The sequence below is a fragment of the Streptomyces sp. NPDC048483 genome (genome assembly GCF_040651455.1).
Taxonomy (GTDB): Bacteria; Actinomycetota; Actinomycetes; order Streptomycetales; family Streptomycetaceae; genus Streptomyces.
Genome location: NZ_JBEZJZ010000067.1, coordinates 1 through 43952, shown reverse-complemented (window position 1 = coordinate 43952; position 43952 = coordinate 1). Strand labels below are relative to the sequence as shown.

Genomic DNA, 43952 nt, shown 5'->3' with positions numbered 1-43952 from the left:
GGACCGTCCACCGGGCGCGACGCTTGCCTCACACGATCGGAGCCCTACGGCACCCCGGCTCCGGACCGGGGCCCGCGCTACGCGTCCGAGCGGCGGATGTCGACATCGTCCGCCCGGACAAAGCCGACCCGGTGGCCGAGCTGGATCTCGTAATAGACGTCGTCACCGCGCACCACCGCGTGCTTGCTGACGTCGAACGTCGGCGCAAAGAAGTAGTCGCCGCGCATCCGGTCGCCGATGGCGTACTCCTGCCCCGCAGTGATCTTGTACGGCAGCGGTGAGACCTCCTGGTACGGCACCCCGGCCGGGTAGGCCTCCTTCTCCGGGTACGCGCGGCCGTAGACCGGGATCTCCGTCCGGCCGGCCTTCGGCGTGGCGACCAGCCCCCTGGAGTTCACCGCTGTCCGGGCGTCGTCCGGATTGCGGAACCATGCCTTCTGCCCGAGGTACCAGATGGCCGTCCAGTCGCCGGCCCGGTCCGCCACCGCGAACCGCTGGCCGGTGGAGGCGCGGGCACCGGTGTCATTGACATCGATGGTCGAGTCGCTGCCGTCCGGATGCAGCCCGATGTCCCTGACCAGCGGAGCGCGCTCGTCCGGCGCCGTGTACAGCCGGACCGCCGTCGAACCGTGCGGCGCACAGGGCCGGCCGGGCTTCTCGCAGCCGGTGTACTCGGGCCGGTTCCGGCCGTAGCCGGGACGGATGGTCACCAGCCCGCCCCGCGGACCCGCAGTGGGCGTGAACGGCGCGCCCAGCAGGGTGAAGTAGTGGCTCCAGTCCCAGTACGGACCGGGGTCGGTGTGCATGCCCTTGATCGTTGCGGTGGTCGTGCCGGGCACATTGTCGTGGCCGAGGATGTGCTGCCGGTCGAGCGGCACGTCGTACTTACGGGCCAGATACCGCACCAGCCGGGCCGATGTCCGGTACATGGCCTCCGTGTACCAGGCGTCCGGCGAGGCGAGGAAGCCCTCGTGCTCGATGCCGACGGAGTGCGCGTTGACGTACCAGTTGCCCGAGTGCCAGCCGACGTCCTTCGTCGGCACATGCTGCGCGATCAGCCCGTCCGAGGAACGGATCGTGTAGTGCCAGGACACATACTTCGGGTCCTTGATCAACCGGAGGGTGGTCTCCCACGACCCCTCGGTGTCATGGATGACGATCGTGCTCACGCGCTGGTCCCGGGGGCGGTCCGCCAGATCGTGGTTGCCGTAGTCGTCGTCACCGAACTCCTCGTACGGCGCCGGCACCGATTCGCAGGCCACGGTCCACGGGCACTCCAGCCCGGCCGGGTCACCGCGCGAGGCCCCCCGCTCCGCCGCGGCGGCCACCTGCCCGCCGGCCCGTTTCGCCTGCCCGGAATCGACGTGCAGGCCGGGCGTGGCGGCCAGCGTGACCCGCTGCCCCGCATCGGTCGTCCGGGTCTGGCCCTGCCGCATCACCGCGTACACCTCATTGGCGAACGCCGTGCCGGCCTCTGCGCTGTCCTCGCCCGCGTACCGTGCCACCGCCGCGTACCACCGGGCCGGGTCGGCGCTGCCGGCCGCCCCCAGCTTGCGCTGCTGCTCGGCGAGCAGCGCGGCGCCGCCCAGCACATTCGCCACCGGGTCCGTCCGCAGCTTCTCGGGCGACAGCCCCGTCAGCTCGGCGGCCCTGCGCAAGGTCCGCAGCCGGGCGGGCAGTTCGGCGGGCAGCGTCGCCCGCTCCGCCTGGTACGCGGGCGCGGTCCTGCGGGAGCGCGAGCCGTCCCCGCGGGCGTCCTCGTCGGGCTCGCTGAACTCCGGGACGCGCGCCAGGGCCGTACGGGCATCCGTCAGATGCATCGGGCCGTAGCCCCCGGAGACGCTCGGCGCGCCGCCGTGATCGTCCCAGCGGGACTCCAGGTACGCGACGCCGAGCAGCACACTGCGCGGTACCTGATAGCGGTCGGCGGCTTCGGTGAAGGCACGCTGCAGGTCACCCGGGCCGGGCTTGCCGGCACCCGCGGACGGGGTGGCCGCGAACAGCGGCAGCAACAGCACCGCGGCGGCGATGGCGGTGGCGGACCTGCGCAGGGCGGGGCGGGGCGTTCTCTTCTCGTCTTCCGGGGCGGATCCTCGCAAAACAGCCTCCTCAAGCCGGCCCGAGCCGACGCGATGTGACGGTTGATGCGCAAACGGCCGTACGGAGCGGGGGACCCGAGACTAGAGCCACTGTCGGCCCAGAGCCAGAGGTTTGCCCACGCTCCGTCAATCGCCACGCCCCATCGGGATTTCGCATGTCAGCGCATCTCCCGAGGATCCTTCCCGGACCGGGCACCGGGCCTGCCGGGCGTCAGTGGAATGGACCAATGAGCAACGCCCCCACATACGGGTGAGCGGCGCGCCCGTATGTGGCGCGCCGCTCACATCCCGCCTCGGTCAGCGCGTGCCGACCGCCGCCCGCACCGCACGCCGCGCCATCTGGCAGTCGTCGTGCAGCCGGCGCAGGAGCAGCCGCTGCTCCTCGCCCGCCGCGGGGGCACCGGGGTGTCCAGGTCCCGGTGCCCCCGTAGGCGCGGGCTCGCGCATGGTCCGCTGTACCGCCGTTTCGTAGCGCCGGATCTCCCGGGTGAGGATCAGCATCAGATTCACCAGGAAGGAGTCCCGCGAGGCCGGACCCGCGGACTGGGCGAGCTGGCTGATCTGACGGCGCGCCACCGGGGCGTCACCGAGCACCGCCCACAGGGTCGCCAGGTCGTAGCCCGGCAGATACCAGCCGGCGTTGTCCCAGTCCAGCAGGACCGGGCCCGCGGGTGAGAGCAGCACATTGTTCAGCAGCGCATCGCCGTGGCAGAACTGACCCTGGGTGTGCGCCAGGCCGTGCAGCAGCTTCTGCAGATCGCCCAGGTCACGGTCGGTGAGCAGCCCCAGGTCGTGGTACCGGCCGATCCGGCCCGCGTAGTCCAGCGGGGCGTCGAACAGCCCGGCCGGCGGCCGCCAGAGGTTGATCCGGCAGATCGCGCCGAGCGCGGCCCGTACGTCCGAGCGGGGAGGGGCTTCGGACGGATGCCGCGCCGCGGCCGCGACCCGGCCCGGCATGCGCTCCACGACCAGTGTGCAGTTGTCGGGATCGGCCGCCACCAGACGCGGCACCCGTACCGGCGGGCGATGCCGGACGAATGCGCGGTAAGCAGCTATTTCCTGCCGGAACCGCTCGGACCACGCGGGGGAGTGGTCCAGTAAACACTTGGCGACCGCGCTCGTCCGGCCCGTCGTCCCCACCAGAAGGACGGACTTGCCGCTGCGGCGCAGCACCTGGACCGGGTTGAACTCCGGACAGATGCGATGCACCGAGGCGACAGCGGCGCGTAGCTGAGCGCCCTGGGGGCCGGACAAATCGAGTCTCCCGCTGAGCGGTTGGGTGCCCGTCCCCTGTGGCCGCCGGATACGCCCGCCGGGGAGGCCGGCGACACCTCCCGCGGACGGGGAGGGGTCGAGATACGGCCCGCTGCCGGAGGGGTGCGGGCGGTACGGCCGGGCGGTGGCGGTCACGGCGGACGATGCTGCATACATGGGTGAGACAGATCCCTTCGTGCGCCGACGAGTTGCGTGCGCTCCCGGCCCGGTGGTGGGAACCCGGTGAACGGGCCCGTATGAGGAGGCCGATCCAGGGTCCCTGTTAAGGGCGCGCACCCTGGGGAATGCGGTCCCGCCACCGGGCCGGGGGCTGCACACCTACCGAACACGGGGCTATGGGTGGCAGACCATCTGGCGCACCCTGGCGAACCCTGGCGAATGGTCGCAGCCCACGTCACCGGCCGTTACTGTCAACTCAGTCGAGGAACCTGGGGGCTTGACGTGGACAGGCAGCCGAACACCCGTCTCGCGGACCTTTTCGGCCTGGCCGGCTGGTCCAAGGGAGAGCTGGCAAGACTGGTCAACCGGCAGGCGGCGGCCATGGGTCATCCGCAGCTGGCGACCGACACCTCGCGAGTGCGGCGCTGGATCGACATGGGGGAGACCCCCCGCGATCCGGTGCCCAAGGTCCTGGCTTCCTTGTTCACCGAGCGCCTCGGCCGTGTCGTAACCATCGAGGACCTCGGGTTCGCCAGAACCGGTCGCTCGGGGAAGCGGCAGGCCATGGACGGTCTGCCGTGGGCTCCCGAACGGACCGCTGCGGTCCTCACGGAATTCACGGGAATGGACCTCATGCTCAACCGACGCGGCTTGGTGGGTGCGGGCGCGGCACTCGCCGCGGGATCCGCACTCACCGGCGCCATGCACGACTGGCTCCACACCGACCCGGCACTGACCGCCGACACCCCCCGCCACGACGATCCCTTCGCCTCCGACTCCCTCGACTCCCTCGACCAGATCGGCCTCGACCGTTATGAGGCGGCCCCCGTGGGGTCCCAGGAGATCGACGCGCTCGAGCGCTCGGTCGAAGTGTTCCGCGCCTGGGACGCGAACCGCGGCGGTGGCCTGCAGCGCAAGGCGGTGGTGGGCCAGCTCAATGAGGTCGGCGGCATGCTCGCCTACCGCCACCCCGATCATCTGCAGCGCAGGCTGTGGGGCGTGGCGGCCAACCTCGCGGTGCTGGCCGGCTGGATGTCCCACGACGTGGGCCTGGAGCCCACCGCGCAGAAGTACTTCGTCATCGCCGCCCATGCCGCGCGCGAGGGCGGTGACCGTCCACGGGCCGGCGAGGCGCTCTCCCGCGCCGCCCGCCAGATGGTCCACCTGGGCCGCCCGGACGACGCCCTGGATCTGATGAAGCTGGCCAAGTCCGGTTCCGGCGAGCAGACCCTGCCGCGGACCCGCGCCATGCTGCACACCATCGAGGCCTGGGCACAGGCGTCCAAGGGCAATGGCCAGGCGATGCGGCGCACGCTGGGCGAGGCGGAGGAGCTGTTCGTCTCGGACAAGGGCGATGTGCCGCCGCCCAGTTGGATGCAGATGTTCGACGAGGCGGATCTGCACGGTATGCAGGCGCTGGCCTTCCGTACGCTCGCCGATCACGACCCCTCGGTCGCCAAGATCGCCCAGAGCCACGCCAAGCAGGCGCTGCGGCTGCGGAACAAGGGCTACCAGCGGTCCCAGATCTTCGACTACATCTCGATGGCCTCGGCCTGCTTCATCGGCGACGATCCCGAACAGGCCGACCGTTACGCCAGGCTGGCGCTGGTATCGATCGGCGAGAACTCCTCCCACCGCACCTGGGACCGGCTGCGGGAGATGTTCCGGCTCACCAACCAGTACGCCAACTACGCCAGGATCCAGGACCTGCGGGAGGAGATCCAGCATGTCCTGCCAAAGGCGAAGACCAGGCCCAAAGGGAGCGGATCGGGGCTTGGGCCAGGGCTGGGATCAGCGAGCCTGGGGCCTAACTTCGCCGTGTGAGAGAGGAACTGACAAGGCGTCATGTGAAAGGAGCATGGCGTCACGGGAAAGCCCCGATAAGGCCCTGATGCCCGCTTCGCCGTCCGACAGTTCGTGTTCGTCCGCAGAGTCGTCCGCGCCGCGGTGCGTCAGTCGCCGATCCTGGCGATCAGCACACAGGCGTCGTCCTCACGCTCGCTGCTGCCGAACTCCTCGACGACGATACGGACACTGTCCTGCGCGCTACGGGCCGCGGCGAACCGCGGCGCCAGTGCGAGCAGTCGCTCGGCTCCCTCATGGGCGTCGGCGGCGGGGGCACGGCGGGGTACCAGGCCGTCGGTGTGCAGGACGAGCAGATCGCCCGGCTCCAGTTGTTCGGTGCGCTGGGCGTAGGTCGCGCCCGCGGTCGCGCCGAGCAGGACGCCCTCGGGTGGGTCCAGCGCGCGCCCCGTGCCGCCGCGGAACAGCAGCGGCGCGGGGTGCCCGGCCTGGGCCCACTCCAGCCGGCGGGTGTCGGGGTCGAAGCGGCAGCACACCGCGCTGCCCAGAGCGGGCTGGGCGGTGGTGTCCAGGAGCTGGTTGAGGAAGCCCATCAGTGGTCCGGGCTGCTGTCCGGCGACGGCCATGCCGCGCAGCGCGCCGAGCACCATCGCCATCCCGGAGGTGGCGGTGACGCCGTGCCCGGTGAGATCGCCGACGCTCAACAGGGTTTTGCCGTCCGGAAGTTGGAGGGCGTCGTACCAGTCGCCGCCGATCAGCGCGCTGGTGCCGGACGGGAGATAGCGCCCGGCGAAGTCCAGGGCGACCGGGCCGCCCTGAGGGAAGCGCAGCGAGTCGCGCCACTGCGGAAGCACGGATTCCTGGAGCTCGACGGCCAGACGGTGTTCGGTCTGTGCCATGTGCCGCTCGCGCTGCAGCGAGTCCACACTGTCGCGTACCGCGGCCTGGCTGCGCCGCAGCTCGCTGACATCGCGGAGGACGGCCCACATGCAGGCCGTACTGCCGTCGGCGTCGAGCACCGGCTCACCCACCATGTGGACCGTGCGCAGGCTCGCGTCCGCGCGCACGATACGGAATTCACCGTCGATCGGCTTCCCGTCCACGAGACAGTCCGTGACCATCGCGGCCAGCCCCTCCTGGTCCTCGGCGAGGACCAGGGACGGCAGCTCGTCGAGGGTCAGCGGGCCGTCGGACGGCCTGCGGCCGAACATCGCAAAGAGCTCGTCGGACCATGTCACCTCGTCGGTGAGCAGGTTCCACTCGGCGCTGCCCACCCGGCGCAGCAGCGAGCCGCGCTCGTGCGGTGCGGGCTCGGGCGGTGCCTCCGGCAGGTCGGCACCGGGCGCCTCGTCCTCTTCGTCCTCCGCCGGCAGGCCCTCTCTCAGCTGGTCGAGATGACCGCCGAGGTCGTCGAGGTGGTGGACGGCGAGGTCGCACAGCGCCCGCTGCCAGCGCAGCTGCGGGTCGGTGGCGAGGCCGGTGTCCACCACCGCGGACTCCCTGCGCACCGCGTCCAGGCCACCGCGCAGGCGGCGGGCCTGCGTGATGAGTGCCTCGACGGTGTCGCGCTCGGGAGACCGGTCGGCTGGGTGATCCGCGAAGAGAGGGGACGGCATGACGTACTCCGTGATCAGGCGGCGCCGGGGCCAGGTCTGACAGAAGGGGCCGGTTACGACTGTTGCACAGGCTGCGACGGTGCGTAAGGGATTTGGCATTACCCGATACGGTGGTGCACCTGGCATATGCCACGGGCCTTCTGTGGCAACCCCGGGTCGAATCGGCGGAATAACAGCTTCCAGGCTAGGCTTCCGCCGCCGTAGCGCTGTCGTGCCCACCGATCCATGGTGGGAACGACGCATACGGCCCGCGGTCACCGGCAAGAATGCCGGTCAGCGGAAATCCCGTTGCCAGCCTGCCCCCCGCCCCGGATGCTGACCTCATGTTCGATCCAGACATAGCGCCCAGCGGCACCCTGCTCGGCCTCCTTCAGCGAGGCCGCGGCGACGGGACCCTGCATGCCCTCGCGGCGCCGCGAGCCGAGGCGCTCGCGGCGCTCAACGACAGCGTGCTGCGTGACCCCAGGCGCAACTGGCAGGTCGAGAACCGCTCGCTCTACTACGCGCGCCTCTACATGCAGCTCGACGGCGGACTCGAAGAGATCGAACGGCACCTCTTCCACCCCGACGACCTCATCGACACCGGTGAGGAGCGCACCGGCCTCGCCCTCGCCGTCCTCGGCCACCTCGCCGCGTACGGCCGGGACGCCGCCCGCCTGCTGCTGCGCAGCTACGCCGCGGTCGGCAGCAACTGGCGCTGGGCCCTCGACGAGCTTGCGCTGCGTGACGACGACGCGGGGCTGATGACCCTGGCCCCCGCCGTGCTTGCCCGTTTCCCCGAGACCGAGGAGGGCGAGGCCGGACTGGCCACCGCCGTACGCGATGCCTACGAGCCCCGGCCGTGGCGGCTGTGGGCCGAGGATCCCCGCTACGGCGCGCGTCTGACCGCCGCCGGGGAGCAGGGGTCCTTCGACCGCTGGCAGCGGCAGCTGCGGCCGCGCGGGCCGCGCCCCGGCTGGAGCGTGACGGAGGTCCTGCAGTGGGCCCAGCAGGGCGGGGACCTGGAGTCCGAGGAGCACCGGCACCTTGCCGCCGCCCGCTGCCTGGGCGCCGTCGCCGGCCCCGAGGACCGGCCGGAGCTGCTGCGCGCCGCCCGTACGGGACCGGACGCCGCGCGCGCCGCCGTCCTCCACCATCTCGCCGAACGGGGCGACCCGGATGTCCTCGACCTGATCGAGGAGGCGGTCGCCTGCCCCCTCTCCTCCCAGTTGGCGGTCTCGGCCGCGCTGGCCGCCTTCGAGCGGATGCGCGGTGTGGCGGCCGTCGAACGGGCCCGGGTCTGGGCCCGGCGTACCGACCGCCTCGGTGCGTCCGCCGCCGCGATGCTCGCCCGCCGCGGTGCGCAGCGTGATGCCGACCCGGTCCTGGCCGCGCTGCGCCGCACGGTGCGCGAAGAGGGCCCGGACGCGGACGGTCTGTGGGAGCTGGTAGACGGCGTCGGCCGCCTCGGCGTCGCCTGCGCCGCCCCCGTACTGCGCCACATCTACCGCGAGACCTCCTCGTCCCACCTGCGTGGCCGGGCGGCCGGTGCGCTCGCCGCCACCGACCCCGGGTTCGCGGCCGGTTTTGCCGTCGAGTGCCTGTGGGACTGCGAGGAGACCACCCGCGAACTCGCCGCCCGGCATGCCGCCACCGGCGACGACCGCGTCGTCGAACAGCTCCGCCGCCTTGCCGCCGACCCGGCCGAGGAGGCCGAGGTCCAGACGGCCGTCCGGAGCCGGTTCGGGCCGGAGGCACAGGGGGTGTAGCGCCCTGTGGCGTGGTGGACCCGGGCAGGAGCCGTTGTGGGTTGCGATGGGCGCGCCACTTACTCCCCGGCGAAGGACATCCCCTGCGCCGCCAGTGCATCCCGCAGGATGCCCAGGGCCTTGGGGCCCATTCCGTGCAGTTGCCGCAGTTCGGCCTCGCTCGCGCCGGCCAGCTGTGACAGTCGCAGATAGCCCGCCCGCTCCAGGGCCCGGCGGGCCGGGGCGCCGATCCTCGGCGGCAGGCCGTCGGAGGGCTCGCCGGTCTCCGCGTCGTAGGACGTCACACGTCTCCTCGTCCGTCCGCTCCGTACGGCGCCGTGGCGCCCGGTCCGTTCCCAGCCTGACATCGGGCCGGCCGTACCGCCCGGTGGCGACGGGCGCAGCGGAACGCTCATGGGACGTTCCCCGGCTGGAAAGATCCCCTTGGCCCAGTCCACGCACGGCGCGCCGACAACAGCCGTATGCGTGTCGTCATCGTCACCGAATCCTTCCCGCCCGATGTCAACGGCGTCTCACACTGCGCCCTGGAAACCGCCCGCCACCTCGTCCGGCGCGGCCACGATCCGCTGGTCGTCGCGCCGCTCGCCGGCCATGAGCCGGCGGTCGCGACGTATGAGAGCCCCTGCCCGGTCGTCCGGGTGCCCTCCGTGCCGCTGCCCGGCTATCCGCAGGTACGCATCGCCCTGCCAGGCCGACGACTGTCTGCCGCGCTCGCCGCGCACCAGCCGGACGTCGTGCATCTCGCCAGCCCGTTCGTCCTCGGTGCCCGAGGGATGGCAGCCGCGGCCCGGCGGCGGGTGCCCGCAATCGCCGTCTACCAGACCGACCTGGGCCGCTACGCCCGGACCTACCTGGGGGGCGGCGGGGCGACGGCCTGGCGGCGCATCCGGGCGGTGCATGCGGCCGCCGACCGGACCCTGGCGCCGTCCAGCGCGGCGCTGCTGGATCTGACCGAGCACGGCGTGCCGCGGGTCCATATGTGGCCCCGCGGGGTCGACTCCGCGCGCTTCCACCCGGCGCGGCGCGATGCGGTGCTGCGCAGCTCGCTGGCCGCCGGACGGGAGCTGCTGGTGGGGTACGTGGGGCGGCTGGCCCCGGAGAAGGACGTCCGGCTGCTGGCCGAGACCTCCCGGCTGCCGGGCGTACGCACCGTCGTCATCGGCGACGGCCCCAGCGCCCCCGCGCTGCGCGCCGCCCTCCCCGAGGCGCGCTTCCTGGGCCGCCGCACCGGCGATGAACTCGCCCGGCTCTACGCCTCGTTGGACATCTTCGTGCACACCGGGCCGTACGAGACCTTCTGCCAGACCGTGCAGGAGGCGATGGCCTCCGGGGTGCCCGTCGTTGCACCGCGCGCGGGCGGTCCGCTCGACCTGGTGGACCACGGCCGTACCGGGCTGCTGGTGACGCCCGGCGACGGCGGGGCGGTGCGGGACGCGGTGCGCCTGCTCGGACGCAGTCGCGAGCTGCGCATCCGGTACGGCGCGGCGGCCCGCGCGGCCGTCGAGGGCCGCACCTGGGAGGCCGTGGGCGACCAGCTCCTCGGCCATTACGAGGATGTGCTCGCCGGCCGGACGGCGGTGGCGGCATGAGGGCGCACCGGGACGGCGGCTCGGGACTGCGGATCGTACGGATAGCCAACTTCGTCACCCCGGCGTCCGGCGGGCTGCGTACCGCGCTGCGTGAGCTCGGCGCCGGGTACGCGGCCGCCGGGCACGATCCGGTGCTCATCGTGCCGGGCGTCGGACAGGGGACGTCCGACGAGTTCACCGAACAGGGGCGGGTGATCACCCTGCCGGGGCCCGCGCTGCCCGGCACCGGGGGCTACCGCGTACTGGCCGACCGGCATCGGCTGCAGTGCGTGCTGCGGAGGCTGGACCCCGACCGGCTGGAGGTCTCCGACCGTACGACGCTGCGCTGGACGGGGGAGTGGGCGCGCCGGGCACGCGTGCCCGCGGTGATGGTGTCGCACGAGAGCGTCGACGGGGTGATGCGGACCTGGGGCGTGCCGGACCCGCTCGCCCGCGCCGCCGCGGACCGGCTCAACTCCCGTACGGCGCACGCATACAGCCGGGTGGTGTGCACCACCGAATGGGCGGCGGCGGAGTTCACGCGTGTCGGGGCGCGCAATGTGGTGCGGGCGCCGCTCGGTGTGGATCTTGGGGCCTGGCACCCGGACTGCCGCAGCGCGGAGCTACGGCGGCACTGTGCGGGGCGGGCCGCTGTCCTGATGGTGATGTGCTCCCGGCTGTCGCCGGAGAAGCGGCCGCAACGGGCGCTGGACGCGCTGGCCGAGCTGCGCCGGCGCGGCGTCGACGCGGCGCTGGTGGTGGCCGGGGACGGGCCGCTGCGGGCGCGGCTGGAGGCCCGCGTACGGGCGGAGCGGCTGCCCGCGGCGTTCCTCGGGCACATCGCCGACCGCGCCCGGCTCGCCGCGCTCCAGGCCAGCGCCGATCTGACGCTGGCACCGGGCCCGGCCGAGACCTTCGGCCTGGCCGCCCTGGAGGCGCTCGCTTGCGGCACACCGGTCGTCGCCAGCGCCGCCTCCGCACTGGCCGGGCTGGTCGGCAGCGGCGGTGATACGGCACTCGACGACGGCCCCTCCTTCGCCGACGCCGCCCAGCGGGTCCTGGCCCGCCCCGAGCCCGCCCGCCGCACCGCGGCCCGGCAGCGCGCCGAGGGATACGGCTGGCAGCCCGCCGTCGAGGCCTTCCTGGCCGCGCACGACGCGTACGACACGTATGACACGCACGACGCGCCCGCGCCGTCCGGCCGGACCGTGGCCGCGTCCGAGCCGCCCGTGCACCCCCGGGGCGGGTGGTGACGGTGAAGCGTTCCGGCTTTGTCGCACTCGGCGACTCGCTCACCGAAGGCCTGGGGGACCCCGTACCCGGAGGCGGCTGGCGCGGCTGGGCCGTCCTGCTCGCCGAGGCGCTGGGGGCACGGCCGGGGAGCGTACCGCTGGTGAACCTGGCGCGCAGCGGGGCGCTGGCGGCCGATGTGGCCGAGCGTCAGCTGCCCGCGGCGCGGAAGCTCGCACCCCGCTACGCGTCGCTGGTCGTCGGTGCGAACGACACCCTGCGGGCGGCCTTCGCCATAGAGCGGGTCGCCGCCGCGCTCGACCTGACACATCGCACGCTCAGCGCCGACGGGACGGTGGTCCTGACGGCGTGCCTGCCCGACCCCGGCCGGATGCTCGGGCTGCCCGGACCGCTGGCCCGCCCGCTCGCCCGGCGGATGCGCGCCGTGAACACCGTCGTCCACGCCGTGTCCGACCGCTACGACGGCATCCATCTGCACCTCGCCGACCACAGCTGGGTCATCGACCGCACCAGCTGGAGCGTGGACCGCCTGCACCCCAGTGAACGCGGCCACCGCCTCCTGGCCCGCGGCTTCCACACCGCACTGGCCGCCGCCGGCGACCCCGTAGGACCGCCCCCCGCACTCACCCTGGACGGGCCGCCCCCGACCCGTACCGGATCCGCCTGGTGGATGGCCACCCGCGGCACACGCTGGGTCGTCGACCGGTGCACCGACCTGCTGCCGGGCCTGCTGGCGCTGGCGGTGCGGGAGTGCCGGCACGGTCTGGCGGGTTCGGGGCGGCTGCTCGATACGACGGCGGAGCGCGCCACCTGCGCTGCGGTTGCTGCGCTGTGGGATCCGGAGGGCGCTGCGGCGCCGGCCGGGGGATCGGCGCTCGCTCTGTAGTGGTCGGTCCGGCGGAGGGCGATCCACGGCACGCGCCACGCGCGCCCCACTCGCCGCCCTGGCGGAGCCGAAAGGCGCTGCGACAATGGCCTGATGACCGGACAGCGCTGGGAGTTCTGGATCGATCGCGGTGGGACGTTCACGGACGTCATCGGGAGACGGCCGGACGGGCGGCTGGTGACGGGGAAGCTGCTCTCGCATCATCCCGAGCGCTATCAGGACGCCGCGGTGGCCGGGATCCGGATGATGCTGGGGCTGGCGGCGGCGGAGCCGGTGCCGGCCGAGCTGGTGTCCGTGGTGAAGATGGGGACGACCGTCGCCACCAATGCGCTGCTGGAGCGGACGGGTGAGCCGACGGTGCTGCTCACCACGGAGGGGTTCCGGGATGCGCTGCGGATCGCGTATCAGAACCGGCCGCGGATCTTCGACCGGCGGATCGTGCTGCCCGAGGCGCTCTATGAGCGGGTGATCGAGGTGCCGGAGCGGGTCGGGGCGCACGGGGAGACCGTACGGCCGCTGGATGTCGACGGGGTCCGGGAGGCGCTGATCCGGGCCCGCGCGGACGGGCTGCGCAGCGCGGCGGTCGTCCTGCTGCACGGCTACCGGCACGCGGAGCACGAGAAGGCCGTTGCCGAGCTGGCCCGGCGGGCGGGGTTTGCGCAGGTGAGCTGTTCGCACGAGGTCAGCCCGTTGATGAAGTTGGTGCCGCGCGGGGACACGACGGTGGTGGATGCGTATCTGTCGCCGATCCTGGGACGCTACGTCGACGAGATCGCCGCCCAACTTCCGGGCATCCGGCTGATGTTCATGCAGTCCAACGGCGGGCTGCGGGAGGCCGAGCACTTCCGGGGCAAGGACGCGGTGCTGTCCGGGCCCGCGGGCGGCGTCGTCGGCATGGTCCGCGCCGCCGCCGAGGCCGGGCCCGGTCACGGCCGGGTGATCGGCTTCGACATGGGCGGGACCTCCACCGATGTGTCGCACTACGCGGGGGAGTTCGAGCGGGTCTTCGGCAATGAGGTCGCGGGCGTCCGGATGCGGGCACCGATGATGAACATCCACACCGTCGCGGCCGGCGGCGGCTCCGTACTGCACTTCGACGGGCGCCGCTACCGCGTCGGCCCCGACTCGGCCGGCGCCGTCCCCGGACCGGCCTGCTACCGGCGCGGTGGCCCGCTGACCGTCACGGACGCCAATGTGATGCTCGGCCGGATCCAGCCGGACCACTTCCCGGCGGTGTTCGGGCCCGACGGCGACCGGCCGCTGGACGCCGGGACCGTCCGCACCCGGTTCGCGGAACTGGCCGAGCGGGCCGCGGCCGCCACCGGGGACGACCGCGGCCCCGAGGACGTCGCCGCCGGATTCCTGGACATCGCGGTGCTCAACATGGCCAACGCGGTCAAGAAGATCTCCGTCCAGCGAGGGCACGACATCACCCGCTACGCCCTCACCAGCTTCGGCGGTGCCGGCGGCCAGCACGCCTGCGCCGTCGCCGACGCCCTGGGCATCGGCACCGTGCTCGTGCCGCCGCTGGCAGGCGTGCTCTCCGCGTACGGCATCGGGGTCGCCGACGCCACCGCGATGCGGGAACAGGCTGTCGAGGCGGAGCTCGGGCAGGCCGGGGCCGTCGACCGGGTCCGGGAGGTGTGCGACACGCTCGCCGGGCAGACGCGGCGTGAGCTCCTCGACGACGGAGTGCCGGGCGCCTCCCTCACGACCCGCGCCAAGGTGCTGATCCGCTACGCCGGGACCGACTCCACCATCGGCGTCCCGCTGGCCGGCGCCGACACCATGGCCGATGACTTCATCCGGGCGCACCGGGCGCGCTACGCCTTCACCATGGACAAGCCCCTGGTGGCCGAGGCGGTGTCGGTCGAGGCCGTCGGGGAGGCCGGGGGCGCGCAGGGATACGAGGTCCGGTCCGGTGACAGGGAGGGGGAGTTGAGGCCGGCCGCGACGGTCCGGATGTACGCGGGCGGGCGCTGGCAGGACACCCGGCTCCACCGGCGCACCGACCTGCCCCCCGGCGACACCCTCACCGGCCCGGCGATCATCGCCGACGAGGATGCGACCACGGTCCTCGACCCCGGCTGGCAGGCGGCCATGGGCGAGCGCGGCCACCTGCTGCTGACCCGCGTACGGGAGCGACGCGGCCGGACCGCCGTGGGCACGGAGGCCGACCCGGTGCTGCTGGAGGTCTTCAACAGCCTCTTCATGGCCATCGCCGAGCAGATGGGCGTCCGCCTGGAGAACACCGCACACTCCGTCAACATCAAGGAGCGCCTCGACTTCTCCTGCGCGCTCTTCGACGCGGACGGCAATCTGATCGCCAACGCCCCGCACATTCCCGTCCATCTGGGCTCGATGGGGGAGTCCATCAAGGAGGTGCTGCGGCGGCGCGGCGGCGACATGCGGCCGGGTGATGTCTACGCGATCAATGATCCCTACCACGGCGGCACCCACCTTCCGGACGTCACTGTCGTTACCCCCGTCTTTGCAACGGACAGTGACGAGCTGTTGTTCCTGGTCGCCTCGCGCGGCCACCACGCCGAGATCGGCGGCATCACCCCGGGCTCGATGCCCGCCTTCAGCACCACCATCCAGGAGGAGGGCATCCTCTTCGACAACTGGCTGCTGGTGCGCGACGGCGCACTGCGCGAGCGCGAGACCCGCGAACTGCTCGCCTGTGGCCCGTACCCCTCCCGCGCCCCGGACGTCAATATCGCCGATCTGCGCGCCCAGATCGCCGCCAACGAGAAGGGCATCGAGGAACTGCACCGGATGACCGACCAGTTCGGCCTGGAGGTCGTACGCGCCTATATGAGGCACGTCCAGGACAACGCCGAGGAATCGGTGCGGCGGATCATCGCCGGTCTGTCGAACGGCTCCTGCCGCTACGAGACCGACAGCGGGGCGGAGATCCATGTTGCCCTGACCGTCGACCGCGCGTCCCGCAGCGCCGTACTGGACTTCGCCGGCACCTCACCCCAGCAGCCCGGCAACGCCAATGCGCCCAGTTCCGTGGTGATGGCCGCGGTCCTGTACGTCTTCCGCACCCTGGTCGCCGAGGACATCCCGCTCAACAGCGGCTGCCTCAAGCCCGTCGAGGTCCGTATCCCGGAGGGCTCGATGCTCGCCCCCGCCTTCCCGGCGGCCACCGTGGCGGGCAATGTGGAGACCTCCCAGGCGGTCACCGGCGCCCTCTACGCCGCGCTCGGCATCCAGGCCGAGGGCTCGGGCACCATGAACAACCTCACCTTCGGCAACGACCGGGTGCAGTACTACGAGACCGTGGCCAGCGGCTCCGGAGCGGGCGACGGCTTCGACGGCGCGGACGCCGTACAGACCCATATGACCAACTCCCGGCTGACCGACCCCGAGGTACTGGAGTGGCGCTACCCGGTCCGCGTCGACAGCTTCGCCATCCGGCGGGGCAGTGGAGGCAGCGGGCGGTGGCACGGGGGCTGCGGCGTCGAACGCCGACTGCGTTTCCTGGAGCCGATGACGGTGGCCGTGCTGAGCAATCACCGCAGGATCTCGCCCTACGGAATGGCGGGCGGCGCACCGGGCGCGCTGGGCATCAACTCCCTTGAACGCGCGGATGGTTCGCGCGAGGTGCTGAAGGGCTGTGATGCGGCGGATGTGGGGGTGGACGACGTGCTGGTGATGCGTACACCGGGGGGCGGGGGATACGGCCCGGCGGACGGCTAGCTGCTGTGGGGCGTGGTGCCGCTCCTCGTGGTGGGACCCGGTGTCGGGACGCTCCCGCTAGCGGATGCGGGTGAACCGCACCGGCGTCCCCGGTACGGCCTGGGCAGCGGGTGCCAGGCAGCGCTCGGGGACCACGCCGATGACCGGGTAGCCGCCGGTGGTCGGATGGTCGTGGAGGAAGAGCACCGGCAGGCCGTTGGGCGGGACCTGGAGAGCGCCCAGCGGCATGCCCTCGCTGGGGAGTTCGCCGGAGCGGGCGCGTTCCAGGGGCGGGCCCTCGGTGCGCAGGCCGATGCGGTTGCTTGCCGCGGAGACGCGGAAGCGGCCGGTGGTGAGGGTGCGCAGGCCGGTGTCGGTGAACCAGGAGTCGCGCGGGCCGGGGAGGAAGGGGAGGACGAGTTCCGCTGCCGGGCCGGGGTGCGGGACGGCGTCCACGGTGGCGGGCGGGGCGTACGGGCGGCCCAGGGGGAGGACCGTGCCGTCGGTGAGCGGGCCGGGTCCCAGTCCCGAGAGGAGGTCCGTGGCGCGGCTGCCCAGGACCGGTTCGGCGTCGATGCCGCCGGCGAAGGCGAGATACGAGCGCAGGCCGTGGGTGGCGGGTCCGGCATCCAGGACGGCGCCCGCCGGGATGTGTACCGGGGCGCCCCAAGGGGCGGGGCGGCCGTCGACCGTCACCGGGCAGGGGGCGCCGGTGACCGCGAGGGTGGTCGCCGTGCGGACCCGTACGGCGCAGCCCGTCAGGGTCGTCTCCAGGGTGGCGGCCGGCTCGGGGTTGCCCACGAGGCGGTTGGCGAGGCGGTGTGCGGGCTCGTCGAGGGCACCGGACCGGGGCACGCCCAGGTGCGCATGGCCGGGCCGGCCGAGGTCCTGGACGGTGGTGAGCGCTCCGGCCCGTACGACCGAGAGGGCGCGGTCGGTCATCGGGCGGGCTCCTGGGCGTGCGGGCCTGCGGGGTGGTCCTCGGGGACGAAAAGGACGCGGGTGCCGGGGGCGAGCAGGGCCGCCGGTTCGCGGGCGGGGTCCCACAGGACGGTGTCGGTGGTGCCGATCAGCTGCCAGCCACCGGGGGAGGAGCGGGGGTAGACGCCGGTGTACGGGCCCGCGAGCGCGACCGAGCCGACCGGAACCTTGGTGCGGGGGGTCGACCGACGGGGGACGTGCAGTGCGCGGGGCAGTCCGGTGAGATAGCCGAAGCCGGGGGCGAAGCCGCAGAAGGCGACGTGGAAGGTGGTGCCGGAGTGCCGGCGGACGACCTCGTCGGGGGTGACGTCCCACAGGGCGGCCACCTCCGCAAGGTCGGGGCCGTCGTAGCGGACGGGGATCGTGACGGTGGGGCGGTCGCCGGCGGTAGGACGTGGGATGTCCCATGTGGGGAGTTCCGCCAGGAGGCCGCGGGGGTCGGCGAGGCCGTCGAGGAAGACCGTACGAGCGGCCGGCACGATCTCGCGGACCGGCGGCAGGGTGCCGTCGGCGGCGCGGCGCAGCAGCTCGGCGTGCAGCGCCTCGACCTCCTCGGCGCTGTCCAGCTCGATGAGCAGCCCGTGCTCGCCGACGGGCAGCGGCCTCATCCCGCGCTCCGGACCGTGCCCGGGACGGAGTCCGGGACGGAGTGAGGGGCATGGCGTGGGGCAGGGGCCGTCGCAAAACTGCGGAGGTGTACGCCGGCCGCGGTCAGTTCGGCGCGCACGCGCCGGCCGAGTCCGGCGGCGCCGGGGGTGTCCCCGTGCAGGCAGAGCGAGCGGGCCGTGATCGGGATCCGGCGGCCGTCGATCGCGGTGACGGTGTGGTCGCGGGCCATGCCGAGGGCGCGCTTGACGACCTCGTCCGGGTCGTGGATCACCGCGCCCGGCTCGCGGCGCGGGACCAGGGTGCCCTCTGCGGTGTACGCGCGGTCGGCGAATGCCTCGCCGACGACCGGGAGCCCGGCGGCCGCGGCGGCTTGGTGCAGCCGGGAGCCGGGGAGGCCGAGGACGGGCAGGGCGCCGCCCGCGGCGCGGATGCCGGCGATGACGGCGGCGGCCTGTTCCTCGTCGTGGACACAGCGGTTGTAGAGCGCGCCGTGCGGTTTGACGTAGCCGACGCGGGCACCGGCGCCGCGCGCGAAGACCTCCAACGCGCCGATCTGGTAGGTGATTTCGTCGGCCAGCTCGTCCGGCGGTACCTCCATCGCCCGGCGGCCGAAGCCGGCCAGATCGCGGTAGGAGACCTGGGCGCCGATGACCACCCCGCGCTCGGCGGCCAGCTCGCACACCCGGCGCATGGTGGACGGGTCGCCGGCATGGAAGCCGCAGGCGACGTTCGCGCTGGTGACGACGGACAGCAGGGCGTCGTCGTCGGTGAGCTGCCAGCGGCCGAAGCCTTCCCCGAGGTCGGCGTTGAGGTCGATGAGGGGAGGGGGCGCCGACTCGCTCATGTCTGTCCGTTCCGGGGTGCGCGCACGTGCAGGGGCGCCGGCCAACGTACTGGATCGTTGAACGATCCGACAAGAGGTGTGTTGTCACGTTCTCCCATCTGGGATTGACTTCCGCCAAGGCGGCACGGCACGACAGGGCACGACACGACAGCGGACGGACGGCGGGGAGCACCAATGGCCGGCGGAGTGGCGAAGAACGATCAGCGGCGGCTGGCCGAGGTCTCGGGTCTGGAGTCGGACCGGGCCCTGCTCGGGCGCTCCAGCACCGCCGAGCGGGTCGCCGACATCCTGCGGGACCGGATCACCGAGGGCTATTTCCCGCCCGGCGCCCGGCTGTCGGAGGAGAGCATCGGCGGCGCGCTGGGCGTCTCGCGCAACACGCTGCGGGAGGCGTTCCGGCTGCTCACGCACGAGCGGCTGCTGGAGCACCGGCTCAACCGCGGGGTGTTCGTGCGGGTCGTGACGGTCGAGGACCTGGACGACATCTTCCGGGTGCGCATGATCGTCGAGAGCGCGGCGGTGCGCGGGCTGGGGCAGGGTCCGTACGAGACCGGGGTGCGCGAGGCGATCGAGGCCATCGACGCGGCGGTGCGGGCCGGTGAGCAGGCCGCCACGGAGCGCGCCTGGGAGGACCTGTCGACCGCCAACCTCCGCTTTCATCAGGCGATCGTCGCCCTGGCGGGCAGCCCGCGCACCGATGAGCTGATGCGCGGGGTGCTGGCCGAACTCCGGCTGGTCTTCCACGTCATGGACGATCCGCAGCGCTTCTACGCCCCGTATCTGGTCCGCAACCGGCAGATCGCGGACACGCTGCTGGCGGGCGATGCCGCCGGGGCCGAGCGGCTGCTGCTGGCCTATCTGGAGGACTCGCGCGGCCAGTTGTCGGGGGCGTACGCCCAGCGCATCGCGGAGGGGTGAGGCACGCCCGGAGTTCGCCCCCGCCGACCCCTTGTCGGATCGTTGAACAATCGCCTAACCTCCTCGGCATTCCCCTCACGGTCCGTGGGGTCCCTGTACGCGGAAGGCGGGCCCATGATTGTGCTCCTCGGCGTGCTCGTGGTGGTGGTCGGCTTCGCCACGAAACGCAACCCCCTCCTGGTCGTGGGGGTGGCCGGTATCCTCACGGGCTTCCTCGGCGGGCTGTCGCCCGGCAAGGTCCTGGCCGCCTTCGGCGACGGCTTCGCCAACAGCCGGGCGGTGACGATCTTCGCCATCACCCTCCCGGTCATCGGCCTCCTGGAGCGTTACGGCCTCCAGGAACAGGCCCGTAACCTCATCGCCCGGTTCGCCAGGCTGACCACCGGGCGCTTCCTCGCCCTCTACCTGGGCCTGCGGCAGATCGGCGCGGCGGTCGGCCTGACCAATGTCTTCGGCCCCGCCCAGACCGTCCGTCCGCTCGCCGTACCGATGGCCGAGGGCGCCGCCGAGCGGAAACACGGCCAACTCCCGGACCGGGCACGGGAGAAGCTCAGGTCGTTCGCCGCCAGCGCGGACAACGTCGGCCTGTTCTTCGGCGAGGACATCTTCCTGGCCGTCGGCTCGATCCTGCTGATCACCGGATTCGTCAACACCACCTACGGCACCCACCTCGAGCCGCTGCACCTCGCGCTGTGGGCGATCCCGACCGCCGTGTGCGCCTTTGTCGTCCACGGCTGGCGGCTGCTGCGCCTGGACCGACAGCTGGAGCGCGAACTGCGCACCGCCAACGCCGAATCCGCCGTGGTGGAGGCCGCCCAGTGATCAAGGCAGAGTGGTTCTACTGGCTGGTCGGCCTCAGCTTCCTGGTGATGGCCGCCCAGATGTTCACCGACCGCACCAACCCCAAGCGGTTCGGCACCGGCGCCTTCTGGGGCCTGATCGGCGCCGGATTCATCTACAGCAGCTGGGTCGCCGCCAAGCAGGCGCCGGCCGCGCCGCTGGGCGTCGCGGTGCTGGTCATGGCCGCTCTGGCGGGTTTCGGCTGCACCGGGCGCGGCATCCCGCGCACCACCACCCCCGAACAGCGCGTCGCCAGCGCCGCCAGGCTCGGCAACAAGCTCTTCGTCCCCGCACTCACCATCCCGGTCGTCGCGCTGGCCTGCGCCATCGGCGTCAAGCACCTTTCCTTCGGGGGCGAACCGGTCCTCCAGGAGGGCAGCGAGACCATCCTGGGCCTGGGCCTCGGCGCCGTCGTCGCCCTGGTCGTCGGCATGATCATGCTGCGCGAGAAGCGGATAGCGGTGCCCGTACGGTCGGGCCGCTCCCTGCTGGAGGCGATGGGCTGGGCGATGCTGCTGCCGCAGATGCTGGCCACGCTGGGCGCCATCTTCCAGGTCTCCGGCGTCGGCACCCAGGTGGGCAAGCTCGCGGCCGGCGTGCTGCCCAAGGACTCCCTCTACGTCGCGGTCATCGTCTACTGCGTGGGGATGTTCCTGTTCACCACCATCATGGGCAACGCCTTCGCCGCCTTCCCGGTGATGACCGCCGCCGTCGGCTGGCCCGTCCTGGTCGGCCACTTCGACGGCAACCCCGCCGCCGTCCTGGCCATCGGCATGCTGGCCGGATTCTGCGGCACCCTCGTGACCCCCATGGCCGCCAACTACAACCTCGTCCCGGCGGCCCTGCTGGAACTGAAGGACCAGTACGGGCCCATCAAGGCCCAGCTGCCCACCGCGGGCGTGCTGCTCGGCTGCAACATCGTCCTCATGTCCCTGTTCGCCTTCTGAGCCCGTCGGGGCACCGCATGACGAGGAGCTCCGTATGACCCGGGTGCTGCTGACCGGATTCGAGCCCTTCGACGGGGAAGCGACCAACCCCTCCTGGCAGGCGGTACGCGCCGCCGCCGACGGGGCGCCGGCCGGCCTCGAGATGACCGCCGTGGAACTGCCCTGCGTCTACGGAGCCGCGCTGACCGCGCTGCGCACCGCGATCGCGGACACCCGCCCCGAGATCGTGGTGTGCGTCGGCCAGGCGGGCGGCCGCCCCGACATCACCGTCGAACGCGTCGCCATCAACATCGACGACGCCCGGATCCCGGATGCCGCGGGCGCCGAACCGGTCGACGAGGCGATCGTCCCCGGCGGACCCGCGGCGTACTTCTCCACCCTGCCGATCAAGGCGTGCGTGGCGGCGGTCCGCGCCGCGGGGCTGCCCGCCTCGGTGTCCAACACCGCGGGCACCTTCGTCTGCAACCACGTCTTCTACGGGCTCGCCCATCTCCTCGCCACCGAACTGCCCGGCGTACGGGGCGGCTTTGTGCACGTCCCGTACGCACCGGAGCAGGTCGTCGACCGGGCCCAGCCGTCACTGTCCGTCGCTTCGGTGGCACGGGCGCTGCGGGAGATCGCGGCGACGGCCGCCCGTGTCCGTACCGACCTCCGGGTGGCGGAGGGGGCCACGCACTGAGGGCGGGGCGGGGCGCGGAATGCGGCCACCGTAGACTGACCCGCCGGCCGGCCGGCGGGTCGGTCAAGGAGCCCGGTGGCGGTTCCACCAGCGGGTCCTTCGCGGTGCGAACCGCGCCGTTTCGTCCGTTGTCAGTGCGAGCGCCTACTCTGTGCGACGTGACTTTTCCCGCCTCGGGGGCCGCTGCGCCCCAGCTCAACGGGCCGAACCGGCCCGCGCCGGGCCCGGCCGCCGACGAAGGCCTGGCCCGTCGGCTGCGTGCCCTGGCGTGCACCGCGCCGCTGCACGACCTCGATGCGCGCAAGGCGAACCTCGCGGGCGAGTACGGCGTCTATGCGATGGCGGAGGTGGCGCTCGCCGTCATCGACCTCGTCACCCTCAACATGGACTTCGACACCGGCGCCGATCATGAAGAGATAGTGGCGAAGGTGCTCCCGCGGGTCGCCGCCCAGGCCCCCCGCCGCCCCCAGGGCGAGCACGAGCGGGTCGCCCGCTGGGTGCTGGAGAACCTGATCAACGTCGGCAGCGTGGACCGCGGCTTCCGGGCCGTCTACGGCACCTTCACCACCGACGGCGAGTACGTCCGGCGCGACTACGACTTCAAGCTGATCGAGGAGGTGCCGGGCCCCGGCGGCACGGTCTATCTCCGGGCCACCGACGAAGCGGTCAACGTCCTGGTCGGCGCGCTCGACACGGACGTCACCAGCGCCCAGATCGCCGCCGAGGTCAAGCTCGAGGTGCTGATCAACCGGGGCCGGCTGGCCGACGCCCAGCTCGCCGCCGAGCAGGCCCGCTACCGCACCGTGCAGTACGCCGAGACCCTGCGCAAAACCCTCGACGCCACCCGGCGCAACGTCCGCGCGGTCGACTGGCTGCAGACCGTCCCGGACATGATCGCCGAGGCACTGGACCACGTCGCGGACCGCTACCGCCACGAGAACGCCATCCTCACCAACATCCGCAAGACCCGCGACGAGGCCGAGGCGGTCGACCAGAAGACCGGCGAGCACAAGCGGCGCGCCGCCGAGCTCGTCGACATCGTCAAGGACTGCATCCGCCGGCACACCCAGCTCCAGTCCCGGCTGCTGGAGGCCGGCCCGCTCTTCCGCGCCGAACAGGACCGGCAGGCCTTCGCCGCCCCCACCGCCCGCTCCGGCCTCGACCTCTACGGCCAGCTGGTCGCCCCGCTGCTGCCGCTGCCCGCCGAGCGGGCCATCCGCGTCACCGATGCCTTCTTCGCCCACGGGACGGGCCTGCGCACCCCCTCGGCGGTCCGCGTCGGCGATCTCGTCGAGGTGCTGCTCACCCCGCCCCTGGAGCGCGAGCATCTCGGCGCCGAGATGCCCGAGCCCGATCTGGTGGCCACGCCCGACGACAGCCGCTTCAGCGAGGAGCAGCTGGACGCCGCGATGGAACTGCTCGACCTGCCCGCCGACGCGCCCCGCCGGCTCTCCGGGCTGCTGGCCGACGCCCGCCGCAAGGATCCCGAACTCCCGTACCTCGTTGCACTGTTGGCGGTGCACGCGGCCAGCCCGCCGGTCGGCACGGCCTACCGCCAGGGCGAGTCGCAGCTGCTCTTCGCCGTCGACGACGGCACGGAGCTGACCGACCCCGAGTTCGGCGGCGCCGACCTGATCGTCGGCACGGCGCTGCTGGACGCGGCCGGGATGGCCGCCGGCCGCTCGGAGGTGGCCTGATGCCCCCGAGGCCGATGCCCCCGAGGCCGATGCCCCCGCGGCCGACGTCCCCAAGGGCGACGTCCCCGCGCCGACAGATACCGCAGCCGCTCACCCGCCCGGCCGTCCGGAACCCGCACAAGGAGCTTGCACCGTGACCGAGTACGCCGCCGCCGACCCGGTGGTGCCCGAGCCCGTGGGCGAAGCCGCGTCCTGGGGCGCGCCCGCGGACGAGACGCCGGCCGTCACCGCCCCCGCGCCGCTGAGCCCGGCCGACGCCGCGGACGCCGCCCGCCTGGTCTCCTTCGGACTCCAGCCCAAGCTGCTGCCCGCCCGCGACGTCGAGTACGCCGAGCTGCTGCGCCGCTACCGCGACGAACCCGCCTTCGCCCGGCTCGCCGACGCCGTCGCCACCGGACTCGGCCTGATCGTCCTGGAGGTCTCCACCCGCGCCGGGATGGCCGTCACCGCCGCCGAGGACTCCCTCTTCGCCGTCCGGATGGGCGACTACGCCCGGCGCGCCTCCGCCGACTCCGCCGACCGCTTCCTGCACGGCCTGGCCCATCTCGCCGTCGCCGCGCTCGCCTTCCCCCGCCCCGAGGACCTCGCCGACGACGGCTACATCGGCCGGATCACCGTCAACGGCGTCGACGCCTTCGTACGGCAGGCCTGCCGCCGCCTGGAGGAGCGCGCCGAGCAGGACGGCGAGAACACCGACCCGGTCAGCGACGCCCCCGGCCTGGAGTCGGCCTGGCGGGTCTACGCCCGGCGCAGCGCGACCGGCGCCACCAAGGACGCCCGGCGGCTGGCCGGGTCGACCACCGGCATCATCGCCAAGGCCGTCACCTTCCTCGTCGACTCCGGGTTTCTCCAGCGCACCGGCGACGACGCCGGAGGCGCCTACCGCACCACCGCCCGCTACCAGCTCCAGGTCCGCGACATGGCCGGCAGCGCCGCCATGGCCGAGCTCCTGGAACTGGGGGTGGTCCCCGTCGCCGACGGCAGCGGCTCCCTGCTGCCCGGCGAGGACACCGACGACCTCGACCTGGTCTCCGACGCGGGACTGCCCTTCCACTCCGGCTGACCGGCCCCGTTCCGCCCGCCCGACCCGCCCTTCCCGACACCACAACGAGAGTCCGCCATGTACGAGCTGTCCCGGGTCCGCCTCTACTCCATCGGGCCCGCCGGTGCGCGCTACGCCGACACCGTGCTGGACCTGCGCGGAGTCGGCGCGCCCGTGCCCCGACCGGCCCCGGCCCAGGCGGACTTCTTCGAGGACGAACCGGTCGGCCCGCCGCGCCGCCCGGCCCCGGCCGGCGTGCTCTTCCTGGAGAACGGCGGCGGCAAGTCCGTACTGCTCAAGCTGATCTTCTCGGTGATGCTGCCCGGCCACCGCAACACCCTGGGCGGCGCCAGCTCCGGCGTTCTGCGCAAATTCCTGCTCGCCGACGACTGCGGCCATGTCGCCCTGGAGTGGCAGCACGTCCTCACCGGCGAGAGCATCGTCGTCGGCAAGGTCAGCGAATGGCGCGGCCGCCAGGTCTCCAACGACCCCCGCAAGTTCGCCGAGGCCTGGTACAGCTTCCGGCCGGGCCCCGGGATGAGCCTGGACTCCCTCCCGGTGGCCGAGGCCACCATCGTGCGGCCCCGCCAGGAGCACGGCGAGGGGTCCTCCGGGGCCCAGGGCCGCCGCCGCACGATGAAGGGCTTCCGCGACGTCCTCACCGAGGCCGGGAAGAACTACCCGAATCTGGACGTGGTGTGGGAGGAGATCCACGAGCGCTGGAACGAGCACCTGGGCGTCCTCGGCCTGGACCCGGAGCTGTTCCGCTACCAGCGGGAGATGAACGCCGACGAGGGCGAGGCGGCCGGCCTGTTCGCCGTCAAGAACGACTCCGACTTCACCGACCTGCTGCTGCGCGCCGTCACCGACACCCGCGACACCGACGGCCTCGCCGACCTCGTCCACGGCTTTGCGCACAAGCTCGGCCGGCGCGCCGAGCTGACCGCCGAGCGGGACTTCACCGCCGGGTCGCTGGACCTGCTGTCGCGGATCGCCGAGGCCGCCGAGCAGCGCGAACGGGCCCGCGAGGTGCATGCGGGGGCCGAGCGCCGCACCCGCGGCCTCGCCCAGCGGCTGCACGCACGCGGCACCGAGGAGCGCGGCCGCGCCGCCGAGCTGGCCGAACAGCTCGCCGCCGCGGCGCACCGCGTCACCGACGCCGAGCGCACCCGCGAGCGCCGCTCCCTGGTCTCCGCCGAGCTGGCCTACCGCCACGCCTCGCTGGCCCTGGCCGCCGCCGAGAAGGGCGCCGCCGCCCAGCGCCGCGAGCTGAACGACGCCCGTACGCTGCACAGCGCCTGGCAGGCCGCCGAGATCGCGCTGCGGCACCGCGCCGCGGCCGACCGCTCCGCGCGGGTCGCCGTCGCCATCCGCGAGGCCGAGCGCGACGCCGCTCCGGCGCTCGCCGCCCGCGCCACCGCCGCCACCGACCTCGTCCGCGCGCTGCACTCCGCCGCCGAGGCGGGCGAGCGGATCGCCAACGAGGAGGAGGAGCGCTCCGCCGCCCTCCAGGAGGCCGGCGAATCCGCGCACCGCGATGCGACCGCCGCCGCCACCCACGCCCAGCGCGCCCGCAGCGAGGCCGATCACCTCAAGCAGCGCCTCGCCGAGGTCGCCCAGGAGACCGCCGAGGCCGTCCGGGCCGGCTGGCTGGACGACTCCGCCCCGGACGCCGACCCGGCCCGCGCCGCGCTCGCCGCCTCCGACGCCGAGAAGACCGAGGTGGCGGCCTGGGACGCGGCCCGCGAAGCCGCCCGGCAGGCCACCGACCGGGCTCGCGAGGCCGCCGCCCGGCACTCCGCCGCGGAGCTGGCGGCGGCCCGCGCCGAGGATGCCGCGCAGGCCGCGGAGCGCGCGTACGACGCCGAGCGCCGCGCCGCCGAGTCGATCGGGTCCGAGCGGCGGCTGGCCGATCTCCTCGGACTCCCCGAGGCCGCCTCCGTGGCGCTGCCCGGCCCCCGTACGGCCGTCGCCGGTACGGACGGGAACGCTCCCGTCGCCGGGCAGCTCACCGCCGAGGAGCTGGACCGCAGTGCCGAGGCGCTGCGCGAACTGCTCGAGGACGGCGTGGCCGCGGCCGAGCGGCAGCTGTTCGACCTGCGCACGGCCGCCGCCGACGACTCCCGGATCCTTGGCGCACTGGGCGACGGCGGGCTGCTGCCGCCGGGGCCCGATGTGCTCGCGGCCGTGGAATACCTGGGTGAGCACGGCGTGCCCGCGCTGCCCGGCTGGCGCTATCTCGCCCAGTCCGTCGACCCCGCCGACCACGCCCGGGTGCTGGCCGCCCGCCCAGAGCTGGTCGACGGCGTGATCATCACCGATCCCGACACCCACGCACGGGCCCGCGACGTCCTCGCGCAGGCCGCGCTGCTGCCCCGCTCCGCGGTCGCGGTCGGCACCGCCGCCGCGCTGCTCGCGCCCACCCCCGCCCCCGACGGCCGGGACAGTGGCGTCTTCCTCGTCCCGCCGAACCCGGCGATGCACGACGAGTCGGCGGCGGACGAGGAGCGGCAGGCGCTGCGCGCCCGCGCGGCCGAGCGCGACGAGGAGATCCGCGGGCTCGCCGCCCGGCTCGCCGGGGACCGCGCGCTGGCCGCCCGACTCGCCTCATGGCGTACGGGATGCCCGGACGGGCGGCTCGCCGAGCTGGCCGCCGCCGCGGAGCGGACCCGTACGGACGCCGACGAGGCCGCGGCCGAGCTGGCCGAGGCCCGTACGGTCCGTGCCGAGGCCGACGAGGTCGCCGCGGAGGCCGTCGGGGTGCGCGACGAACGCCAGGAGACCGCGCAGCGTGCCCGCCGGGCCGCCGACCTGCTGGCCGGGCTCGCCCACCGGCTGCGCGAGCGCGCCGCCTGGCAGTCACGGCTGCGCGAACTCGCCGATGAGACGGCCGAGTTCGAGGCCCGTGCCGAGGAGTGCGTGGACCGCGCGCGATCCGCCGACGAGGAACGCCGGGCCGCCCAGCGTGCCGCCGACGACGCCCGCCGCACCGCCCGCGCGCTGCGTGCCGAGCGTGCCGAGATCGCCGGCGTACCGGACGACCTGGGTCAGGCCCCCGAGGGTGAGAAGGCGTCCCTGCCCGCGCTGCGCGAGGCCTACCGCGCCGCCTCCCAGCTCTACGAAAAGGTCGGCGTCGGCGCCGACCTGCGCGCCGAGCAGGCCCGCGCGGAGGGCGACGAGTCCGCCGCTCTGGCCGAGCTGAACCGTCTCACCAACAAGGTCCGCACCCGCGCCGAGGCGCTCCTGCAGAGCCCGGACGCCGCCGACGGCCCGTCCCGCCAGGCAGCCGCGGGCCGCGCCGAATCGTTGGTGCAGATGCTGGAGAGCCGCGCCTCGACCGCCAGCGAACAGCTCGGCCGACTGCGCGGCGAGGCCGAGCGGCTGGCGCCCGGCGACGGCGAGGCGCACACCGAGCTGCCGGACGAGCTGGTCCCCGAGGACGCCGACCGCGCCAAGGCCCTGCTGCGCACCGCCAACGGCGAACTGGGCACCGCCAACGAGGCGTTGGCGGCCGCCCGCGACCGGCACGAGGACCTGCTGCGCGGCCACCGCGCCGCCGAGGACGCGGCCGGCGGCTTCGACGAGACCGCGGCCCTGCTGCGCGATCTGATCCGAGACCACCAGAACACCGAGGGCGCTGCGGAGGCGGCGGGTGCCGAGACCGAGCCGTACGCCGGGCAGTTGGCCGAGGCCCGGCAGGCCGCGGCCGAGTCCCGCCGCTCGCTGCGGGGCTGCGCCGCCGACCTCTCCGCCGCCGACGCCGCGGTCCGCGAGGCCTCCGACATCCTCGTACGGCACGCCAACTCCACCCGCTACGAGCAGGTCCGCACCCCCGCCCGCCAGCAGATCCGCGAGCTGCCCGCCGCGGCCCTGCCCGACCACGCCGTCAAGTGGGCCCAGGCCTTCGCGCCCCGGCTGCGGGTGCTCACCGACGAGCTGGCGCAGCTGGAGCGCAACCGCGGCTCCATCGTCGACCGGCTGCGTGGCCTGGTGGAGTCGTCGCTGACGACGCTGCGCTCGGCCCAGCGGCTGTCCCGGCTGCCCGAGGGGCTGGGGGAGTGGTCGGGGCAGGAGTTCCTGCGGATCCGCTTCGAGGACCCCGATCAGGCCACGCTCACCGAGCGGCTGGGCGAGGTCATCGACGAGGCGACCCGCTCGGCCGTCAAGAAGAACAGCGATCTGCGCCGGGACGGGATGTCCCTGCTGCTGCGCGGGGTCGGCGCGGCGCTGCTGCCGCGCGGCGTGGCCGTGGAGATCCTCAAGCCGGACGCGGTGCTGCGCGCCGAGCGGGTGCCCGTCGGCCAGATGGGCGATGTCTTCTCCGGCGGCCAGCTGCTGACCGCCGCCATCGCCCTGTACTGCACGATGGCGGCGCTGCGCAGCAACGACCGGGGCCGCGACAAGCAGCGGCACGCCGGCACGCTGTTCCTCGACAACCCCATCGGCCGCGCCAACGCCACCTATCTGCTGGAGCTCCAGCGGGCGGTGGCCGACGCCCTGGGCGTCCAGCTGCTCTATACGACCGGGCTCTTCGACACCACCGCGCTCGCCGAGTTCCCGCTGGTCATCCGGCTGCGCAATGACGCGGACCTGCGGGCCGGGCTGAAGTACATCAGCGTCGAGGAGCATCTGCGGCCGGGCCTTCCGCAGCAGGACCCGGCCGGGGAGGCGGTGCACGGCCAGATCACGGCGACCCGGATGTACCGCCGCCCGGAGGATGCGCCGCAGGTACCCGCTCAGCAGGAGACGGGGCCGGAGGACGCTCCGGAGGGATCCGACGGGTGAGGGACCGCTGAGGGGCGGGTCCCTCAGCTGCTGGTCCCTCGGTCGGCGGACCCTCAGAGCACCACGACGGAGCGCAGTACCTCGCCCCGCTGCATCTTGGCGAAGGCCGCCTCGAGGTCACCGAGGCCGACGGTCTCGGTGACAAAGCGGTCCAGGTGGAGCTTGCCGCTCAGATAGAGGTCGATCAGGACCGGGAAGTCGCGGCTGGGCAGGCAGTCGCCGTACCAGGAGGACTTCAGGGCGCCGCCGCGGGAGAACAGGTCGATGAGCGGGAGTTCGATCTGCATCGCGGGGTCGGGGACGCCGACCTGGACGAGGGTTCCGGCAAGGTCGCGCATGTAGAAGGCCTGCCGGTAGGTCTCCGGGCGGCCCACCGCGTCGATCACCACATCGGCGCCGTGGCCGCCGGTGAGCCCGCGTACCGCCTCGACGGGGTCCGTACCACGGGAGTTGACGGTGTCGGTGGCGCCGAACCGCTCGGCCGCGTCCAGCTTCCCGTCGTCGAGGTCGATGGCGATGACGCGCCGGGCGCCGGCCCGGGAGGCGCCGGCGATGGCGGCGTTGCCCACGCCGCCGCAGCCGATGACGGCGACGGTGTCGCCGCTGCCGACGGCCCCGGTGTGGACGGCGGCGCCGTAACCCGCCATCACCCCGCACCCGATGAGCCCGGCCGCCTCAGGACGCGCTGCGGGGTCCACCTTCACCGCCTGCCCGGCCGCGACCAGCGTCTTCTCGGCGAAGGCGCCGATACCCAGGGCCGCGGAGAGCGGGGTGCCGTCCAGGAGGGTCATCGGCTGGGCGGCGTTACGGGAGTCGAAGCAGTACCACGGGCGGCCGCGGCGGCAGGACCGGCACTGGCCGCAGGGCGCCCGCCAGGCGAGGACCACGTAGTCGCCCGGGGCCAGGTCCGTCACGCCGGGGCCGACCGCCTCGATCAGACCCGCCGCCTCGTGGCCGAGCAGATAGGGGAAGTCGTCCCCGATCGCGCCCTCGCGGTAGTGCAGATCGGTGTGGCAGACGCCGCAGGCCTGTACGGCGACCACCACTTCCCCCGGACCGGGATCCGGCACCCGGATCGTCTGCACCTCGGCGGGCGCGCCCTTCTTGACGGCGACGGCGGCGCGGACTTCGTACGGCATGTCTCACTCCTCAACAACGCCCGGACGGCGATCCGTCAGCGTGGCGGCGGTGTCGCCCCAAAGTTGCTTATGGCGCGATGCGTTGCGCCATGGGAGACATGCTGGAAGTCCGCCAGGGATCCGTCAAGAGGTGTTTTTCCGCTGCCGGACCGGGATCGGACCGGGGTCCGCCCCGGTTGCCCGACCGGCCTCCGGCTGCTCTCCGCCCGTTGTCCGACCGCTGTCCGGCCGACCTGGCCGGTCACCCCGCGTACCCCATCCGGCGGGAGAGATCGGCGGCCGCCTTCGCCGACCGCTCCGCCAGCTCCGGGAGCAGGGCACGCTCCATCCGGTACGCCGGTCCCGAGACGCCGATCGCCCCGATCACCCCGCCGTCGTGCGCCCGCACCGGCGCCGCCACCGCATTCAGCCCGATCTCCAACTCCTCGGTGGAACGGGCGAATCCGTCCTCGAACGCGGCCGTCAGCTGTGTGCGCAGCCCGGCCGGTGTGGTCAGGGTGTTCTCGGTGAAACGGGCCAGCTTGCGGGTCACCAGCGCCTCCTGGCGGTCCCGCGGCAGATGCGCCAGCAGCACCTTGCCGCTGGCGGTGGCGTGCAGCGGGGTGCGGCGGCCCAGCCAGTTGTAGGCGGTCACCGCGGCGGCGCCCCGGGCCTGCATGATGTTGACCGCCGCATCGCCGTCCAGCACCGCGATGTTGGCGGTCTCCCCGGTGTCGTCGGCCAGCGCCCGGCACACCGGCTGGCCCTCCTGTGAGATGTCCAGCCGGATCGCCGCCGCGCCGGCCAGCCGCAGCACCCCGGCGCCCAGGAAGTATTTCCCGCGCTCCTTCTCCTGCCCCACCAGCCCGCGGTTCTCCAGCACCCCGAGGATCCGGAACGCGGTCGACTTGTGGACGCCCAGCTCCTCGGAGATCTCGGTCACCCCGGCCTCGCCCAGCCGGGCCAGGATCTCCAGCACGCTCACCGCGCGGTCCACGGACTGGACGGAGCCCGCCCCGCCGCGCCGCTCCTCGGGCCGTTCCTCCGCAGTCTCGCCCGACGTGCTCGCTGTCTTCGCCGTATTCGATGAATGAGACGTGTGCGACGTGTTCGACATGGGTGTTTGCGTCACCGCCCGTTGGCCGGCCGGGGTGCGTACCAGGGCGGTTGTCCGGATCTCCGGAAAGCCCTTGACGGCCCGCCCCCCGACTTGGATTCTGTTGCGCATCGCGCTCTGCGATGCGTTATTCAAAACGCCATGATACCGATCAGCGCGAGGGGGGCCAGATGATTCCCGTCTGCCGCATCGAGGACCTGCCCGAGGGCGAGTCCGTACGGATCGACATCGACGACACCACACCGGCGATCGCCGTCTTCCACGCCGAGGGCGGTTTCTACGCCGTCGACGACACCTGCAGTCATCAGGACGCCTCGCTCTCCGAGGGCTGGGTCGAGGGCTGTTTCGTCGAATGCCCGCTGCATGCGGCGCTGTTCGACCTGCGCACCGGAGCGCCGACCTGTCTGCCCGCCCGCCGGCCCGTGCGCACCCACGAGGTCAGCGTCGTGGACGGAATGATCCATGTCCGGCCCGCCGTACGGGAGGAGGCGGTGGCGTAACCCGCGTGATCCCCGCCGCGCTCAGGCGGCCGCGCGGTCGATCCGGGACGGCTCGTCCCGTGTCTTCCGCGCCGCCGCCCGGCGCGCCCGCCGCCGCTCGCGGCGCAACTCCCGTGCCGTACTGCTGGGTTGGGACTGTACGCCGTGCCGTTGTACCCACACCTGCCGGGTCACCCACACATCCAGCACCGCCCAGGTCGCTACCACAGTGCTGCCGACCGTGCTGAGCACGGCAGGAAAGGCAAGCCACGAACCCGCCAGTGTGCTCAAGAACGCCACCATGGCCTGAATCAGCGTGATCGCGACGATGATGACGGCGCGGACCGCGGCCGTACGCACCGGTTCCGCCATCCGGCGCCGGGGCGCCGGCTCCTCCTGCCACAAGGGGCGCCTGCCGGTGTCCATGAAAGCGTCACACTCCCCGCACTCTCCCCGCCTGTCCGACTCCTCGGTGGCTGCCCGGATTGCGCCGGATACATGCCCCTGGTGCCGCACCCCGTCCTCCCTTATGGTCACGCACCGTTCCGGCGAGGTGTTCCCGGGGGTAGTAGATATCCGGCCAACCGCCAAACCCGTCGACCGGACATCCTTGGATGCCCAAGAGCCCCGGTCACGGCCATGTTGTCCGCGTATCGGCGGACAACTCATGCCGCCCCCGTCGCGCCCCACTTCCCCAACGCCCGGACATGCCGTCGAGTTGGTCACCCGTCAGTAGTAGGCTCACGCCGTTTGTTGACGGAACACCACCCCCGTGCGCCGGGGTTGACGTAGGGGAGGCCATGCGCTTTCGCGGGAAGTCGATCCGCCGGAAGATCGTGGCGTTGCTGCTCGTACCGCTGGTGTCCCTGACGGCCATGTGGACGTTCGCGACGTACATCACCGGGCGCGAGGCCAACCAGCTGCTCGATGTCGCCAACGTCATGCAGAAGATCGGCTATCCGGCCGAGGACGTCGTCCAGGCCCTCCAGCGCGAGCGCCGCCAGAGCCTGCTGTATCTCGCGGACCGGCGCGGCGCCGATGCGCTCACCCAGCTCCACGAGCAGGCGCGGGCCACCGACGCGGCCATCGCCCGGCTCCGGGGCAATGCCCAGGACGCCGATGTGCTCGACGAACTGCACGGCGATGTCGCGAGCCGGGCGCAGACCCTCGTCAAGGTGCTGGCCGGACTCCCCGACCTGCGCAAACAGGTGGAGAACAACACCGTCAGCCGCGACGAGACCCTGGAGGCGTACAACTCCATGGTCGACCCCGACTACGACTTCCTCGCCTCCCTCCACGGCCTGCAGAGCGTGCACCTGGACAAGCAGGCCCGCGCGCTGGTGCAGGTCACCCGTGCCCGCGAGGCCTTCTCCCGCGAGGACGCGCTGATGTCCGCGGTGCTCGCCTCCGGCAGCATGAGCAGGCGCGATCTGCGTATGCTCGCCGACCGGATCGCCGAGCGCCGGATCCTGTACGGCACCAGCCTCACCCTCCTGCCCGTCAAGGACCGCGGCATCTACGAGGACTACTGGCGCTCGGCCAGGGCGCGCGAGGTGTCCTCGTACGAGGACACGGCGATCGCGGCCGGCGCGCAGCGGGCGCCGCAGGCCGTCAACGCCGAGCGCTGGAACACCGCCGCGGACAAGGTGCTCGACGACCTCACCCGGATGGGCAAGGACGCCGGCGACCGCTATGAGCAGCGGGTCGAGCCGTTCGCCACCAGGGTCGTCGTCAAGGCCGCCATCGCCGGGGTCCTCGGCTTTGTCGCGCTGCTGGTGTCGGTCATCGTCTCGTTCCGTATCGGACGCCGGCACGTCAAGGACCTGACCCGGCTGCGCAAGGCCGCGCACGAGGTCTCCGGCGTACGCCTGCCCAGCGTGATGCGCCGGCTCGCGGCCGGTGAGCAGGTCGATGTGGAGACCGAGTCGCCCCGGCTCGAATTCGGCCCGGACGAGACCGGCCAGGTCGGCCAGGCGCTCAACACCCTCCAGCGGGCCGCCGTCGAGGCCGCCGTCAAGCAGGCGGACATGCGCCGCGGCGTCTCCGAGGTGTTCGTCAACCTCGCCCGCCGCAGCCAGGTCCTGCTGCACCGGCAGCTGACCCTCCTGGACACGATGGAGAGGCGCACCGAGGACACCGACGAACTCGCCGACCTCTTCCGCCTCGACCACCTCACCACCCGTATGCGACGGCATGCCGAGGGCCTGGTCATCCTCTCCGGCGCGGCCCCCTCCCGGCAGTGGCGCAAGCCCATCCAGCTGATGGACGTGGTGCGCGCGGCGGTTGCCGAGGTCGAGGACTACGAACGGATCGAGGTGCGCCGGCTGCCGCGGCTCGCGGTGGACGGCCCCGCCGTCTCCGACCTCACGCACCTGATCGCCGAACTCCTCGAGAACGCCACCGTCTTCTCGCCGCCGCACACCGCCGTCCAGGTCCTGGGCGAGCGGGTGCCCAACGGCTTCACCCTCGAGATCCACGACCGCGGTCTGGGCATGGCCGCCGATCTCCTCCTGGACGCCAACCTCCGGCTCGCCGAGACCTCCGAGTTCGAGCTGTCCGACACCGACCGGCTCGGCCTGTTCGTGGTCAGCCGGCTCGCCCAGCGCCAGGGCGTACGGGTCTCCCTGCAGACTTCGCCGTACGGCGGCACCACCGCCGTGGTCTTCATCCCCGGCGCGATCCTGACCGAGACCGCCGACGGCGGCCGTGAGGACACCGGACCGGAGGCGCTGGGCCCGGCGGACCGCATCGGCAATGAACTGGAGCACGCCGCGGGGAAGTTGGCCGCGCTCTCCCAGGGGCCGGCGGCGCTGCCGGGGGGCCGTACCCCGCGCGTCCTCGACGGCCCGGTCGAGCTCGAGGCGCCGCTCGGACGGGACGGGTGGGGCCCCCTGGACGACGGCGAGGACAGCGTCTTCCGTGCCCGGGAACGCGGCCGCGAGCGGCGGGGACCGTCTGCCCGGCCGACCGGACCGACCGCCTCCCCGGCCGCACCGCCCCCCGTCGCGCCGGTCCCGGCCGGCGAGCAGCATCAGCAGATCCGCGACCAGGCGCCCGGCGGCGGCCCCGCGCCGCTGCCGCGCCGCCGCAGGCCGCCGGTTCTGGTCTCCGACCACGGGCGGACGGTCGACGGCGGTGAGGCGCGCGGCGGCGAGACGCGCGGGGACGACGCGCGCGGGGACAGCACACGGGGGGACGACGCGCGCCGGGCCGACACGCAGGGCAGGTCCTCCGCCGAGCGGCCGGACCCGGAGCGGCGCGGCCCCCGGCGGCCCGAACCCGCCGAGGAGGCGCCCGCGGGAGACACCCCCGACGCCCCCGCGGGAACCGCCCCGGCCGCCCCCGCCAGGCTGACGCCGGGCGGGCTGCCCCGCCGCGTACGCCAGGCCAGCCTCGCCCCGCAGCTCAAGAAGGATCCCGCCCGGCAGGACGGCGAACGCCGGGCCGAGGAGCCCGCGGACGACCGCGACGCCGACGAGATACGGGCCCGGATGGCCTCGCTCCAGCGCGGCTGGCAGCGCGGCCGCCGCGACAACGAGGACACCGCGTCCGGGGACCGGCCCGACGACGGCGAGCCGGCCCGCGACGAGGACGCCCACCGCAACCGGCCCGGCCGCGGCACACCCGCACGCGACGGCGACGACGGTGACAGCACGGCACCAGGAACCACAACGGGAGGGGACGGTCCATGACCGCATCGAAGGCAGCAGCGTCCATCGCATCGGCCATCGCATCGGCGTCGGGGAAGGGAGCCGGTGAGCTGAACTGGCTCCTGGACGAGCTGGTGGAGCGGGTCGGCTCGATACGTAAGGCACTGATCCTCTCCAGCGACGGGCTGGCCACCGGCGCCTCCAAGGACCTGACCCGCGAGGACGGCGAGCATCTGGCCGCCGTCGCCTCCGGCTTCCACAGCCTGGCCAAGGGCGTCGGCCGGCACTTCGACGCGGGCCGGGTCCGGCAGACCCTGGTCGAGCTGGACGATGCGTTCCTGTTCGTCAGCGCGGCCGGCGACGGCAGCTGCCTGGCCGTGCTGGCCGACGCCGACTCCGACGTAGGTCTGATCGCCTACGAGATGACGCTGCTGGTCAAGCGCGTCGGTACGCACCTGGGCACCGCGGCCAGGTCCGGGCCGGTCACCTGAACGTCGACGGATCGACGACGGTGACGCCATGAGCGATCAGGACGGCCGCGCCGTACCGGAGCGGGGCGCGGCCCGTTGGTTCGACGACGACGCGGGTCCGGTCGTCCGCCCGTACGCGATGACCCGTGGGCGCACCCGTACGACCGCGGAGGGGCGGCTGGACCTGATCGCGCAGGTGATCGCCGAGAGCCGCGCGGAGCAGGCCGTGGCCGACCAGCTGCTGTCGCCCGAGCATGTCGAGATCGTCGAGCTGAGCCGACGGGCGCCGCTTTCGGTCGCCGAGCTGGCGGCCGAACTCGACCTGCCGGTGGGCGTGGTGCGAGTGCTCATCGGCGATCTGCTGGAGGCGGAGCTGGTACGGGTCACCCGGCCCGTACCGCCGGCCGAGCTGCCGGACGAGAAGGTGCTGCGCGAGGTGATCGACGGTCTGAGGGCGCTGTGACCAGGCCCGTCACCCGTCGTCGTCGGGATTCGTGCGCGGCGGTGGCGGCCACTGGCGCAGCGAGTCGTCCGGATCCAGATCGGCGAGGACCTCGCTGAGCTGGGCGACGACTCGCTGGATCTCGCGGTGGGTGTCGCGCCGCTCGGTGACCACCGCCGCCAGCAGCAGCGCGGTCAGCGCGGTGATCCCGTTGAAGGCCTGCAAAGTGACCATGGTGGTGAACAGGTCGACATGGGCGAACGGCCCGTGCTGCTGGGCAGCGGCGACGATCGCGATCGTGGAGACCAGCAGCGCGCACGGGGCGGCGCCCGCGTGCCGGAAGCGGAACGCGGCCCAGATCAGGAAGGGCGAGACCAGGAAGAGCAGGTTGGTGGAGCTGCTCACGGCCAGCTGGGTGACGGCGAGCGTGCCGATCCCCAGGGCCGCCGCCTCCAGGCACCGCAGGGGGCGGACACGGGCCCGTCGGGGCATCCGGGCCGTGCCGAGGACGAGCAGTACGGGCGTGATCACCAGCACGCCCATCGCGTCACCGGTCCACCACGCCGCCCAAGTCGGCCAGAAGTCGGTGGTCGTCAGCGCCCCGGAGAGCACCAGGGCCCCGGTGCCGACGGTCGCGCTCACCAGCATCCCGGTCAGCGCACCGAGGAACACCAGCGCCACGGCGTCCCGCAGCCGGTCCATCCGTACCCGGAACCCTGCGCTCCGGAGTAGTCGGTAGGAGAGCATCGGAGCGAGGGTGTTGCCGGCGACGATCGCCAGGACCACCGGCAGCGACGGCCCCAGCGTCACATTGACCAGAAAGGCGCCCAGGGCTATTCCCGGCCAGGTCCGGAAGCCCAGGAGGAGCAGGGCCGTCAGCGCGATACCGGTGGGCGGCCACAGCGGGGTGACCTGGCCGCGGACCACTTCCTGCAGCAGCCCCAGTTTGGCGCCGCCGTAATAGACGGCCGCGACGGCGAGGATCCACCCGGCCATGGCGCCGTGCCGGCTCAACCACTCGTTGCGCACCATGGGGAGGCCTCTAGCTGTACGGACCGCCGTTGTGGCGGAGGACGAGCACCGCGGCATCGTCGCGGTGCCCGGTCAGATCGGCCACCGCGATCACCTGGGCGGCCAGGTCGTCGGCGTCCGCGTCGTAGGAGGCGCCGACCAGTTCGGCCACCCGCGCCAGCCCCTGCTCGAGGGGGAAGGTGGGACCTTCCACCACCCCGTCGGTGATCAGGACGAACGCGCCCACCTGGGTCAGGCGCCGGTGGGTGACCGGATAGTGCCGTCCGGGCAGCACGCCCAGCGGCAGTCCGCCCGCGTCGTGGAGGATCTCCGCGCCGTCGGCCGTGCCCCAGACCGCGGGTACATGCCCGGCGCGGGACCCGGCCAGCTCGCCGCTGGCCGGGTCGAAGCGCAGAAAGGTGCAGGTGGCCATCAGGTCCGAGCGCATCGACAGCAGCAGATTGTTGGCCCGGCCCAGCACCTCGCCGGGGTCGGTGGTGGCGCCCGCGACGGCGCGCAGGCCGGTACGGACCTGGCCCATGAAGGCGGCGGCCTCCACGTCATGCCCCTCGACGTCCCCGATGGCGAAGCCGAGCGAGCCGTCCGGCAGCACGAACGCGTCGTACCAGTCGCCCCCGATGTCCAGCCCCGTCCGTGCCGGTACGTACCGGGCCGCGGTCTGCAGACCGGGTACCCCCGGCAGCTCGGGCGGGAGCATATGGCGCTGCAGTTCCACGGCCAGCGCCACCCGGGCCTGCTGCAGCTTGATCCGCTCCATGACCCGGCCGGTCAGGGAGCCGAGGAGGTGCAGCAGCTCTTCGGGCGGTGGTGCCGGGGTGGTGCGGCGCCGGTTCATGCCACGCTCCGCTTCGAAATGGCCGGTTCCGGTCGGCCGACCGCTGCTGGATTCTCACGTTACCGCCGGAGCGCGGGGTTCGCCCGCCCTTGTTGAGCAATACTCAACACCGGGCTACGCTTCCTGCTGAGCAGCTGTCAGTACGAGCAACGAGCACGAGGAGACCGCCGCCATGGCCACGGACGCGACACCGACCCCCTTCGAGCGCCTGGAACTCCAGGTCGGCCCGCACACCTACGACGCCCTCGCGGCGGGCCCGGCCGACGGGGAACTCGTTCTGCTGCTGCACGGCTGGCCCGAGTTCGCCGACTCCTGGAGCGCCGTACTCCCCGCCCTCGGCGCGGCCGGCTACCGTGCCGTCGCCGTCGACCAGCGCGGCTACTCCGCGGGCGCCCGCCCGTCGGCCATCGCCGACTACGCCGTGCCCGAGCTCGTCTCCGACGCCCTCGCCTTCGCCGACTCCCAGGGCGCGGACCGTTTCCACCTGGTCTCGCACGACTGGGGCGGCATGGTCGCCTGGGCCCTGGCCGGCGCCCACCCCGAGCGGCTGAAGTCGCTGTCCGTACTGGCCACCCCGCACCCCGAGGCGCTCAACCGCGCCGCCGCCGGGGACCCCGAACAGCACCACCGGCTGGACTACGTCCGCTTCTTCCGGCAGGACGGCAACGTGGCGGAGTCGGCACTGCTCGCCGACGACGCGGCCCGGCTGCGCGCCGCGTACGGCGGCAAGGTCCCCGCCGCGCTCGTCGAGGCCAATGTCCGCCGGCTCGCCGAGCCGGGCGCGCTGACCGCCACCCTCAACTGGTACCGGGCGCCCGCCGCGGTCATCTCCGTGGCCGCGGGCCGGATCGCCGTCCCCACCCTCTTCCTCTGGGGCAGCGAGGACGTCGCCCTGGGCCGCGGCGCGGCCGAATCGACGGGGGAGTGGGTGGACGGCCCGTACACCTTCGAGGAGATCGCGGGCGCCAGTCACTGGCTGCCCGAAGAGGTCCCGGACGTGGTCACCCCCAAGATCCTCGACCACCTGGGCAAGCACGCCTGACGGGCCGCCGGGCCGGTACACACCGAGATCGTTCCGGCCCGGCCGGTCCCCGTACACTGCGGGCATGTCCGGCAAGCGGGTCACCCGCCTCACCCCCGACCAGCGCAGGGAGCAGCTGGTCGGCATCGGTCTGGAGATGCTCGCCGACCGCTCGCTGGACGAGCTGTCCACCGATGAGGTCGCCCGCCGGGCCGGTATCTCCCGCGGACTGCTCTTCCACTACTTCGACTCCAAACGCGACTTCTTCCGCGCCGTGGTCCGCGCGGCATGCGACCGCTTCATGGCCGCCACCGAACCGGACCCCACCCTGGCCCCCGTCCCGTGGATGCGGTCCTTCATCGCCGGCTTCGTCGCGTACGTCATGGAGCACCGCCAGGTCTATCTCGCGCTGGTCCGGGGCGCCGCCGGAAGCCATCCCGCGGTGACCGACATCCTCGACGAGACCCGCGAGACCCTCGCCCGCCGGGTCCGCGACGGCCAGCGGCGGCTGGGCATGCCCCAGGCCCCCCGGCTGGAGCTCGCCTCCCGGGCCTGGATGGCCTTCGCCGAGGAAGCCGTTGTCAACTGGCCGGCCGGGGACGGCGCGGACCACGACGAACTGTGCGCGTTCGTGGAATCCAGCTTTGTCTGTCTCCTGGGACTGCTCGACCGGCCCGCGGAACTCGCCCAGCGCTGACCCCCCGCCTCAACCGGCCCGCTCCACCGCCCTTTTGGGCCGGTTGGCGGCCTCTGGGAAGTCGCCGTTCCACTTGAGGCGGCACCTCAAGTGCGCGCCGCGCAGCGCACGTTGTACCGTTCCCTGGGCATCTCCTTGCATCCCCTGCATCCCTTGCATCCGCTGTGTCCCCGGCAATTCAGGAGAAGGAATCCATGGCCTTCGGGCGTTCCGAGCGCCGCCGTCGGCCCGCGGCCGTCGACCCGATGACGCTCAAGATCCTCGTCGCGGGCGGCTTCGGCGTGGGCAAGACGACCCTGGTGGGCGCCGTCAGCGAGATCAAACCGCTGCGCACCGAGGAGCGGCTGACCGAGGCGGGGCGGCCGGTCGACGACCTCGACGGGGTGGAGAGCAAGACCACCACCACCGTCGCCATGGACTTCGGCCGCATCACCCTCAACGAGGAACTGGTCCTCTACCTCTTCGGCACCCCGGGCCAGGACCGCTTCTGGTTCCTGTGGGACGAGCTCTCCCGCGGCGCCCTCGGGGCGGTGGTGCTCGCCGACACCCGCCGCCTCGAGGACTGCTTCGCCGCGATCGACTACTTCGAGCGGGGCGGCCTGCCCTTCACGGTCGCCGTCAACTGCTTCGACGACGCCGAGCACTACCCCGCGGCCACGATCCAGGAAGCCCTGGACCTGGACCCCGAGGTGCCGGTGATGCTGTGCGACGCACGGCGCAAGGACTCCGCACGCGAGGTCCTGATCGCCGTCGTCCAGCATGCGATGCACCTCAGCGCCCCTCGGCAGGAGCCCGCGCTTCCCTGACAGGGCGCGGAAGTACGGCCCGTGCCCCGCCGTCCGGGGCACGGGCCGTACGTCTGCGAGCGGCTCGGACGGGAGGCGGGACGTCGGACGTCGGGCCTCGCGCATCGGGCGGCGCACGTCGCACGTCGCACGTCGCACGTCGCACGTCGCACGTCGCACGTCGCACGTCGCACGTCGCGCGTCGCACGTCGGACGTCGGACGTCGGACGTCGGACACCGGACGCCGGGGCCTACCCGTCCCAGGTCATGACGCCCCGTCCAGCCAGCCGAAGCTGCGCTCCACCGCCTTGCGCCAGTTGCCGTACTCGCGCTCCCGGGCCTGGCCGTCCATCCGCGGCGTCCACTCCGTGTCGCGCTTCCAGTGCGCCGTCAGCTCGTCCAGGTCCTGCCAGACACCGGTCGCCAGGCCCGCCGCGTACGCCGCACCCAGACACGTCGTCTCCGGGATCACCGGACGGATCACCGGCACGCCCAGCACATCTGCCTGATGCTGCATCAGCAGATTGTTGGCCGTCATTCCGCCGTCCACCTTGAGCCGGGTGATCCGTACGCCCGAGTCCTGGTACATGGCGTCCACGACCTCGCGGGTCTGCCAGCTGGTCGCCTCCAGGACGGCGCGCGCCAGATGCGCCTTGGTGACGAAGCCGGTGAGCCCGGTGATCACCCCGCGCGCGTCGGCACGCCAGTACGGCGCGAACAGGCCCGAGAACGCGGGAACGATGTACGCCCCGCCGTTGTCCGGGACGCTCGCCGCCAGCGGCTCGATCTCGGCCGCCGACCCGATGATGCCGAGCTGGTCGCGCAGCCACTGCACCAGGGCGCCGGTGATCGCGATGGAGCCCTCCAGACAGTAGACCGGCGCCTCACCGCCGAGCTGGTAGCCCATGGTCGTCAGCAGCCCGTTCTTGGACGGGACCGGACGGTTGCCGGTGTTCAGCAGCAGGAACGAGCCGGTGCCGTAGGTGTTCTTGGCCTCGCCGACGCCGTAGCAGGTCTGCCCGAAGACGGCCGCCTGCTGATCGCCGAGCGCGGAGGCCACCGGCACCCCGTGCAGCTGCCCCACGGCCGTCCCGTACACCTCGGCCGACGACCGGATCTCCGGCAGCATCGCCTCCGGCACCCGCATCGCCGACAGGATCGCCGGATCCCACTGGAGGGTGGTCAGGTTCATGAGCATGGTGCGGCCCGCGTTGGTCACATCCGTGACATGCACGCCGCCCTCGGTGCCGCCGGTCAGATTCCAGATCAGCCAGGAGTCGATGGTGCCGAACGCGATCTCGCCGCGCTCGGCACGGGTCCGCAGCCCCGGCACCTCGTCCAGCAGCCAGGCCGCCTTGGGCCCGGAGAAGTAACTGGCCAGCGGCAGCCCGGTGGCGTCCCGGAAGCGGTCCTGGCCGTCCGCGCCGCCCAGTTCGGTGCACAGCTGGGCGGTACGGGTGTCCTGCCAGACGATGGCGTTGTGTACCGGCTTCCCGGTGGCCCGGTCCCACAGGACCGTGGTCTCCCGCTGGTTGGTGATGCCCAGCGCGCTCAGCTGGTCCGCGCGCAGCCCCGCCTTGGCCAGCGCCCCCGCCACCACGGCCTGCACCTTGGACCAGATCTCGGTGGCGTCGTGCTCCACCCAGCCCGGCTGCGGAAAGATCTGGCGGTGCTCGCGCTGGTCGACGGCGACGATCGCTCCGCCGTGGTTGAAGATGATGCAGCGGCTCGACGTGGTGCCCTGATCGATCGCGGCGACGTACTTCTCGGTGTTCCCGCTGTGCTCCGTCATACCGTCACGCCTCCTGAAATCCTGGGTGTGAGTGTGTGCGGACCCCTCGGCGTCAGAACGCCGCGTTGTAGACCAGACCGGAGAGCACCGCGCCGATCAGCGGGCCGGCCACCGGGACCCAGGCATAACCCCAGTCGGAGGAACCCTTGTTGGGGATCGGCAGCAGCGCGTGCGCGATCCGCGGGCCGAGGTCGCGGGCCGGGTTGATGGCGTAGCCGGTCGGCCCGCCGAGCGAGAGCCCGATGCCGACGACGAGCAGCGCGACCAGCAGCACATTGATCCCGGAACCGTAGACGCCCGCCTGCGCGCCGGGCACCTGGCCGATGCCGATGCCCTTGTTCTCGCCGAAGCACAGCAGCGGCAGCACCAGGCCGATGGTGGCGATGATCTCGGTGACGAGGTTGGCGGCCGGATTGCGGATCTCCGGGCCGGTCGAGAAGATGCCCACCGTCGGCTGCGCCTTGTCCTGCTCGGCGTTGGCGGCGAACTGTGCGTAGTACAGCGCCCAGGCCAGTACGGCGCCGATCAGCGCGCCGATCATCTGCGCCAGGACGTACAGCGGCACCTTCGACCATTCGGTGCCGCCCGCGACCGCCGAACCCACCGTCACCGCAGGGTTGAGGTGTCCCCCGGACAGCGGCGCTGCGGTGTAGGCCCCGGCGAGTACGCCCAGACCCCAGCCGAAGGCGATCACGACCCAGCCGGCGGACCGTGCCTTCGAGTAGTGCAGGGTGACGGCGGCGCACACCCCGGCGCCGAACAGAATCAGAATCGCGGTGCCGATCACTTCACCGACGAAGATGTCCCCAGTGGAATACATGGCGGCTCCTTGGCCCTCGCCCGGGGGACGGCCCCCGGTCCGGTCCTCCGTACAGGCATCCGGAAGTGTTCACCTGAGGTGATGGAGCGTCAAGGTCGCGCACAGAAGAGGATGTTGAGGGCCGAGCGGCCGGTGCGACGGGCCGCACTGTGACGCCGTTACAGGCGCATCCGTACGCCGTCCGAACCGGCCGTGCCCGCGCTGGTCGGACCGGCCGGTGCGGCGGGGGCGGCCGGTGCCGGCACCCGCGCCGTGGCTCC

The 43952-nt window shown here is 73.0% G+C and carries 34 protein-coding genes; 20 read left to right on the top strand and 14 right to left on the bottom strand.

The window, feature by feature from the left end; all coding sequences use genetic code 11:
- Positions 1-77: 77 nt before the first annotated feature.
- Positions 78-2099 (bottom strand): N-acetylmuramoyl-L-alanine amidase, encoded by a 2022-nt coding sequence (locus tag AB0D04_RS28215; RefSeq protein WP_362708727.1) that lies wholly within the window; start codon positions 2097-2099, stop codon positions 78-80.
- A gap of 297 nt (positions 2100-2396) precedes the next feature.
- Positions 2397-3530, bottom strand: coding sequence for an aminoglycoside phosphotransferase family protein (locus tag AB0D04_RS28210; protein WP_362708725.1), 1134 nt, complete (start codon positions 3528-3530; stop codon positions 2397-2399).
- Between the two features lie 285 nt (positions 3531-3815).
- Here AB0D04_RS28210 and AB0D04_RS28205 point away from each other — a divergent pair, with 285 nt between their 5' ends.
- The gene (locus AB0D04_RS28205; RefSeq protein ID WP_362708722.1) at positions 3816-5357 is read left to right on the top strand and encodes a hypothetical protein; all 1542 of its coding nucleotides are present in this window, start codon (positions 3816-3818) and stop codon (positions 5355-5357) included.
- Between the two features lie 128 nt (positions 5358-5485).
- On the opposite strand, the gene AB0D04_RS28200 is transcribed toward AB0D04_RS28205, so the two are convergent.
- On the bottom strand, positions 5486-6952 hold the full coding sequence (locus tag AB0D04_RS28200) for a SpoIIE family protein phosphatase (RefSeq protein WP_362708720.1): 1467 nt from the start codon (positions 6950-6952) through the stop codon (positions 5486-5488).
- Positions 6953-7275: 323 nt separating this feature from the next.
- On the opposite strand from AB0D04_RS28200, the gene AB0D04_RS28195 reads away from it, so the two are divergent.
- Entirely contained in the window at positions 7276-8700 is a 1425-nt protein-coding gene (locus AB0D04_RS28195) for a HEAT repeat domain-containing protein (RefSeq protein WP_362708718.1), read from the top strand.
- Between the two features lie 59 nt (positions 8701-8759).
- Here the strand turns inward: AB0D04_RS28195 and AB0D04_RS28190 are convergent, their stop codons facing one another.
- Positions 8760-8984, bottom strand: a complete 225-nt coding sequence (locus tag AB0D04_RS28190) for a DNA-binding protein (RefSeq protein WP_362708715.1) — start codon at positions 8982-8984, stop codon at positions 8760-8762.
- Between the two features lie 177 nt (positions 8985-9161).
- On the opposite strand from AB0D04_RS28190, the gene AB0D04_RS28185 reads away from it, so the two are divergent.
- From AB0D04_RS28185 to AB0D04_RS28170, 4 genes are all read left to right on the top strand, one after another.
- Complete coding sequence (locus AB0D04_RS28185) at positions 9162-10289, top strand: glycosyltransferase family 1 protein (RefSeq protein ID WP_362708713.1); 1128 nt, start codon at positions 9162-9164, stop codon at positions 10287-10289.
- On the top strand, positions 10286-11521 hold the full coding sequence (locus AB0D04_RS28180; RefSeq protein ID WP_362708711.1) for a glycosyltransferase: 1236 nt from the start codon (positions 10286-10288) through the stop codon (positions 11519-11521). Before AB0D04_RS28185 ends, AB0D04_RS28180 begins: the two co-directional genes overlap by 4 nt.
- A gap of 2 nt (positions 11522-11523) precedes the next feature.
- Entirely contained in the window at positions 11524-12405 is an 882-nt protein-coding gene (locus AB0D04_RS28175) for an SGNH/GDSL hydrolase family protein (protein WP_362708733.1), read from the top strand.
- Positions 12406-12498: 93 nt separating this feature from the next.
- Positions 12499-16113: a hydantoinase B/oxoprolinase family protein gene (locus AB0D04_RS28170; RefSeq protein ID WP_362708708.1), complete on the top strand. Its 3615-nt coding sequence runs from the start codon at positions 12499-12501 to the stop codon at positions 16111-16113.
- Positions 16114-16170: 57 nt separating this feature from the next.
- On the opposite strand, the gene AB0D04_RS28165 is transcribed toward AB0D04_RS28170, so the two are convergent.
- From AB0D04_RS28165 to AB0D04_RS28155, 3 genes are read right to left on the bottom strand one after another with little or no spacing between them, the layout of a single operon-like run.
- Positions 16171-17034, bottom strand: a complete 864-nt coding sequence (locus AB0D04_RS28165) for a biotin-dependent carboxyltransferase family protein (RefSeq protein WP_362708705.1) — start codon at positions 17032-17034, stop codon at positions 16171-16173.
- Positions 17031-17681 carry a 5-oxoprolinase subunit PxpB gene (pxpB, locus tag AB0D04_RS28160; protein ID WP_362708702.1) on the bottom strand — a complete coding sequence of 217 codons (651 nt, stop codon included), beginning with the start codon at positions 17679-17681 and terminating at the stop codon, positions 17031-17033. The genes AB0D04_RS28165 and pxpB overlap by 4 nt, the downstream gene beginning before the upstream one ends.
- Entirely contained in the window at positions 17678-18526 is an 849-nt protein-coding gene (locus AB0D04_RS28155; protein ID WP_362708700.1) for a 5-oxoprolinase subunit PxpA, read from the bottom strand. The genes pxpB and AB0D04_RS28155 overlap by 4 nt, the downstream gene beginning before the upstream one ends.
- Positions 18527-18700: 174 nt before the next feature.
- On the opposite strand from AB0D04_RS28155, the gene AB0D04_RS28150 reads away from it, so the two are divergent.
- The 7 genes from AB0D04_RS28150 (at position 18701) to AB0D04_RS28120 (ending at position 29434) form a co-directional block, all read left to right on the top strand.
- Positions 18701-19444, top strand: a complete 744-nt coding sequence (locus tag AB0D04_RS28150; RefSeq protein ID WP_362708697.1) for a GntR family transcriptional regulator — start codon at positions 18701-18703, stop codon at positions 19442-19444.
- Positions 19445-19558: 114 nt separating this feature from the next.
- Entirely contained in the window at positions 19559-20266 is a 708-nt protein-coding gene (locus AB0D04_RS28145; RefSeq protein ID WP_362708694.1) for a DUF969 domain-containing protein, read from the top strand.
- Positions 20263-21231 (top strand): DUF979 domain-containing protein, encoded by a 969-nt coding sequence (locus AB0D04_RS28140; RefSeq protein WP_362708693.1) that lies wholly within the window; start codon positions 20263-20265, stop codon positions 21229-21231. The genes AB0D04_RS28145 and AB0D04_RS28140 overlap by 4 nt, the downstream gene beginning before the upstream one ends.
- Before the next feature lie 34 nt (positions 21232-21265).
- The gene (pcp, locus tag AB0D04_RS28135) at positions 21266-21910 is read left to right on the top strand and encodes a pyroglutamyl-peptidase I (RefSeq protein ID WP_362708691.1); all 645 of its coding nucleotides are present in this window, start codon (positions 21266-21268) and stop codon (positions 21908-21910) included.
- A gap of 158 nt (positions 21911-22068) precedes the next feature.
- Complete coding sequence (locus AB0D04_RS28130) at positions 22069-23607, top strand: hypothetical protein (RefSeq protein WP_362708690.1); 1539 nt, start codon at positions 22069-22071, stop codon at positions 23605-23607.
- Positions 23608-23782: 175 nt separating this feature from the next.
- Positions 23783-24670 (top strand): hypothetical protein, encoded by an 888-nt coding sequence (locus AB0D04_RS28125; RefSeq protein WP_362708730.1) that lies wholly within the window; start codon positions 23783-23785, stop codon positions 24668-24670.
- A gap of 57 nt (positions 24671-24727) precedes the next feature.
- Positions 24728-29434, top strand: a complete 4707-nt coding sequence (locus AB0D04_RS28120; RefSeq protein ID WP_362708687.1) for a hypothetical protein — start codon at positions 24728-24730, stop codon at positions 29432-29434.
- Positions 29435-29487: 53 nt separating this feature from the next.
- Here the strand turns inward: AB0D04_RS28120 and AB0D04_RS28115 are convergent, their stop codons facing one another.
- Both AB0D04_RS28115 and AB0D04_RS28110 read right to left on the bottom strand, forming a co-directional pair.
- Positions 29488-30573 (bottom strand): S-(hydroxymethyl)mycothiol dehydrogenase, encoded by a 1086-nt coding sequence (locus AB0D04_RS28115; protein WP_362708685.1) that lies wholly within the window; start codon positions 30571-30573, stop codon positions 29488-29490.
- A gap of 241 nt (positions 30574-30814) precedes the next feature.
- Complete coding sequence (locus AB0D04_RS28110) at positions 30815-31669, bottom strand: IclR family transcriptional regulator (protein ID WP_362708682.1); 855 nt, start codon at positions 31667-31669, stop codon at positions 30815-30817.
- Positions 31670-31839: 170 nt separating this feature from the next.
- On the opposite strand from AB0D04_RS28110, the gene AB0D04_RS28105 reads away from it, so the two are divergent.
- On the top strand, positions 31840-32169 hold the full coding sequence (locus AB0D04_RS28105; RefSeq protein ID WP_362708679.1) for a bifunctional 3-phenylpropionate/cinnamic acid dioxygenase ferredoxin subunit: 330 nt from the start codon (positions 31840-31842) through the stop codon (positions 32167-32169).
- A 21-nt stretch (positions 32170-32190) separates the two neighbouring features.
- On the opposite strand, the gene AB0D04_RS28100 is transcribed toward AB0D04_RS28105, so the two are convergent.
- Positions 32191-32574 carry a hypothetical protein gene (locus AB0D04_RS28100; RefSeq protein ID WP_362708676.1) on the bottom strand — a complete coding sequence of 128 codons (384 nt, stop codon included), beginning with the start codon at positions 32572-32574 and terminating at the stop codon, positions 32191-32193.
- A 374-nt stretch (positions 32575-32948) separates the two neighbouring features.
- Between AB0D04_RS28100 and AB0D04_RS28095 the strand changes: the two genes are divergently transcribed.
- The 3 genes from AB0D04_RS28095 to AB0D04_RS28085 are packed head-to-tail and all read left to right on the top strand — an operon-like array spanning position 32949 to position 36731.
- Complete coding sequence (locus AB0D04_RS28095) at positions 32949-35840, top strand: nitrate- and nitrite sensing domain-containing protein (RefSeq protein ID WP_362708674.1); 2892 nt, start codon at positions 32949-32951, stop codon at positions 35838-35840.
- Positions 35837-36289, top strand: a complete 453-nt coding sequence (locus tag AB0D04_RS28090) for a roadblock/LC7 domain-containing protein (protein ID WP_362708672.1) — start codon at positions 35837-35839, stop codon at positions 36287-36289. The genes AB0D04_RS28095 and AB0D04_RS28090 overlap by 4 nt, the downstream gene beginning before the upstream one ends.
- Positions 36290-36317: 28 nt before the next feature.
- Positions 36318-36731 carry a DUF742 domain-containing protein gene (locus tag AB0D04_RS28085; RefSeq protein WP_362708669.1) on the top strand — a complete coding sequence of 138 codons (414 nt, stop codon included), beginning with the start codon at positions 36318-36320 and terminating at the stop codon, positions 36729-36731.
- Positions 36732-36740: 9 nt separating this feature from the next.
- On the opposite strand, the gene AB0D04_RS28080 is transcribed toward AB0D04_RS28085, so the two are convergent.
- On the bottom strand, positions 36741-37742 hold the full coding sequence (locus AB0D04_RS28080; RefSeq protein WP_362708667.1) for an MASE1 domain-containing protein: 1002 nt from the start codon (positions 37740-37742) through the stop codon (positions 36741-36743).
- A gap of 10 nt (positions 37743-37752) precedes the next feature.
- Positions 37753-38577: a PP2C family protein-serine/threonine phosphatase gene (locus AB0D04_RS28075; protein ID WP_362708665.1), complete on the bottom strand. Its 825-nt coding sequence runs from the start codon at positions 38575-38577 to the stop codon at positions 37753-37755.
- A gap of 172 nt (positions 38578-38749) precedes the next feature.
- Here AB0D04_RS28075 and AB0D04_RS28070 point away from each other — a divergent pair, with 172 nt between their 5' ends.
- The 3 genes from AB0D04_RS28070 (at position 38750) to AB0D04_RS28060 (ending at position 41101) form a co-directional block, all read left to right on the top strand.
- A complete protein-coding gene (locus tag AB0D04_RS28070) occupies positions 38750-39619 on the top strand; it encodes an alpha/beta hydrolase (protein ID WP_362708662.1) in 870 nt (289 codons plus the stop codon).
- Positions 39620-39683: 64 nt separating this feature from the next.
- Positions 39684-40295, top strand: coding sequence for a TetR/AcrR family transcriptional regulator (locus tag AB0D04_RS28065; protein WP_362708659.1), 612 nt, complete (start codon positions 39684-39686; stop codon positions 40293-40295).
- Between the two features lie 194 nt (positions 40296-40489).
- Positions 40490-41101 (top strand): ATP/GTP-binding protein, encoded by a 612-nt coding sequence (locus tag AB0D04_RS28060; RefSeq protein ID WP_362708656.1) that lies wholly within the window; start codon positions 40490-40492, stop codon positions 41099-41101.
- Positions 41102-41345: 244 nt separating this feature from the next.
- Here AB0D04_RS28060 and glpK read toward each other — a convergent pair whose 3' ends face one another.
- On the bottom strand, positions 41346-42872 hold the full coding sequence (gene glpK / locus AB0D04_RS28055; RefSeq protein WP_362708653.1) for a glycerol kinase GlpK: 1527 nt from the start codon (positions 42870-42872) through the stop codon (positions 41346-41348).
- Between the two features lie 52 nt (positions 42873-42924).
- Positions 42925-43692, bottom strand: a complete 768-nt coding sequence (locus AB0D04_RS28050; protein WP_362708651.1) for an MIP/aquaporin family protein — start codon at positions 43690-43692, stop codon at positions 42925-42927.
- Between the last annotated feature and the right edge of the window lie 260 nt (positions 43693-43952).

Coding starts and splice junctions, on each gene's coding strand:
- AB0D04_RS28210 (WP_362708725.1), bottom strand. CDS start 3,530: ATGTATGCAGCATCGTCCGCCGTGACCGCCACCGCCCGGCCGTACCGC.
- AB0D04_RS28200 (WP_362708720.1), bottom strand. CDS start 6,952: ATGCCGTCCCCTCTCTTCGCGGATCACCCAGCCGACCGGTCTCCCGAG.
- AB0D04_RS28195 (WP_362708718.1), top strand. CDS start 7,276: ATGTTCGATCCAGACATAGCGCCCAGCGGCACCCTGCTCGGCCTCCTT.
- AB0D04_RS28185 (WP_362708713.1), top strand. CDS start 9,162: ATGCGTGTCGTCATCGTCACCGAATCCTTCCCGCCCGATGTCAACGGC.
- AB0D04_RS28180 (WP_362708711.1), top strand. CDS start 10,286: ATGAGGGCGCACCGGGACGGCGGCTCGGGACTGCGGATCGTACGGATA.
- AB0D04_RS28170 (WP_362708708.1), top strand. CDS start 12,499: ATGACCGGACAGCGCTGGGAGTTCTGGATCGATCGCGGTGGGACGTTC.
- AB0D04_RS28165 (WP_362708705.1), bottom strand. CDS start 17,034: ATGACCGACCGCGCCCTCTCGGTCGTACGGGCCGGAGCGCTCACCACC.
- pxpB (WP_362708702.1), bottom strand. CDS start 17,681: ATGAGGCCGCTGCCCGTCGGCGAGCACGGGCTGCTCATCGAGCTGGAC.
- AB0D04_RS28155 (WP_362708700.1), bottom strand. CDS start 18,526: ATGAGCGAGTCGGCGCCCCCTCCCCTCATCGACCTCAACGCCGACCTC.
- AB0D04_RS28150 (WP_362708697.1), top strand. CDS start 18,701: ATGGCCGGCGGAGTGGCGAAGAACGATCAGCGGCGGCTGGCCGAGGTC.
- AB0D04_RS28145 (WP_362708694.1), top strand. CDS start 19,559: ATGATTGTGCTCCTCGGCGTGCTCGTGGTGGTGGTCGGCTTCGCCACG.
- pcp (WP_362708691.1), top strand. CDS start 21,266: ATGACCCGGGTGCTGCTGACCGGATTCGAGCCCTTCGACGGGGAAGCG.
- AB0D04_RS28120 (WP_362708687.1), top strand. CDS start 24,728: ATGTACGAGCTGTCCCGGGTCCGCCTCTACTCCATCGGGCCCGCCGGT.
- AB0D04_RS28115 (WP_362708685.1), bottom strand. CDS start 30,573: ATGCCGTACGAAGTCCGCGCCGCCGTCGCCGTCAAGAAGGGCGCGCCC.
- AB0D04_RS28110 (WP_362708682.1), bottom strand. CDS start 31,669: ATGTCGAACACGTCGCACACGTCTCATTCATCGAATACGGCGAAGACA.
- AB0D04_RS28105 (WP_362708679.1), top strand. CDS start 31,840: ATGATTCCCGTCTGCCGCATCGAGGACCTGCCCGAGGGCGAGTCCGTA.
- AB0D04_RS28100 (WP_362708676.1), bottom strand. CDS start 32,574: ATGGACACCGGCAGGCGCCCCTTGTGGCAGGAGGAGCCGGCGCCCCGG.
- AB0D04_RS28095 (WP_362708674.1), top strand. CDS start 32,949: ATGCGCTTTCGCGGGAAGTCGATCCGCCGGAAGATCGTGGCGTTGCTG.
- AB0D04_RS28090 (WP_362708672.1), top strand. CDS start 35,837: ATGACCGCATCGAAGGCAGCAGCGTCCATCGCATCGGCCATCGCATCG.
- AB0D04_RS28085 (WP_362708669.1), top strand. CDS start 36,318: ATGAGCGATCAGGACGGCCGCGCCGTACCGGAGCGGGGCGCGGCCCGT.
- AB0D04_RS28080 (WP_362708667.1), bottom strand. CDS start 37,742: ATGGTGCGCAACGAGTGGTTGAGCCGGCACGGCGCCATGGCCGGGTGG.
- AB0D04_RS28075 (WP_362708665.1), bottom strand. CDS start 38,577: ATGAACCGGCGCCGCACCACCCCGGCACCACCGCCCGAAGAGCTGCTG.
- AB0D04_RS28070 (WP_362708662.1), top strand. CDS start 38,750: ATGGCCACGGACGCGACACCGACCCCCTTCGAGCGCCTGGAACTCCAG.
- AB0D04_RS28065 (WP_362708659.1), top strand. CDS start 39,684: ATGTCCGGCAAGCGGGTCACCCGCCTCACCCCCGACCAGCGCAGGGAG.
- AB0D04_RS28060 (WP_362708656.1), top strand. CDS start 40,490: ATGGCCTTCGGGCGTTCCGAGCGCCGCCGTCGGCCCGCGGCCGTCGAC.
- glpK (WP_362708653.1), bottom strand. CDS start 42,872: ATGACGGAGCACAGCGGGAACACCGAGAAGTACGTCGCCGCGATCGAT.
- AB0D04_RS28050 (WP_362708651.1), bottom strand. CDS start 43,692: ATGTATTCCACTGGGGACATCTTCGTCGGTGAAGTGATCGGCACCGCG.